Origin of the sequence: Hymenobacter sp., assembly GCF_036387835.1 — a bacterium.
In the GTDB taxonomy this organism is placed as follows: Bacteria; Bacteroidota; Bacteroidia; order Cytophagales; family Hymenobacteraceae; genus Hymenobacter.
Genome location: NZ_DASVSY010000115.1, coordinates 1 through 57,671 on the forward strand (window position 1 = coordinate 1; position 57,671 = coordinate 57,671).

Sequence of the window (57,671 nt, forward strand, 5' to 3'; positions counted from 1 at the left end):
GGCGTCTCTACACCGTTCTAATCGCTCTTTGGCTAACTCAAACAGCTTCTTAACGAAGCTGTTCAAGAAGTCCGCTCGCCCAACCATCCTCTGAGCGCAGTGCAACGAAGCCGAAGCATCTCACTCGTGGGGTAAACTACAACCTCCGCACGCGAGATGCTTCGACTACGCCCTCGGGTCCCTGGCTTGGGGCGCCACATCCTGAAGCCGGATCAAGCAGACCGGTCGGGCAACTTCCTAAGCAGCTTTACCCTATGAAAGTAGCTTGCGCAACAACCTCTAGCTTCTTAGAACGAGTGAGTAGGACGCGAAACAGGCTTTTTTATAGCCTTCCAGGCAGCGGCTTAGGAGCGTACCAACTTTCAGGCTCAACCGTTATTCTTGCGGCCTCGTAAGTGCACTGACCTTTGCTTTATGGTTTTTATTCGATGCATTTAAAGCTCAACACCAAAATTATCCTGGGCTTTAGCCTCGCCCTTTCCGTATTGTCACTTACTTCCTTGGTTGCTTTTAAAAGCATCGAGCAACTATCGTTTTACACGAAGGAGGTGCAGCACACCAACCAAGTACTGCAATACACCTCCGACCTGCGCATGCGCATACGCGATGCGCAAGTTTCGGTGCGCGGCTACTTGCTGCTCGGCGACCAAGCGTATCTTCTAGCTTTTCGCGATGGGTTTCAGACTGCCCGGGTGGACTTGGACTCATTGCAGGAACTCACCCGCGACAACCCGGAACAGCAAAGTCGTTTGGACACGCTTCGGCGCTATGTAGGCGAGGAAAATTCGTTTCTGCGCCAATGGACGCGGGTAGCGCCCTCACCCTTTGCTGCCCGTGACCTGGTAATAGCCGACCAAAACAACCTCAATCAGCTAAAAGACCTGCTTATTCGCTTACGAGCGGTTGAGGAAGCGCTGTTGCGCGAACGAATGCGGAATCAGGATTTCTACCAGAATACCACCCCCGTGGCGATTGTAGTAGCATCGGTGCTGGCCGTGCTGATTGTGCTGTGGCTGTTTCTGAAGATTTCGCGCGAGCTTAAGGCCAACCAACGTTTACAGGACGAGCTAACCCGTGTGAACGAAGACACCGCGCGCCGCATCGACATCATCGAAGAACTGGCCGAACGAGTGGTGCAGGGCGACTACACCGTGAAAATCCGCAGCGAAAAACAGCAAGACAGCCTCGGCAACCTGGCTACCTCGCTCAACCGAATGACGCAGACGCTGGAAGAAAACTTTACCACGCTGGAAAATCGCAACAAAGAGCTTGATCAGTTTGCTTACGTGGCCGCCCACGACCTGAAGGCGCCTTTGCGGGGGGTTACGACGGTGCTGAAATGGATAGAAGATGAGCTGGCCAGTGAGATAGGCGAGCAAATGCGCCAATACCTGACGATGATGAAGGGCCGCCTAAGCCGGCTGGAAGACCTTATTAATGGGCTACTGGCGTATGCCCGGGCGGGCCGGGACAGCCAAGTCCAGGAGCAAGTAAACGTTGAGCAGTTGGTAACGGAGGTAACGGAAATGGTGGTGCCCAAGAACTTCCGGGTGCTGCGGCCCGATCCGCTGCCCAGCTTCCTCACCGACCGCCTCGGCTTACAACAGGTGTTCGCCAATCTGATGAGCAACGCCGTCAAATACCATCATCAGCCATCCGGCACCATTACCATCAACTGCCGTGACGTGGGCCGCCACTACGAGTTCCGGGTGCAAGACGATGGGCCCGGCATAGCGCCGGAGTACCATGAAAAAATCTTTCTGATTTTCCAGACCCTGCGCGACCGACACACTGCCGAAAGTACCGGCATTGGCTTAAGTATCGTAAAAAAGATTATTGACGAGCAAAAAGGCACTATCCACGTCGAATCGGCTGTTGGGCAGGGCGCTGCGTTCGTTTTCACTTGGCCAAAATAGGTGAAGTTGTGAAGTGGTGAGGTGGTGAGTTTGATGTTCGGCTGGCGCCATGTGCGCTATTGGAACATCAAACTCACCACCTCACCACTTCACCACCCCACCACCTCACAATTTCACAACTTCACCTTATGCGTTCTGTATTGCTTGTTGAGGATGATTTCTTTGACACGATGACTGTGAAGAAGTCTTTTGAAAAATTTAATATCCAACATCATCTCTACACGGCTTTCAATGGATTGGAAGCGCTGGATTTGCTGCTTGGGTCCAACGGCGTGGAGCCCATCCGGCCCCTGCCCGAGGTAATTTTGCTGGACCTGAATATGCCCAAGATGAATGGCCACGAGTTCCTGACCGAAATTCGCAAGAACCCCGAGCTGGCAAGCATTCCGGTGTTCATCACTACCACCTCGGTGCTGGATGTTGACCGGCTAAACGCGCAGAACCTGGGGGTGAGTGGCTACATTTTGAAGCCCTTGGATTTTGAAACGGCCGCCGACATGGTCGATAGCATAAGCTTACTGGAAGAACTCCTGAAATAGAGCCGCCAGCAGCGAATGGTTTACTGCATGCAAGTTTTTGCAGGTCAAGCGTTACTTTCATCCCGTTATCTCTCACCTCGCTTTTCTTGTCATGATGCACCGTTCGGTTTTGGTTTTGCTGGGCAGCTTCTTCCTTTTGCAGCCAGTTGCGGCGCGGGCGCAGGAAAGTCCGCGCCAGCTGAACACGCTGCCCGCCCCCACTGCCCCACGGGCTCCTGCCGACACCACCCGCCGCGCAACTTCGCCCGCCGCTCCCCGCCAACTGGCTTCGCCGCCCGTCATGCCCGATTCGGTGCGGCAGCAACAGCAGCAACAGCGGGCAGTACTGCCGCCCGGTAACACCACGCGCTACTCGGTGGGCCTGAAAAGCGGGCAGGTATACAAAGCCTACGACGTTATTATCAAGCAGCCGCTGCTTGGTCGTTCTTTCTTGCTGCTCGATGGGCAGCAGCGCTTCGAACTAGACCAGGTGCGCTATTACGAAGACGAAACCGGCTTTTATGTGCGCACCACGCTACCCGGCCGCTCGTCCCGCGAAACCACCCTTCGCCGCGACCGGGTGGGCCGGCTTAGCTTGTACTCCATCACCAGTACGCAGTATGCTGGCAACGGCAGCCCGTTTGGGTATGGCGGCTATGGTCGTTACGGCGGTTTTGGCGGCCCTTACGGTTACGGGGGACCCATGTACCGCACCACCAAAACCGAATATTTCAGCAAAGACAATGGGCCCATCGAAGACCTGAGCCTGCGCAACCTGCTGCTGGCTACCGCCGACAATCAAACTTCGACCAACCTGCTGTTGCAGGCCCGCCAGTACCAAACGTACACCACTCTGAGCTACGTGGCGGCTGGTAGTTTGCTGGTGGCCGGCCTCGTTTCAACTCTGAATTCCAACGATGGCAACGGCGCTTCCATTTCGCCTTTGGTGTACGGCAGCTTGCCCTTCCTCATCGTGCCCCTGGTGCTGGGCGGCAAAAGTCAGAACAACATGCGCCAGGCCATCAGCATCTACAACCGGGGGCTGTAGCAACCAGTAGCACAACCATGCATTTACTCGAAGGTGCCTGTGGAAAGCACGTAATTTTGCCTCCGTATTTTCCGTAGGAAGTGCGGGTCGAGACACCTTGGCGCACAAGCGCAAGATCTTCATTTACAATATTTTATATAAGGTTCATCCGTATTTATTGACGGACGAGGCAACTCTTAAAAAGGAAGCTGAACAGGAACGCCAGCATAGGCAGGGCGTAAGGAATAGCCAGCTGCCAGCGAGTGGCAGCTGGCTATTCCTTCACCTTACTTCTCTTGGTTATGTTTGACAAATTGGAAACCCTCGACGACTTGTTCGAGATGCAACTGAAAGACCTGTATAGCGCCGAAAACCAGTTAGTAAAAGCGCTGCCTCTGATGGCTGAAGCTTCGAAAGACGGTCGTTTGCGCCGAGGCTTTGAGCGGCACCTGCGCGAAACCGAAGCCCAAGTAACCCGCCTCGACAAAATTGCCAAAGACCTAGAACTGGACCTGAGCGGACACACCTGCAAGGCCATGGAAGGCCTCATTGCCGAAGGACAGGAAACGATGTCGGAGAATGCCACCGAAGAAGTAATGGATGCCGCCCTGATTGCGGCTTCGCAGCGCATCGAGCATTACGAAATTTCGGGATATGGCACTGCCGCCCACTTTGCCGACCGTTTGGGCTATGCTGATGCCGCTGGGCTGTTGCGCCAGAGTCTGGAGGAAGAGCAGCTCACCGACACCAAGCTCAATGACTTGGCCAAGAACTACATCAACCAAAAGGCCGAATAGCCTTTCAGGTACCATTTAAAGGTAAAGTAGTCAGGCAAAGCCCAAGCACCCAGTTGTTGGCAACCTAAAGCAGCACTACCTACCTAATTTCGCCGCTTGTTACTTGTTGCGAGGTGCTGTGCGGGAAAGCTGCCGACTGCTCCGCGGCATGAGCCACCCAGAGGAAGAGGCCACAGACGCCGGATATGCACGGGCGTTTGTGGCTCTTTTTCTTTCAGCTCTTTCAGCAGCTGGCAGGGGCCACTCCTGGCAAGTCACGTTCACCCCTCGCTGGCAAGGCCTGCCTCCAGCAGCCGTACGGAGCCGGAAATCAGCGTTAGCCGCAAAGCGAAATCAGCATTTCCCCCGACTACTATTTCCTGCGGGGCCAATAGCTTTGTTTCGAAGTCTTCGGCACGTGTCGTTGCAAAAGGAGAGGCATGATGATGGCACACTTCACTGCTTACATCAAACGGGCCCAGGGCCGAATGGGAGTGAGCTTGCGCGGCAAATGCACCGATACCGGTTCGGCCCAGCAGCTGGAAACCGCTATTGAAGAAGCCATTGCCAACGGGCTAGCCGTCGTCTGGATTGACTGCCAACGCCTGGAGCCCATGACGTGGCAAGGCCAGCGGGCCATCCTCAACGCCGACCGCCGCGCCCGCACAACGGGGGTGGCCCTGCAATGGTGCGGCATGCCGGGCGCTGTGATAGAGCAGCTTGTCGCTAGTGGCCTCAGCTTGCTGCTCCACCTGCAGCCCGCTGGCAGCTACCAGGGGCCCCGCGAATTGCTGCAAGACACTCTGCCTACTTCCATCCAATCGAAATTGCCGAAAGCATGAGTGTGCAGCCGCCAACTCCGGCCAGCGAAGTTTATATTCACCGCCAGCTCCGACGCCTCCGTCACCTCAACTACCGCCGCTATTCTATCGACCTATTGTTGGGACGGGTGCGCCGACTGCTGGCTAGCTCCGCCGTGCGCTGTCTGGAGCTGCCCGCTGGTACGCTCGTATACCGCGGCGTGACCTGCCAGGAACCGCCCCAGCAAGTGAAAGACGTTTCGTATCCGCCACCCGAGCGGGTATCGCACGACCAGCGGGCCAACCGGGCCGGGGTGCCCATGTTTTACGCCAGTGCCACCTGGCACCCGCCTTTCTTCGAGGCCGGCGTGCAGCCCAACGACGAGATTCTGATTACCCGCTGGATCAGCCGGCAGCCCTTGCGGCTCGTGAGCTTCCACGCCGCCGACCAATGCACCGACGACCCGCACTCCAACCGGGACGAAGCCCTGCGCCACGTACTAGATTTGCTTCCTTCCCCGGTGCGCCCTACGGCCGCCTTTCTAACCAAAGCCTTTACCCGGCCGGTAGCCGAAGACAAGCACCACCACTACCGCCTTTCTATTGCGGTAGCCGAAGCTTGCGAGTTGGGCCACGCCTACGACGGTCTGCTGTATCCATCGGCCGCCATGCCCTCCCTGGCACACAACCTGGCCCTGCATCCTAGCTGCCTCGATACCGGTAAGCTGGAACTGCAATACGTAGAGCACCTGCGCGTCAACCATGTGGGCACCGAAAGCCTGGATGTACGCTCCTTGGACTTTGCAAACAGCTATGACGCCAACGGCCGTTTACAATGGCTGGGGCAGCCCGGCAATTGGGTGCTTCGTGAAGGTGGCACCGTTATGAGCTGCAAGTTCTAAGCTGCAAGCCGCAAGCTGATGTTCAGTGAAGGAGCTTACCGCTTATTGCTTGAAGCTCACAGTTCTTTTGCGGGTTTATACGTTGAAATTACGTGTTTTTTCAGCGGCTATTGGGTCAAAATGGGACGTATAGCAGGGAACCCGGCGAATGTCGGAACCCTTCTCACCAACCATTTTCAGCCCATGTTTTATCACGATAAAGAGTTGCAGTACAAAGTTCGGGTCGACCGGCCTAGCCCAGTGTTTGCACGCATGCTTCAGCAAGCCATTGGGGGTATCGAAGGCGAGATTCGCGTGTGTCTGCAATACCTGTTTCAGGCCTGGGGCAACCGCGGCCCCGAGAAGTACCGCGACATGCTGCTTGAAACCGGCACCGAAGAAATAGCGCACATCGAAATGCTGGCTACCGCCGTGGCCCTCAACCTGGAAGGCGCACCAACCAGCCTGAAAGACGAAATGGCCAAAGACAAGATGGTGGGCGCCATCATGGGCGGCATGGACCCCCGTCATTTCCTGTCGGGGGGCTTGGCGGCCTTGGCTACCGACGCCAACGGAGTGCCTTTCAACGGATCGTGGGTGGTCGGCTCTGGCAACACGGCCGCGGATATGTATGCCAACGTGGCGGCCGAAAGCACGGGCCGGGTATTGGCCACGCGCCTGTGGGAAGTAACCGACGACCCCGGCATGAAGGACATGCTTTCCTTTCTGATTGCCCGCGACACCATGCACCAGAACCAGTGGCTGGCCGTAATCGAAGAACTCGGCGGTTTGCACAACGTGCATCCTATTCCGAACTCCTTTCCTCAAAACCAGGAAGTACAGCAGTTCAACTACGCTTTTGTGAGCACCAGCGTCAACGACATTGGTACGCCGAATGGCCGCTGGACGCAGGGTCCATCCATTGATGGCAAAGGCGAATTCCATGTGATAAAAGCCGAACCAATGGGTGGGAAGCCCAAGTTGGCCCCCCCCGTGCCCGAAGGCCACGCCCAGACCGAGCAAATGACGTTGACGGACACCATCATGGGCAACATCAAAGATACCATGGGCCTGTAGCCGCGACTAACCAAATGGTCCGTTGGCACCAGCAGCCCGTCAGGCCGTCAGGCCAAGCCAGTAGAACGTCATGCCGAGCAGAGGCGTAGCCGTAGTCGAAGCATCTCGCTAGTATGGTAAATTTTATTTGCTACTACACCCTTAGCGCGCGAGATGCTTCGACTACAGCTCCGCCTTCGCCGACGCCGAATCAGCGTGACGTTCTACTAGCTTGGCCTGACGGCCTGACGGGTTGGTTTTCTGCCTTACCACTCCCCTACCTCCCGACGCTTGCATCATGGAAAAATCTCCGGCCGAAGATCCTAGCAAAGCTGGCAAAGTCGATCAGCAGACGGCCAGCAACAACGTACCCAAAAGCGGTGAGCGGCCCGACCAGGGTGTAGCGCCTACTAGCGACCATTGGGCCACTTCCGATAAGCCTGATGCCGACAAGCGCATTATGGAAGCGCCCGACACGCTCGGGGCCAAATACAAGCACCCCATTCTGGCGCAGCCTCCCGAAGAGTTTACGGGCCTTAAGCTGGGCAAGCCTGCTACCGTAGCGGCTGGCCTGACGGCGGTGCTGAAGTCGGGGGCGTTTGCCTTCAGCTATGATGGTCCGGTGCGCGGCACCCACGCGCTGCTCAAGCTCAATCAGAAAGACGGTTTCGACTGCTCAAGCTGCGCCTGGCCCGACCCCGACGACCACCGCTCGGTAGCCGAGTTTTGCGAGAATGGCGCCAAAGCCACCGCCTCCGATTCTCAATCCGACCCGGTAGGCCCCGAGTTCTTCGCCCAGCACAGCCTCGTAGACCTCTCGCACATGACGGACCGCGACCTAAACAACGCCGGCCGCCTCACGCACCCCATGGTGCTCCGGCCGGGTGCTACCCACTACACGCCTATTTCCTGGCCCGAAGCGTTTCAATTGGTTGGAGACGAGTTGAATGCGCTGAAGTCGCCGGACGAAGCTATTTTCTATACTTCGGGTAAGGTGCCCAACGAGCCGGCGTATTTGTACCAGCTGTTTGTGCGGCAGTTTGGCACTAACAACATGCCTGACTGCTCGAATATGTGCCACGAGAGCAGCGGGGCGGCCCTTACCAATACCATCGGGCTGGGTAAGGCTTCGGTAACGCTCAACGATTTTTACGAGGCCGAGGTCATTCTCATCATTGGGCAGAATCCGGGTACCAACCACCCGCGCATGCTCACGGCCTTGCAGAAAGCCAAGCAGAACGGCGCCAAGATCATCAGCATTAATCCGCTGCACGAGGCCGGTTTGCAGCACTTCAAAAACCCGCAGGACTTCATGAACCCGCTGAAGGCAGTGGGCACCCTGCTCGGCACCGGCACACCCATCACCGACGTGTTTCTGCAAGTGCGCATCAACAGCGACCAGTTGGTGCTGCGCGGGCTGATGAAGTGTTTGCTGGAAGCCGAGGCGCTAAACCCGAATATGGTTATCGACCACGAGTTTATTCGGGAGTACACGACGGGCTACACCGAGCTGCTGGAAAACCTGAACAACACCAGCTGGACCGACATCGAGGAAACCAGCGGCGTCACGAAGGCGCAGATTCAGGAAGCTGCCAACCTGATTGCTCGCCACAAGAAAATCATCACCTGCTGGGCCATGGGCCTTACGCAGCAGAAAAACGGCGTGTACACCATCGAGGAAATCACCAACATGCACTTCTTGAAGGGGGCGGTGGGTATTCCAGGGGCGGGCTTGTGTCCGGTGCGCGGCCACTCCAACGTGCAAGGCGACCGGACGATGGGTATTTGGGAGCGGCCGAGCCCGGAGTTTCTCGACGCCCTGGAAAAGGAGTTCAATTTCAAGGCTCCGCGCGAGTTCGGCTACGATACCGTGGAAGCCGTGAAGGCACTGTACGACGGCAAAATCAAAGCGTTTGTGGCGCTCGGCGGCAATATGCTTTCGGCCTGTTCCGACACCGAGTTTGTGGCCGAAGGCATGCGCAAGTTGCGCCTCTCGGTGCACATCACGCCCAAGCTCAACCGCAGCCACCTCGTCAACGGTGAAATGGCCTTGCTGCTGCCTTGCTACACGCGCATTGATATCGACCGGCAGAAATCGGGGCAGCAGATTATGAGCTGCGAGAACACCATGGGCGTGGTGAGCATGAGCAAAGGCGTGCTGGAACCTCTGCCCGGCGGCCAGATGCTGAGCGAAGTAGCTATTGTGTGCGGCATAGCCATTGCCACCCTCGACGGCCGCAGCACCGTGGATTGGGTGGGCTGCACCGAGAACTACGACCTGATCCGGGACTATGTGGAAAGGACCATTCCCGGCTTCGAGAAATTCAACGAGAAACTGCGCCACCCCGGCGGCTTCTACCTTCCCAATGGCCCGCGCGAGCGGGTGTTTACAACCTCGAACGGCAAAGCCAACTTCAGCGCCACGCCCTGCGAAAAGCACGTGCTCGAATCCGGCCAGCTGGTCATGATGACCATGCGCAGCCACGACCAGTTCAACACCACCATCTACGACTACAATGACCGGTACCGCGGCGTGTACAACGAGCGGCGCGTTATTTTCCTTAACCCCGAGGACATGGCTGACCGGAGCATCAAGGAGAAAGACCTGGTGAACATCACCAGCCACTTCGAGGGACAGCAGCGCCACGCCGAGAAATTCATTGCCATTCCCTACGACATTCCGAAGGGCAACTGCGCCATGTACTTCCCCGAAGGCAACGTGCTAGTACCTATCGGCAGCGTGGCTTACAAGAGCAACACGCCGACTTCCAAGTTTGTGATTGTGACCGTGGAGCGGGTAGAAGTGCCTATCGGCCGCTCAACTGCCACCCCCGACCGAGTGGCCGTGCCAGCGTGAAGGGCACACTTAATAATCTTACTAACTACATTAAAATTATGCAAGAACGTGTATAACAAAAGTATTGAATACATGACAGTAGTGTAAGGTGTAGTAATAAGCTCATTATTCGCTTTACTCAAACTGTTAATTCAAGAGATACTTGAGCTAAATTTACTTATTTTTGAAAAAGCACAACTACCACACTTTGCACTACTGTCATATATCCATATTCATGTCTTACTACCTAGTAGTACTTACACCCAGATGACACTTTGACACAATAGAGTTTATAATTAAAAATATCTAACTGGCTCTACACTGCCAAAGTATAATCCTGCTGCTCCCCCTCCCGTAATTTCATGTGTCAAATACTTAAATCTTAGAACCTGACCTCCATCTGGCTCTGTAAACCATTGCATTTCTGTACCAATAATAACAGGCTGATCAAAAGAAAGTGTTGATGCGCCTAAATCATCTGAACCTTGCGTAATTTTATAGGATACCGTTTGAGTCAATTGCTGGGTATTACTTGTGCCAAATTTTGCTCCTATTTTTAATTTTTCATTTCCAGCCATTGCATTAAATTCAAAATTTTCTGAGTATGTACTTGTCACTTGAGTGGTGACGGTTGATTCAACCGAAGAATCTTCTTCATGAAACTGAAATCTCCAAGTATCACCGAAATTTTCCAGATCCCAAGTAATGATTTCGGTTTCTGGATGAAACTCCTTTGGAGTTACTGTATTTATCGAATAGTAATAATCGTCAAATCTATTAGCTCTGTACCGACTATATGTGATGGCATATAAATCTTCAAGCCTAGCTGTGAAAATACGTGGTATGTCCGCACCAGTACCATTTTTGGCACCATATAGTACTGTCATTCTAAATTCAAACTCTCCTTCTGTCCAGTAGGGAGTTCCATCTCTGTATGTCGGATCACCTAGTCCAGCACCTGACTGGTCTGCCATTCTATATAATGCTGCTTCACTGAATTTGATTGACCGTAAAGTTTCCCTAAAAACTCTTCTCAGTGTTCCATTTGGAACGCTAGGCTCAATGCCATAGTAAACATAATCTCTCTGCCATGGCGGATTATTTGCATTGCCTGACGAATTAGATATTCTCCAAGCATCAACATTAACTGGATCTAACATAGGGACGTTTGTGCCTGGAGGATAAGATTCTCTGGGATCATATGCGCCTCTACTTGCTACTTGATGAATACCATCGTATGCTTTATTAGCAAACCGAAATGTAAAAATGCCTTTATTATAAAACTGTAAGTTACTGCTTTCATTAGAGGCATTATTAATTTCACCAACTGCTACACGCTCGTTTTGTTTAATAACTATAATAGGAAAACCAGGTATTTCACCGGGTTTAATAACATTCCTTTTTCCGGTAGCATCATAGAATGGGACATCATTGCTACCATCCATCGACGTTGCAACAGAAGGAATTTCAGTTTCCACTTGCCAGGATTCTGGAGAAAAACCACTAGGAAGTGTAGGAATAAAAATTGTTAATAAAGGCAATTCCTGTTCAATCAATTCAAGTTGAGAATTAAGATCCATATACTTTTTTAATCTTTCGTGAAAAGTAGCGCCATTATGAATTGGCTCATCTTTGACCATTTGGTAAAGAACATCGTAATCTTTGTCAAACTTTTTTGTCGCCTTATTTTTAATAAAGCTTCGTAATTCTGAATCCTCTTGTATTGCCTTTGCTAATGCTTTAGCAAAGGCAGCTTGTAATGAAGCTTTGGGATTTTCTATCTCAATTTTTGTAGAACTAGGGGAGATGTACTCCCTCTGCTCGCAGGACAGTGTTAGGTATGATAAGCTCATCATTAACCCAACGATTCTTTTGTTTTTCATGGCAAGTGTTATAATGTTTGAGAATTAATCAAATTTTTTTTTGACAATGTCTAACATCAGCCATATGTTATCAAGGACTATACAGAGGTTTTTGTGACTGTATAAAGTATTTGATAATATATAATAATTTCAACTATAAATGCTAATCATGCTGTTTTAATAACCAGACTAACCTAGCAGATGTATAATAAAAACTTAATACTCATTAATAGAAATTTCTTGTAAAAAGTAAAAAATATAATACTAATAAGTTATATAAACTACATTTATCTATTAAAAAAATTACATTTTATATATCAAGTATAATAATTATAATGTGTAAGTAATCATCAACCTATAAGCTCTCATTTGTGACACTATGCATAAGTCAAAAACGATGACTATTGTGACTAATAGTTTCTACAGACCAGCTTATTATTTTGAAATAATTAGCCTTATAAAAGAGATTATTTCAAAATATTTGACCATAATTCATTTGCAAACTGCAGCGCACCAGTATGCGCTAAATACTTAATACAATACCAACTAATACTCATTTTCACCTAATTACAAAGCAATAATTGCCTTAGCTAACGTACATCCCTGCATGTTTCACACTAGATGTACTAACCCGTTATGAGCAAGCTTCTTCCTCCTCCTGAGCCGGCCACCCAGCCGACTTCCCACTCTACCTCCCGCCGCTCGTTTCTGCGCTACACCGGTGCCAGCATGGCCGTTGGTGGCCTTTTACTGGCCGGCTGCGACGACGACAACGAAAACGACAACCGCATTGATGTGGGCTCGGGCGATAATGGCGTTCTGAACTACGCTTACGCCTTAGAGCAATTGGAAACCGCCTTCTATGCCGCCGTAAAAGGTGGTGCTTACTACGCAGGCGCATCGGCCGCTGAGAAGCAGATCTTCGACGATCTATCGCTGCACGAGCAGGCGCATACCAATTTCCTGAAGGCTGCACTTAGCACCAATGCCATCAAGCAGCTCGAAGCCGACTTCTCTACCATTAATTTCGCGGATAAAACCAGTGTACTGACCGCTGCTCGAAGCTTCGAGGACCTGGGGGTAGCTGCTTACAATGGAGCCGGACGCTTCATTACTAGTGCGGTTTACTTGGTGGCAGCCGGCAAGATTGTGTCGGTGGAAGCTCGTCACGCCGCTCTTATCCGCGATTTGATATCATATAACAAGTTCGTAGATAATGATGTGGTAAATCTGTTCATTCCGACTGATCCTTCAGTGCCAGGAGGGCCGGGTAACGAAGGCACAGGCTTAGAAAGATCAAAAAGACCAGCTGAAGTGCTGAATACGGCCAATCAGTTCTTGAAAGAAGGCTCTAAGCTCAGCGCTAACAGCCTTGTGTAATCTGGCTTCGGCTGTTTCCTCACCTCAAATCGACTTTTTAAATCATGGATTTATTTAAATTAATTACCGAAATCGAGCAGGTTGATCCTGAGATTTATGATCGTCTCGATTCGCGTCGGCGCGTGTTCAAGCACTTTGGCTTGGCTGGTAAAGCTGTAACGGCGGCTGTATTGCCAGGCTTGGTGAGCGGTATTTTCCAGCGTGCCTACGGGCAAGGCACTACGCTTTCTGCTGATATTCAAGCCGTGCTAAATCTGGCTTTGAGTTTGGAGTATCTGGAATTCTATTTCTATGATACTGCTATCAAGGCCAACAACCTGATACCAGCCGCTGATCTTCCCGCCTTCACTACTATTCGCAACGACGAGTCCGGTCACATCAAAGTGCTACGTGGGGTACCAGGCTTTAGCCCAATTGCCGACCCTACCCGTAACGCCTTCGACTACAGCGGCGGCAAAAGTCCCGTGCCGCTGCCTACCAGCGTAGGCACTGGTCCGTTCCGCAATGTATTCACTGATTACGCCTTGTTCCTGGGCGTTTCACAATCATTTGTGGATACAGGGGTACGAGCCTACAAAGGTGGGGCACCTGTTTTAATGACTGCCACCAACAAGGACATCTTGGAGGCAGCCCTCAACATTCACTCGGTGGAAGCGCGGCACTCTTCACACGTACGCACTATACGTCGGGGCCTGGCTTCAGGTCAGAGTGGCCAAGGCGCCATCACTGTTCCGGGCGACTTAAGTAACCTGAACCTGAAGCCCAAAAGCTGGATTTCTGGTACCGACAACGGAGGTCCTTCGCCAAACACTATGCCTTCGACGGCCTTGGTGTACGGACCCGGCAACCCGGCTACGGGCGCTCCTACGGCCATCTTCTTCCCTGGCGAGAACAACACCAACCAAGCCGGGGTCGACATTCTTACGAACACGGCCGGCATCACGCCGGCTGCCGCCTCCGAGGCCTTCGATGAGCCACTGGATCCAGGTACAGTGAAAACTATTGCCCGTAACTTCGTGGCGCAGAGCACTGTTTTGTTTACGTAAGCGAAAATAAAGACCCGAACAAGCTAAGCAGTCGTTTAGACAGACGACTGTTTACCTGGTCCAATTAGGACAGCCTCAGTTCGTGCGTACTCCGGTACTGCTCGAACTGAGGCTGTTTCTATACGGGGGCTACCCACCTCAACACTTATAGCCGAAAAACGCGGCGCCTACTAACCTGACCCTCCCACCAAAAAAGCCAACCTCATGAACAAGTACGCCATTGTAATACACGGCGGTGCCGTAACCATGAAGCCCGGACAACTGACGCCAGAAGTAGAAGCACACCAGCGCGAAGGTCTGCACCAGGCCATGCAAGCCGGCTGGGCTATTCTGCACCAAGGCGGAACAGCTTTGGATGCAGTGGAAGCAGCCGTCAGCAGCATGGAAGATAACGAGCACTTCAATGCCGGACGCGGCAGCAGCTTGAATCTGCAGGGCGAAGTGCAAATGGATGCGAGCATCATGGACGGCAGCAACTTGAAAGCCGGAGCCGTGAACAGCGTTACGTATGTAAAAAACCCTATTCAACTAGCGCGTGCCGTGCTAGACAACAGCAAGCACGTGTATTTATCGGGCGAAGGAGCTGTGGAGTTTGCCTTGCGACAAGGCTTGGACCTAGCCTCTCCGGATTACTTTGAAGTCGAGAAGTCGCGGAAGGAATGGCTGGAACTGGTACAGCAAGAGCAAGCCGAGCCCCAACAACACGACACAGTAGGCGCAGTAGCTCTCGACCAGCACGGCAACCTAGCCGTAGCTACCAGCACCGGCGGAATTGAGGGTCAGGTGAAAGGCCGCGTCGGCGACAGTCCGGCCTTGGGCTGCGGCAGCTACGCCAGCAACGACGCCTGCGCCGCCTCCTGCACCGGCGACGGGGAGGTGATTTTGCGCGGGGCGCTAGCACACGAGGTGTATGCGCTAGTGAAATACAAGGGCTTACCCATCGTGGAGGCTTGCCGCGCAGCCATCAGCCTGCACGACGAAGACCTGCAAGGTGATAAAGGCATCATTGGTATTGATAAGGAAGGTAATGTGGCGCTCGAATTTAACAGCAACGTGATGCGCCGCGCCTATCGGATTGGGGAAGAAGAACCCGTCGTAGCCATCTGGCGCGACGAGTAGGGTGATGAGTTGCGAGTTATGAGTTGCCAGTTGCCAGGTCGTTGAAGCCAGCAACTGGCAACTCGCAACTGAGCTGGCAACTGACAACTCGCAACTGAACTGGCAACTGGTAACTCATATTTTCGTAGGCTACGGTTGTGCCTTCCCTTAAAACGCCCGATACCACCTTTGATAGCCGTCAGCAGAAAGCTTTGCTGGTGCATGAGCGGTTGTGCGCAGAGTATGGGGCGCCGTTTCCGTTTTTCAGCACCAAAGATCCGTTGAGTGAGTTGGTTAGTGCTTTGCTTTCGCATCGCACTCGCAACCAGGACTCGCACCGAGCCTACCAGCAGCTAGTAGCCCGCTTCCCGACCTGGGAACTGGTGCGCGACGCCCCTACTGAGGAAGTGCAAGAGGCTATTAGTTCGTGCACTTGGCCCGAGCAGAAGGCGCCACGCATTCAGGCGGTGCTACGCGAAATTAGTGCGCGGTGCGGCGGACCCTGCGACCTAGCATTTCTGGCCGACAAGCCAGTAGCGGAGGCGCGGGCGTGGCTGGAATCTATTTCTGGGGTTGGCCCCAAAACCAGCGCGGCGGTGCTGCTCTTCAGCAAGCTGCACATCCCGGCCATGCCCGTCGACAGTCACCACCACCGCGTAGCCCAACGTCTCGGGCTTATCGGCCCGAAAGTAGGAGAAGGAGCCGCCCACGCGCTGCTGGCTGCCCTACTCCCACCCGGTTGGGACGCGCAACAGGTCTACGACCACCACGAGGCCTATATGTACCACGGCCAAAAGTGCTGTTACTTCCACACGCCCGCCTGCGGCCGGTGCGTGGTACTCGACCAATGTCCCTTCGGGCAGGAACGGGTGAAATTATCAATGAAGAATGAAGAATGAGGAATTGGCCGTTCAACGGCTTTGGACGAGGACGTTGAACGGCCAATTCCTCATTCTTCATTGATAACTGACCTTACGCAGTCGGGTCGTTCTGACGGGGCCTCACCCCCTAGCCCCCTCTCCCGTGGAGAGGGGGAACTAGATTCTATATTTTTGGAGGTAGACTTTTATTAGAGCTAGTTCCTCCTCTCCACGGAAGAGGGGGTTACGCGGCCCTACCAGGTGGCGGCGCGCAGCTGCACGTTGCCGGCCAAAGAGCCAGAGGCGCGCAGGCCAAACTCATAGATGGCGCCGGTGTCGTTGCCGGAACCGCTGTTGGCCACGTTCACCCACTCGTCGTCGGCATCCGACAGCCAATGGTAAGCGACCAGCGTGGGCACGCTCGGCTGGTTGGCGCCCGTCACGCGCATCTCCAACGACTCGCTGTAAATAGTGCGCTCGGGGTAGCTGGTGTCAAACAAAAAGCCGTCTTTCACCCGGAACTCCACCACCCGGAAGGCCAGCAGAAAATGCAGGGCCTTGTCGTTGGGGCGGGCCAGCGCGGAATTCAGAAAGGCAGTATGCAGCTTCAATTCGGTGCCGGGATTAAGGGCTGTCCGATCGAGGCGGATGGCGTTTTCGCAGGGAATCTGGCTGCGCTGGTGCAGAAAGGCATTGGAGCCGCGCACCGAGAGCTTGAATTCGAAATGATAAAACACTTTCATATTGGCGGCGGGCGCCGGGGTGCCTATATCGAGCCCGGTGAGGGCAATGTCCACTTTCACGTCGCCGAACAGAAAGCGCTGAATGTTCTCGAAGCTCTCGTAGCTATTGACGATGCCGCGGGGGCCGGAATGGGCGCGGTGCACGTTGGCCACAAAGGCCCGCTGCGCGTGCGGGTAATCACCGTAGGCGGGGCGCGGACCGGCCACCAGGTAGGCGCGGTCTTGGCGCACGAGGCCGTCGGAATAGGCGCCCGTTACGTTGCGCACGGCCCCGTACGAGTTGTAGTCGGAGCCGATGAGGTTGAGGCACCTTTCCACGGGGAAATCACTCGCGCCCAGGCTGTGCACGTCATACAAGTAGTCTTTGTCTTGATTTTTCTGCTTGAGATTCAAGTATTCCCGCATCCGTTTTTCCTGGAAAATGTTGGAATCGTAGGGATTAAGGGCTTGCACAACGGCCTGCTCCAGAAAATCGGGCAGCCGGCCCAGGTCGATACCCCGGTGAGGCGTACCCATGGTCACGAAGCGGTGCACCACATCCTGAGCGGCCTTCTGGTGTTCGAGGGGCATGATGTTTTGCATCATGCAGCGGCTCACGAGGCCGCCCATGGAGTGAGCCAGCAGAATCACTTTGTAGCCCGTCAGGGGGTCGTGGGGGTTGCCGGTGGCGGCGCGGAGGCGGGCCGGTATTACGTTGAGCACCAAATCGGCCAGCTCGCGGGCGTGGTCTTCGATGGAGCGCACCTGCCCGCTGATATAGTCTTCGTCGTAGAAGCGCGACACCCAGATGCTGCGCTCGGGGTGGTCGGCTTCGCGCAGACCCTCGTTCACCGAGTCGAAGTAGCGGTAGTTGCCCAGCTTCATAAACCGGATTAGCTGCCCCTCGAAAATGTCGGCTACCTGCCGGTTGCCCCCGACGGCCTGCAACGGGTTGCCGGGCACGGCCGGCGCCGGGCGCTTCTCCACTGAAGTAGCCGAGAAGCCGTAGTACCCGTCGTTGAATACTTCCTCCCGCTCGCCGGGCGTCATGGCGTACCCCCGCACGTACACAATAGGGTAATAGCGCGGGTCGAATTCGATAAGGTTGGAATCAGACATCGGAAGGAATAGGTAAATGGAGAACTAGTTCAAACAGCTTCAATCTTTGTAGCATCAAGCCAAGCCGCCCCTACCGTGCCCGTTTTTCTACATCTCAAAGCCAAGCCTAACGCCCGTGCCAACCAGCTCCTGCGGGGCCCCGATGGCACCCTGACCGTGCGGCTGAAAGCGCCGGCTCAGGATGGCAAGGCCAACGCCTGCCTGCTAGCGTATCTGGCGCAAGTGTTCGGGGTAAGCAAAACGGCGGTGCTGCTGGTGAGTGGCCACACAACGCCGTTCAAGAAGGTGGAAATAATGGGCTTGGAAGAGGTTGCCGTGCAGGCAATCGTGTTGCAGCTAGCGGCGGGCTGATCAGCTTGGTTAGCTGGTTTGCGCGTGTTGCAGCCCCTGCTGCATTTTGGCGGCGTAGGTGGCAATGGCGGCGGCGCGGTCTACGCCGTTGATGATGCGGCGGGCGTTGTGGTAGTCGGTGATGCTGCCGTGCAGATAATGCCCCAGTGCCTTGCCCGTGAACAACCCCTGCCGCATTCCCAACGAGGCAATTCGGTAGCTCACGGCCGGGTCCAGGGCCAGCTCCGGGTTCTCTTCGAGGTCCAGGCTCAGGCGGTGACCGAATTGCCGGTAGTTGGCGCGGCCGGTTAGCTGCACGTAGCCCCGGCCCTTGTAGCGGGCGCCGTCGCCGGGCTTGGTGTTGCCTAGCACCTTGCCCACGCGGGTACCGGGGTCGTAGCGCTGAAAGTACTCGGGCTTACCGAACTCCTCGATGGGCTGCCATCGGTCGGCGCACTCGTGGCGCACGGTGGCCAGCAGGTAGGCCGCCCAACGCACGTCGGTCAGGCCAGGGTCGGCTTCCACGAACGTCAGCAGCTGCTCGATGCCGTCGACTTGTGGCTGCGTAAAGCGAAAATGACCCGCGTTGCGGTACAGGTCGAACAGCGTGGAGTGACTGAACTTCATGGCCTAATCCTTACAGGCGGCTAAGCCGCGGTGAAAAACAGGCTTTCCGGCCGGACGCTGGCGCACACACCAGCAAGCCTGCCAGGGAAAGCAGAAAATCGACAGCAAGCACGGTGGAAGGGCACGGCGCCAAAAGAAGGCGCTAAGGAGCAGAAGAAGCGCTTAAATATATAAAAACATAAATATATTTCTCCGGCACCCCTGTCGAAATTATTTCAGGCAGCCTGTCCGGAGGCATCCATCACCCTACTCGACAACTATAGGCGAGCTTTGCGTATAAGCGGACACGCCGGGGTGGCGCTTTATTTTCTTGCGTATGACGTTTCCTACCTGGGCACTGGCTGGTTTTTGGGGTCTTGTATCGGGGTCGGCGCTGCTGCTGGGCGCGGCGGTTGGCTACTTCACCAAGGTGCCGCAGCGGCTGATTGCCGCCATTATGGCCTTTGGTAGCGGCGTGCTGATTTCCACTCTTTCGCTGGAGCTGATGGAAGAAGCCTACAAGAAAGGCGGCTTCAATGCCACGGCCCTTGGTTTTGTGGGCGGCGCGGCCGTGTACACGTTGGCCAACTGGCTGCTGGCCCACCACGGCGCCAAGCACCGCAAACGCTCCGGCGACCAACAAAAGCAGGAACGCTCATCCGTAAAGCAACCCAAAGGCGACAACGCCGAAGCCGACAACGGCATGGCCCTGGCTATTGGGGCGCTGCTCGACGGCATTCCCGAAAGCATTGTGATTGGGCTGAGTATGCTGGCGGGCGGCGCCGTGAGCATGGTGGCCGTGGTGGCCATTTTCCTCTCCAACCTGCCCGAAGGCCTGTCGAGTGCGGCGGGCATGAAAAAAGCCGGCCGGTCGTCGAGCTACGTGCTGCTGCTGTGGGCCGGCATTGCCGTTATATCGGGCGTATCGTCGTTGCTGGGCTACACGCTGTTCAGTGGGTTTTCCGATGAAGTGGTAGCTGGCACCATGGCCGTGTCGGCCGGCGCCGTGCTGGCCATGATTGCCGACACCATGATTCCGGAAGCTTTCGCAGAAGCCCACAATTTCACGGGCCTGATTACCGTATTAGGGTTCCTGGTTTCCTTCTTCCTGAGTAAGATGGATTAAGCTGCTTGCCAAGTGGCAATCCGTTTGTACAACGCAAAATAGTGCGTCCCGGCTATCGTACGTTCGCCCTGAAATCCTCAACTTTGAACTTTTGTGTTCCAGGAATTTGATTTCCCTGTTTCACTGGCTGTTCGAGCTGTAGCGCGGAAGCCACAGGAAATCCGTTCCGCGACGAGCACAGCGAGTATCCGGTACGGCGCCAACGCGTAGGAACTCGCGTTGCTCGTCGCGGAACGGATTTCCTGTGGCTTCCGCGCTACCTCAAGCATCGTATCGATTACCAATTAGCAACTTATTCATGGCTCTATCACCCGATCCATCTGCTATTCAACCGTTGCTGGACGCCCTGGCTTTTTCGCCCGAGAATGTACCACTACGCAAGCATGTAGGCGGTTTACTAGTTGAAGCTGGCCGGCTGGCCGAGGCCGAAGACCTGTACCGCGCGGGCTTGCGCCAAGTGCCCACCGATGCTGATTTGCAGCTCGGGTTAGCTAAAACCTACGCGGGCCTAAGCAAAACCTCGGCGGCTTTTGTAGTGGTAGAAGAGCTGCTCGAAGCCCACCCCGACCACGCACGGGCTCACTTGCTGCACGCCCACCTCTTGGCCACCACGGGCCAGCTACCCGCCGCTCGCGAAGCCTACGAAACCGCTTTGCACCACAATCCTACGCTGGAAGATGCCGAGCTGGCTGCCAAGCTGCGCGAACGGGCTCCGGCCCAACCCGCGCACGGCGGTCCACCCACGGCGGCGCCCTTCCCTGGCTTGCCCGTAACCGATGAACAGGCCCTGTTTGGCAACCTCGAAAAGCCGGAAATCAACTTTTCGGATGTGGGCGGCATGGAAGCTCTCAAAGAGGAAATCCGGCTGAAAATCATTCACCCGCTGCAATTTCCGGATCTGTACAAGGCCTACGGCAAAGCCACCGGCGGCGGACTGCTGCTCTACGGCCCGCCCGGCTGCGGCAAAACCTACCTGGCCCGCGCCACAGCCGGCGAGGTGCAGGCCTCCTTCATCCACGTCGGCATCAACGACATTCTGGATATGTGGCTCGGCAACAGTGAGCGGAATCTGCACCAGCTCTTCGAGCAGGCCCGCTTGCAGGCCCCGTGCGTGCTGTTTTTCGATGAGGTAGACGCCCTGGCCGCCAACCGCCACGACCTGCGCCAAAGCGCCGGCCGGACGGTTATCAACCAGTTTCTGGCTGAGCTCGACGGCGCCACCGCCTCCAACGACGGCGTACTTATTCTGGCGGCCACCAACGCCCCCTGGCACCTCGATTCCGCCTTCCGCCGCCCCGGCCGCTTCGACCGGATACTGCTGGTAACCCCACCCGACGAAGCCGCCCGCGCCGCCGTGCTGGAAGTGCTGCTGCGGGGCAAACCCGTAGCGCCCTCCGTCAATTTACGCAAGCTAGCCGCCGCCACCAGCGGCTACTCTGGCGCCGACCTGCAAGCCGTGGTGGATGTGGCCGTAGAAAACCGCCTGCGCGAGTCGATGAAGGCTGGCAAGCCCCTGCCGCTGGAGCACGCCACGCTAGCCGATGCTGCCGGCAAAGTGCGCGCCAGCACCCGCGAGTGGTTTGCTACTGCTAAAAATTACGCCCTGTACTCCAACGAAGGCGGCGTCTACGACGACATTCTGGTGTACCTGGGCATCAAGAAGCCGTCGGCGTAGCCAGCCACTGCGATGGAAACTATGCGCGCCGACAGGTGGCAGGAAGCAGTACAGCACTTGCTGGCCGTGCGCCGACCCGAGCAGGCCGAGCAGGTAGTTCGGCGGCATCTGGCAGCCGATCCGCAGGAGGCAGTGGCGTATGAGTTGCTAACAGTCACGCTTCTAAACCAATCAGGACGTGCTACCGAGGCCTTAGAAACCATTGTGCAGGCCATTGCGCTTGATGCCGAAAGCAGTGATGCTCACTACTTCCACAGCGTAGCACTATTGCGTAGTTCGCAGACGTACGCGGCTTTGCAAGCTATTGGCGAAGCACTGCGCCTTGATAGCCAAAATGCGAACTACCACGGCTACAAGGCAGTTATTCTGAACACCCGGCGACAAGAAGCTGACGCATTGTGGGCCGCTAATGCGGGTTTGGCCATCAACCCGCGCAATCTGGAATGCTTGTATCAGCGCATTCTGGCTCTTAGAAAACTACAGCGGTTCCCGGAAGCCACAGCTACTATCATGCAGCTAGCGCAGCAGCATCCAAACCATGCCCTATCGCAACGGCTTTTAGGGGAAAGTGCGCAGCGCGACATGCACCCGTTGGTGGCGGAAACCCACTTTCGAGAAGCCCTGCGGCTGGATCCTAGCGACAGTGTGGCACAGGAAAAACTGTTACGCCTACTACTAGATCGTGGCGAACAGGCCCTTCTGTACCGCGCTTACCCCTCTGCCGTTGCTTGTTTTCAGGAAGCGGTACAACTGAATTCAACGCTTGCAGTAGCACAACAGCTTCTGCTACAGGCCTTGCGTGCCACCATGTGGTGGCACGCGCCACTGCGGTGGGCGTCTGGTTGGACGTCTGATGTGCAGAGCCAATGGCGCAATTCCGGCTTACCCGGCAAGCTACTAGGCATTGGCAGGGCCTTACTTTATTGTTTACTGTTACCTGTTCTGCTTGTAGTTTATCTGCTTAGCTTAGTGCTGGATTGGCGATATAAGCAGCAACTGGCCACGCCAACGCCTACCGACGCTTGGTTTTTCGGGGGTATCGGATGGGGCTTTGCGGCATTGGCTGCTGCCCTGCTACCGCCCTGGCCGCCGCTGATCTGGCTACTGGTAGTTGGTGGTTTAGTTTTTCCCTTGCGCAATTACTGGCTGCGCTTCCGAAAAGGGCAAAAGCATTTCCCGCTGGGAGTTTGCCTGCTGCTCTCACCGGGCGGCAATGCGCTATTGAAAGCCTACAGCCTGCTAGGCGCGACAAACGCAGCCGAAGACTGCCGTGGCTTTCTGGCTTTTTTCGGACTTTTTCTTTTGCTCTATCAGGTTTTCCGACCTGTGCGCCGATACCCCGTGTCGTAGATATTCTTTCAGAAGACAATTATCCATTAATTAAGTACCGCTTATCCCATGGAACAACCCAACTGGCCCGACCGGATTCTGTTGCTACTGCGCCAGGGGCGCGCCCCGCAGGCCGAGCAGGAACTGCGTCGGGCGCTGCAGCAGGATCCCAACAATCCGCTGGCGCACGCCTGGCTGGGCATGGCTCTGCTCGACCAGCAACAGCTAACGCAGGGGCAGCAGGAAGTTGAAACGGCCATTGGATTGGCGCCGGAATACGACTTTGCCTATTACTTGCTCAGCCTCGCGCATCAGCGCCAGCAGCGGCTACCGGCGGCGCAGCAGGCCATCGAGCAAGCCCTGGCCCTCGACCCCACCGACCCTAACTACCACCACTTGCTCGGGCAGATTCGGTTTCAGCGGGGCCAGTGGGAAGGCGCGTTGCGGGCCGCCGAAGCGGGTCTTTACTACGATGCCCAACACGTCGACTGCCTTGGCTTGCGGGCCCGCTGCCTGGCCCGCCTCGGCCGCCCCACCGATGCCGCCGACTCGCTCCAGCAAGCCCTCCGCCACGACCCCGACGATGCCGGCACCCATGCCGATGCCGGTTGGGTGGCCCTCGAAGCCGGTCAGCACCACGCCGCCCTCGACCATTTCCGCAACGCCCTCCGCCTGAACCCCACTTCCGACTATGCCCGTGAGGGACTCGTGGAGGCGCTAAAGGCGCGCTATTGGATCTACCGGTCGTTCCTGCGCTTCAGCGTCTGGACGCAGGGCTTAGGCGACGGCACGCGCCGCCTGATGTTTTTTGGCATTTACATATTGGTGCGTTTCGTGCCGCTGCTGTTGCCGCTGTACTTGCCGCTGGTGTTTATGAGCTGGTTTGCCGATCCTATTTTCAACGGCTTACTGCAACTCAACACCTACGGCCGCCACGCTCTTTCCGAAGCCCAACGCCGACAGGCCCTGGTATTTATGGGCACCGTTGGGGTGGGGGCCGCCCTGCTGGTTGCTGCTGCGCTAACTGACTTTGCGTGGGCCAGTGTGCTAGGAAGCAGCTTATTGATGGCCCTTTTCCCCCTGATGGTAGCGCTCCGGCCCAACGTGGCGGAACGCCCGCGCCAGTGGGCCATAGCGGCAACGGCGGCCTTGCTGGTGTTAGGGGTAGCCGGAGTGGGGCTACAGGTGCTAAACATCGAAGGCGACCTTTCTAAAGGTGCAATGGGCCTCATGTTCATTATCTGGCTGCTGTTTATCTGGGGCACCGCATTGAGCTAGGAAAGGCTGAAGGCCTATGTTGAAGCCTCTCGCGTGCATAGTTGAACGGGGGTAGAGACGCGATACTTCGCGTCTCTACCCCCGTTCAACTATGCACGCGAAATATTTTAGGCGGACGGCGGATAGAGCAGGTTATTGCGAAGGGTACAAGGCCGGACTTTACTATTTGCACACTAGCCTAGACGTAAAAAAGCCGTCAGATCCCCCCTCTGACGGCTTTTTCTCCCTCTCCCTACTCACTTAATGCCGGGTTATTCTGTGCTTGGTAGCACGTCGGTATCAAGAGTACTATACGCTTTCCTTCGCCAGTTCCTTGCGGTAGGTGCGCTCAAAGTCTTCGTCTACATGGTAGGTTGATTCCTCGTGCTGGCTTAGGTCGAGGCCGAGGGCTTCTTCCTGCAGCTTCACGCGCAGGCCGAAGAACCGGTCGGTTAGCTTGAGCAGCACCCAAGAGCCTACGAAAGAATAGGCAATCACAATTACAAGGCCGAGCACGTGGTAGCCGAATACGGTGGCAGTACCGTGGATCAAACCAACTTTGTCGGCGAAAACACCGGTGAGCAACATGCCCACTATGCCCCCGAGCCCGTGGCAGGGAAATACGTCGAGCGTATCATCGATAGTGGTCCGGCTGTTTTGCCAATGCACCGCCACGTTGCTGACCAGGGCGCCTACCACCCCAATAAGCAAGCTTTGGCCGTAGGTCACGTAGCCCGCGGCGGGTGTAATAGCCACCAGACCAACCACGGCTCCAATGCACGCGCCCATAGCCGACGGCTTGCTGCCCCGCACCACATCGGCTAGCATCCAAGCCACAAGGGCAGCGGCCGAAGCCAGGTTGGTGTTCACGAAAGCCGTTACGGCCAATTCGTTGGCGCCGAGGGCCGAGCCGGCATTGAAGCCAAACCAGCCAAACCACAGCAAGCCCGTACCGAGCAGTACGTAGGGCACGTTGGGGGTTGAAAACACCGTGTTAGTCAAGTGAGTGGCGCGGCGGCCGAGCACGGTGGCCCCCGCTAAGGCGGCGATACCAGCTGAAATATGCACAACTGTGCCGCCGGCAAAATCAAGCACCCCCCATTTGCGCAGGAAACCCTCGGGATGCCAAGTCCAGTGGGCTAGCGGGCAGTAGATGAACAAGCAAAACAGCACCATGAAGACCAAATAGCCTTTGAAGCGCACCCGCTCGGCAAACGACCCCGTGATAAGTGCCGGCGTGATAATGGCAAACTTAAGCTGGAAGGCGAAAAAGAGAACAAACGGAATAGTAGGCGATAACAACGGATGCGGCGCCGTGCCCACATTGCGCAACATGGCAAACGTGAGCGGATTGCCAATCAAACCATGCCAGGAGTCGCCGTAGCTAAGCGAGAAGCCTACAAAGTAAAACACAATGGAAATGACGCCTAGCGCCACGAAGCTTTGCAGCATGGTGCTAATAACGTTCTTAGGCCGTACCATGCCGCCGTAGAAGAACGACAACCCCGGCGTCATAATCAGCACAAAGGCCGTTGCAATTAGCATCCAGGCAACATCAGCGCCGTTGATGGCTCCGGGGGCCGCCGCAGGATGCGGTACCTCTACAAAAGCAGCTAGCAAGGCCAAGGCCACAAGCGTCACCAGGGCAAACAAACTCAGGCTGGTAGGCCGCTTCGATACAGGAATCATAGCTCGTAGTTAGATTACACTCACGTCTCGAAGGCTAAAGTATACAAACACGGTGTAAAAACTGACAACATGCCCTAATTTTTAGTGGCATTCTTTTATTTAGTTATGCTTTTCCAGCAGTAGCACCCTTCTTCAAGAACCCGCTCCTCAAAAGCAGCCTATTAGAAAAGCTAAGGGTTAACTTAATAAAGACGAAAAGGAGTGTAGCGCGGAAGCCACAGGAAATCCGTTCCGCGACGAGCACAGCGAGTATCCGGTACGGCGCCAACGCGTAGGAACTCGCGTTGCTCGTTGCGGAACGGATTTCCTGTGGCTTCCGCGCTAAAAAGCTCAAACGGGCCCCAACCGTCGAAATATCGACGGTTAGGGCCCGTTTGGGACGGTTGGGATTGGGGTTCCGGCTGCTTTTGGTTAGCGCGGCGGAGAGGTTATTTCTCGTGTCGGCCTTCGACGTTGTCTAGGTACTTTTGGGCGGAACCGGTGTTGAGGAGGAGTATTTGCTCCTCGGGTTTCAGCCAGCCGCTTTCGAGCAGGTGACGAGCTGCCATCCAAACGGCGCCACCTTCGGGCGCTACAAACAAGCCTTCCAGCTGCGCTAGCTCGCGCATGCCTTCCAGCATCTGCTCGTCGGTGATGCTAATGGCGGTGCCCTGCGACTCGTCGAGGACTTGCAGCATCAGTTGCTCGCCGAGGGGGCGCGGTACGGCCAGGCCGTTGGCAATGGTGGGCCGGCCAACGTAGGCGTGGCAGTTGGGCTGCTGGCCGCCGCGGGTTGCTACCAGGGGGCAGCAGTTGGCGGCCTGCACGGCTACCATGCGCGGCAGCTTGGCATCTTGGGGCAGCCAACCGAGGGCTTTCATCTCCCGAAACGCCTTCCAGATACCAATCAGGCCGGTGCCGCCCCCGGCGGGATAGAGCAGTACGCCGGGCAACTGCCATTTGAGTTGTTCGGCCAGCTCGTAGCCCATGGTTTTCTTGCCTTCGAGGCGGTAGGGCTCTTTCAGGGTCGAAACATCGAGCAGTTCACCGTTGGCGTTCAGTTCCCGGACGCGGGCGGCGCAGTCGTTGATGAGGCCCTCGACGAGGTGAACTTCGGCGCCGTACCAGTAGCACTCTTCTTTAAAGGCTTTGGGGGTGTGGCGCGGCATCACGACTACAGCCCGCAGGCCAGCGCGGGCGCAGTAGGCGGCCATGGCTACACCGGCATTGCCGGCGGTGGGGATAATGCAGCCGGTGGCGCCTAGCTCCAGAGCTTTGGAAACGGCCATGCTCAGGCCGCGGGCCTTAAAGGAGCCGGTAGGATTTTGGCCTTCGTCTTTGAGGCGTAAATCGTGCAGGTGGTAGCGCGCACCGAGGCGTTGCAACTCCAAGAGCGGCGTCCAGCCTTCACCTAAGCTTACCCGGTGGGCCTCGTCGAACAGCGGCAGCAAGGCCCGGTAGCGCCACATCGAGTTTTCGGTGGCCTCAATGCATACTGTGCGGGGCAGCGGTTCTGCCAGGTTGTAAGTGGCGAGCAGCGGCTGCCCGCAGCACTCCGACACGCGCTGTAGAGTGAAGGCGGAGTAGGCAGTGTGGCAGGCGGCGCAGTGCAGCTCGTGCAGGCGGGTGGAGGGGGCAAGAAGAGTTTTCATAGCGAACAATCAACGCAAACCTCCTCCGTTGGTATTCCTGAAACGAACGGCTATTTGGAATAGCCTATTCCGCCTTGGAATAGTAGCGCCGCGTGAATTGCACGAAGCTCTTGTACGGCACGTTGTTTTCAGTGCCTTTGCGCTGCACAAAATCGAAATGACGGACCAGATTCAGGTCCCAGATGCGCACCTCCTGTAACTCCCCCGACTCCAGTTCTTTGAGCACCGCCTGCCGAGGCAGAAAGGCCAGGCAGGTATCAACCCGCACGAAATTCTTGAGAGCTTCCGTACCCCCGAGCCGCACTTTCACCGACAAATCGGTGAGCTTGATGTGATGTGCCGCCAAGGCTTCCTCTAGCACGGCCAGCGTGCCGGAGCCAGTTTCGCGCAGGGCGACGGGTACTTTGGGCAAGTCGTGGGCTGTTAGCTCCTGTTTGTGAATGGGGCTGCGGGTGGAGCACACTGCCACTACTTCGTCGGTGAGTAGGGGCGTGTAGGTTACGTTGCTGACTTTGTGGATGCCTTCGATGATGCCGAGGTCGATTTCGTGCTCTAGCAGCGCCTTCAGGATGTTTTCGCTGTTGCGGTTTTTGAGGGTGAGCTGGGTGTTGGGGTACTTGTTGAGGTAGGCCGAGAGTACCGGCGGGATGACGTAGAGCGAAATGGTGGTGCTGGCCCCAATTACCATGCGCACCTGCGGCGAGAAGTCGTTGCTGAGAACCGTGAATTCCTGATGCAACTCGTGCTGCAGCTGTTTGGCCAGCAGCAGCTTGCTATACAGCAGCTCACCGGCCGGGGTCAGCATGATGCTGTTGCCGAGCCGCTCAAACAGGCCAATTTTATAGTGCTCTTCCAGCGCTTTCACCTGCTTGCTCACCGCCGACTGGCTTAAAAAGAGCGTTTGTCCGGCCTTAGTGAAGCTGAGCTGCCGGGCTACTTCCAGGAAAATTTCGTGCGGGTGGGAAAGCATGGGAAGAACGGGGTCGGGAGGATGCAGCAAGGTAAGCAGCCGTGCTTGCGAAATACGGCTCTAGGTTGTCTGGAGCCTAGCGCAGAAACTCGTTCCGCGACGAGCCGCAGGTGGGTTCCAACGCGTTGGCGCAATGCTGAATACTCGCTGTGCTCGTCGCGGAACGGATTTCCTGTGACTTCCGCGCTACTCTTTCCACTGACTCTAAAACAAGTCAGAGGGGCTATTCGGAAAATATGTGTAAAATTTTGTCATTTATTTGATTGTTATTCTAAGATGAATTTGTAAGTTCCGGTCCCTATGCTATTGCGGGCTATCGGCAGCGGCTTCTATCGTTACCGGCCGCGCCTAGCCCGCGCTATTATCGGTTGCTTGACGGCGGCCAGTTCGTGTTTTATTCTTAACCATTACCTGTATGGGGACATCCTTGCTGATGCTGGTGGCCGTAGTAGGCGCCTTGCTGTATCAGAATTTCAGTAAACGCGTGCGGGAGTTGAGTCAACGACTGCAAAAGCGCGAAGAAGAACACTTGGCTCTCTCAGGAACTGTGGAGCGGCTGCGCCAAGAACTGCAACGACTTCAACCGCGCCAAGCACCTCCGCCGGTGGCACCGGTACCACCGCCCATAGTGGCAGCGCCACCCGCCATAGCAGCACCAAAAGTCGCCGAACCACCTACTGCTTTAGACTGGTATAAATCGGCGGCGCTAACACCCGCTACGGCGGCCGAACCTACCCCACCGGCAGCGGCCACACCTCCCGCTACGGTGCCACCCGCGCCGGTTGCACCACCCCTTCAACAAGCAGCCGAGCCAACACCAGCGCCCATTGAGGCTCCTGCTGCAACTGCTCCTGCGGCTCCTGCCCCGCCCGTAGCACCTCCCGCCGCTGACGCAGCCACTCCAGTGCCGAGGCCTCCTCTCCCTACTCCGGCACCAACACCAGCTCCGGCGCCAACAGCGCGGCCCGTGTCAGCACCTGCCCCTCGTCCGGCTCCGCGGTTGATTCCGGCACCAGTGGCCGCCGCACCAGCAGGTCCGAGTTGGTGGGACCGGGTAGAACAACTGCTACTCGACAATTGGACCGGCATTTTGGGGGCCATAATCCTCGTGACTGGTATCGGGTTTTTGGGCGTTTATACCGCCTTGCGCGTTAGTGCGCCGGCCCGCTTCGGCATGATTAACGCCTTTGCGGTGGCGCTGCTCGGGTTGCATTATTATTTGCGGCCCAAGCCGTTTGCGGCGCAGCTGCACGTATGGCTGCAAAGCAGTGCGGCGGCCGTGTTTCTGTTTGCCTGCGTGGGCGCCGTGAGCGTGCCGGGTTTGCAGTGGGTGGAGGCCCCGTTTAGCTACCTGCTGCTTTTGGCGGGCGTAGCCGCCAACCTGTGGCTGGCGTGGGACGCGAGTCGGGAATCGGTGGCGACGCTGCACGGGGTGCTGAGTTTGGTGGCGCTGGCAGTGCTGCCGCACGACTTACTGGCACTGGCCGCGGCGGCGGGGGTCACGGCGTTTAGCATTGCTATTACGTACCGGCAGCGCTGGCGCTATCAGCTGCTGCTTAGCATCATCAGCTTTTTCTTGTTTCACCAATACTGGCACTATTCGCTCGTGGCGGTGGCCCCGCCTTCCAATCTGCTCCGGCTAAGCGCTATGGGGCTGGTGTTGCTGGTGGGCGTAGCGGCAGCGGTAGTGCAGTATCGGAAGGTGTACGCCAGCGTGCGGTTTGACGCGCTGCTGTTTTCGGCCCACGTGCTGAACTGGACTTGCTTGGGCATCAACCTCTACCAATACAGCACCGGCTCGCCCTGGAAAACCGTACCGCTCGGCTTGGGCGCCCTGCTCACGTTTTGGGTGGCCCGGCAGGCTCGGCAGCTCGGCATCCGGTGGCTGTTCCGCACCGACAGCATCATTTCCTTGATTCTGGCTTTGTTTACGGCCTTTTCGTTGCAGGGCTGGCATGCTACCGGCACGCTCGTGCTGCTGTTTATGCTGCTCGAAACCTTGCTGATTGCCTTCATTATGGCCCGGGAACGGGAAGTGGTGGTGTTTCAGGTGGCATCGGCCGGCGCTTTGCTGGTGGGCGTGGGCCTGCTGGTGCTCAATATCGCGCAGATTACCTCGTACACCCCCACAGAGCTGCACCGCAATGCGGGCTTGCTGCTGCTGGCCGGGCTATTCGGAGCGGGCTATTTCCATTTGGTGCAACGCCAAGCTTTACTGGATAACGCCGACGAGCCGAGCGGCCAGGAGCTATACCGCGGCTTTGGGGGCATGGTGGGCGCGTTATATCTAGGTGGGGCGGCCTTGCTGGTGCAAGCCCTGTTTGGCGTTCCGAATCCGCCGGTAATGGGGCTGCTGAGCGGCGCTACTGCGGCTGCCGGGGCACTTTTCGGGGTGGCCTGGTGGCTGCGTTCAACTCGCGGCTGGTTCCGGACTATGCATTTGCTGTGCGGGCAGGCCCTGGTGATAATCGCTATTTTAGGGCTGCACAAGGCGGGTTTGGTGTGGCCGGCCGTAGCCGTGGTGCTGTACCTGGAAAGTATGTTGGTAGCGGGGATCTTGGGCCGCCGCAACGAACCGGCCGCTTATCGGGCGCTGCTGGTGGGCACCGTGCTCAGTGGTGGCTGGCTGCTCTTGGCCGCTACTACTTTGCTGCTGCATCTTTCGGGACCTGAGTTGCACCGCAATGCGCTACTCTTGTTACTGGCCGCTTTCAGCAGCTCGATTGCTCTGCACCTGACGGGGCGCTTGCCACAACTGGCCGCACTGTTGTTTGAGCCCAACGACCGGAGCTTGCACAGTGGCCTGCGGGTGCTGGCGGGCCTGTTTTACTTAAGTGGCAGTTTGCTGCTGACGCAGGCGTTGTTTGGCTTTGCTACGCCACCAGTAGCCGCACTGACGAGTGGTTTGGCCGCGGCGGCAGGCGGCGTGTTTGGGTTGGCGTGGTGGATGCGCGGCAGCTCGGGCTGGTTTCGGCCGCTGCACTTGCTGCTGGGTCAATTGCTGCTGGCCGTAGCCATCTTGGGCTTGCACGAAGCGGGCCTCTCCTGGCCGGCTACGCTCACGCTGCTCTACCTCGAAACCCTGACGCTCACGTTGCTACTGGCCTGGCGGGCCGAGTGGCCGGTGTACCGGGTTCTACTTTATACGTCGGTGCTGCTGGCGGCGGCCCTGGCTCCGCTGGTGTATGGCACCAGTCATGGGCTCGTCTCAGACACCCTGCGGGCCTTGCTGCTGACGGGCGCGGCGCTGGCTACGGTCGGCGCGCAAGCCTGGCTACATCGGATGGCAGCGCCGGTGCTCGATGCAATGGCTCTTTCCTATAATCCGCTTTACCGGCTGCGCCTGCTTGGCACCCTGGCCGGACTGTTGCTGCTAGCCGCGGGCGGTTTGGTGTACGAATACACTTGGGCGGGTTGGGTTGTTGCTGGCCTGGCAGGCACGCTTCTGGTATTGCGGCGCTACGCAACGGTACCAGGTTTATGGTTGGGTTTGCTATTGCTGACTGTTGGCTACCACGGGTTGCAGTGGAGCGAGGTACTGCCGGTACAATCGACTTTTCAACCTTTCCCGCTGCTAGGCTATCTGCTGCCGCTGCTGGCACTGTCGGGCATCGGACTGGCCTGCTCGTGGTGGGAAGGCCGGCAACAGTACGTGCGCTGGCCCTGGCTGTATCTGCTCGGCTTGCACGCCACGCTGAGCATTTGGGTAGCCTTCGCGCCGCGCACCGAAGCCTTGCCGGTATTGCTGTGGGTGCTGCTGGCCGCCACCGCGGCCGAAACGGCCCACGTAGTGCGCCAGCGCCTGGTTACCGCGGAAGTCCTGGCCCGGCACGGCCACCCCGACCGGTTCCTACTGCACCTCACCTACGGTTTGCTCACGCTCTCCTTGTTTGGGCACCTCGACTTGCTGGCAGCCTCTTCCCCCGACCTGCTCCTAGGCTTCCCTGCGCGCCGCTTCACCGCTGCGGCCCTGCTGCTGGCACTAGGTGGCTTTGCGTGGCAGCGCCTGCCTACTACCAAGCCGGTGTATCGTTCCACGCAGTACGTGCAGCCGCTGCTTCCCGAGCTGACGGTGCTCTTCGCTGCCTTCACGCTGTGGTGGGAAATCAAGGTGGAATGGCAAGCGCTGCTATGGATACTGCTAGCCTTTGCGCTGACTTTGGGTGCCCGCCAGTTGCCCTACCGGCTCCGGCGGGTACGGGTGTACGGCGTGTTTTTCTTTGGCGCCGCCGTGCTCTGGAGCAGCTACGTGGCCTTGGCACACCTCGCCCCCGGCCAACTCCTAACGGCCCGCTGGCTGGCCGCTGCCACCACTGTAGTACTGCTTTTCGTTTACGCCGCCGTATCGTTCAACCAGCCGCCGCTGCCCACCGATGACGCCTATTGGCCCTCGGGGCTGGCGCCGCTGGCTGCTCTTGGCCGGTTGCCACTGCCGGTGCTGGTGCCGGTGCTGCTGTATCCGTCCTTCGTAGCGCTCATGCTGTTCCTGGTTCAGTCCTTCGACAACTCGGTGCTAACGGTGCTGCTGATGGTGGAAGTCATGGCCGCCTTCATCAGCAGCCTGCTGCTCCGCCGCCAGGACCTGCGCAATGCCTCCCTGGTAGGCATTGCCATCTGCCTGGTACGCCTGGTTTTCCACGACCTAAGCCAGAGCGGCACCATCACCCGCGCCATCGTCTTCATTCTCATGGGCTTGCTGCTGCTGGCTATGAATGCGCTGTACGCCCGCTTCAAAGACCGTTTCGCACCCGCCCCGGAGACAGAAGAATAGGGCCTCACCCCCCGCCCCCTCTCCCGTGGAGAGGTGGAGCCCGACGACACAACGCCGCCCGTTCGGCTGGCGCCTCACGAACGGCTACCGCAGTGTACGTTGGGTTTCAGGAGTGAGAGTTGGTTTTTAGGAATAGAAAAACTCATGAAAAAGTCTCGAGGCAGTCTGCCTCGAGACTTTTCAATTTATTACTAAGAGGTAGCCGTTCGTGAGGCGCCAGCTGAACGGGCGGCGCTGTGTCGTCGGGCTCCACCTCTCCACGGGAGAGGGGCCGGGGGTGAGGCCCTACAGCCCCATTATGGCCGCGTACACGCCGTTCACCACTTCGGCCATGCGCTGGAAATCCAGCGTGTCGATGGTATCGGAAGGCAGGTGGTAGTTGGGGTTGCGCAGGAAGGAGGTGTCGTTGATCATGAGTGCCTCGTAGCCGTATTTCCAGTAGTTGCGGTGGTCGGAGAGGCCGGCCAGGCCCATTTCGGCGGGCAGGTTGATGCGCTGCACGTCGATGCCGGCCTTGGTTTTCATCAGCTCCTGCACTTGCTGAGTGAAGCTTTCCTGCCCCACGCGGCCCACTACCGTGATAAAATTGCCGGTGTTGGGGTAGAGCGCGGCCAGCTGCTCATTGGGGAAGCGCTGCGAGCCGGGCTCGTCGCGGAAGTAGCCGATCATCTCGTAGCAAAGCATGGCCCGCACGGGCACCTTGGCGTCGTGCAGGGCCTTGGCGTGTACGGCGCTGCCCATGTATTCAGTGGCGAAATAGGGCGGCTCCTCATTGGGATACGCTACTAACTCGACGCGGTATTTGGGGTTGGCGCCGAGGGCTTGCAGCAGCCGGGCTGTTTCCAGTAGGCCCGCTACGGCGCTGGCATTGTCGTCGGCGCCGGGCTGGTTGCCGCACACGTCGTAGTGAGCCCCTATTACCAGGCGTGGCGCATCTTTTGGGCCGAACCATAAGATGATGTTGCGGTACTGCCGACCGTCGGCCTTAAAGGTTTGCTCTTCCACGTGGCCGTTTTCCAGTTTCATAAAATCCGCTTTTATATAGTCGGCGGCCTGGTTGAGCGATTGGAGGTTGCGGTAATTACGAGCGGGTTGCAGCGAGGTCAGAAACTTCACATCGGCATGCAGTCGGTTTTGGTCGGCACGCGTAGCTTGGGGGGCTTGAGAAGACATAGCAGAAGGAGAGGAAGACGAGCCACGTTGCGAGCCAGCATGCTCACAGCCCGCCGCGCCGAGCAGGGCAAACAACAGTCCGTACGCGTAGCTCTGGAGATGATGCATGAGCAGTAAACGAGGAAAAGGGGAATGTGGTCATGTCATTCTCTGCCTACCTTAACGGCACAGAAACCCCCTGTACCATGGCGCTTCCTTACCAGAGAATTATTGTAAAAATTGGCTCCAACGTCCTCACGCAAGAAGATGGCCTACCCGATACGGCTCGTATTCAGCACCTGGTCGACCAGATTGCCGCCCTCAAAAAAACCGGCAAGGAGGTAATTGTGGTGTCGTCGGGGGCGGTGGCGGCAGGGCGCAGCCTGGTGACGGTTTCGCCCAAGGCCGACGCCGTAAGCAGCCGCCAGCTGCTGGCGGCGGTGGGGCAGGTGAAGCTGCTGGCCACGTATGCCGAGCTGTTTCGGGAACACGAGCTGGTGTGCGCGCAGGTGCTTGTGACCAAAGAGGACTTCCGGGACCGGCAGCACTACCTGCACATGCAAAACTGCTTCCGGGCGCTGCTGCAAAACAGCATCATCCCGGTGGTTAACGAAAACGACGTTATTTCCGTCACCGAACTGATGTTCACCGACAACGACGAGCTGGCCGGCCTCGTGGCCTCGATGCTGGATGCCGATGCCCTGCTGATTCTAAGTAACGTAGACGGCATCTTCGACGGTGACCCCAAAGCCCCCGGCGCCCAACTCATTCCCGTCATCGAACCCACGACCACCAGTTTTTCCAGCTTCGTCACGACGCAACGCTCACAGTTCGGGCGCGGCGGTATGATTACCAAATGCCACATGGCCCGCAAAGTGGCGCAGTTGGGCATAGCCGTGCATATTGCCAACGGAAAAACAGAAAACGTACTGCCCCGCCTCCTCGCCGAGGAAGTAGCAAACACCCGATTCGTTGCTAACCGAACCGCTTCGCGCAAAAAGAAGTGGCTGGCCCACGCCGAAACCGCCGCCAAAGGGGCCGTGCAGCTCAACGCCGGCGCCAAAGCCGCCCTCACCACCCCCGGCAAAGCCACCAGCCTGCTGCCCGTGGGCCTACTCGGCATCATCGGCACGTTCGCCAAAGGCGACATCATCCGCTTGCTCGACGAAGCCGGCAAACCCATCGGCCTCGGCATAGCCGAATACGGCGCCGACAAAGCCCTGGAACGCCTCGGCCTGCAACACCAAAAACCCCTGGTCCACTACGACTACCTGTTTCTGAACACCGAAATCAGCTAAGCCGTACCGCGGAAATCCGTTCCGCGACGAGCAACGCGAGTTCCTACGCGCGTGAGCCGCTCGGTGCAGTATCGGATACTCGCTGTGCTCGTCGCGGAACGGATTTCCGCGGTACACCACGCTACACTCTTTCCCATGGATTTACAAGCCAGCTTCCAAGCCACCCAAACCGCCAGCCGGACCCTTGCCCTGCTGGCTCCCGAGAAGGTTGATGCCCTGCTGCTCGACCTGGCGGCCACAGCCGTTGCGAAAACGCCGTTTCTACTCAGTGAAAACGCGAAAGACCTGGCGCGCATGTCGCCCGACGATCCGCGCTACGACCGGCTGCTACTCACCATCGCCCGCCTCAAAAGCATAGCCCGCGACATTGAAAGCGTAGCAGCCTTGCCTTCGCCCTTGGGAAGTGTTTTGCTGGAGAAAGACATGCCCAACGGCCTCCAAATTTCGAAAGTCCGGGTACCGCTCGGCGTAGTGGGCATCATCTACGAGGCCCGTCCCAACGTCACGTTCGACGTGGTAGCCCTGTGCCTCAAAACCGGCAATGCCTGCCTGCTCAAAGGCGGCTCCGACGCCAGTTTCTCCAACCAAGCCATCATTTCCGTTGTTCACGAGGTCCTTTGCCGGCACAACCTGCTCCCCTACTGCGCCACCCTCCTCCCCCCCGACCGCCAAGCCACCGAGGCTTTACTACAGGCCGTCGGCTACGTGGACGTGCTGATTCCGCGCGGTAGCCAGAGCCTTATCGAGTACGTGCGTCAAAACGCCAGAGTCCCCGTTATTGAAACCGGCGCGGGCATCGTGCACACCTACTTCGACGAAACCGCCGACCTGGCCAAAGGCCGCGCCATCATCGCCAACGCCAAAACCCGCCGCGTGAGCGTCTGCAACTCCCTCGATTGTCTGCTGCTCCACGAGGCCCGCCTGATTGATTTGCCCGCGCTGGCCGCTCCACTGGCTGAAGCCGGCGTGACCCTCTACGCCGACGAGCCCGCCTACGCCGCCCTGCGCGGGCTCTACCCCAGCCAACTCTTGCAACCCGCCGCGCCCGAGCACTTTGGCACCGAGTTTCTGTCGTTGCGAATGGCCATCAAAACAGTGGCGGACCTTGATGAAGCTTTAACCCATATTGCCGCCCACAGTTCCAAGCACAGCGAAGCCATAGTTTCCGAAGATGCGGGGCACATCGAGTTGTTCCTCAACAGCGTAGATGCCGCCGCCGTGTACGCCAACGCCTCCACCGCCTTCACCGACGGCGGCCAGTTCGGCCTCGGCGCCGAAATCGGCATCAGCACCCAAAAGCTGCACGCCCGCGGCCCCATGGGCCTGGAGGAACTCACCAGCTACAAGTGGCTGGTGCGCGGCAACGGGCAGGTGCGGGCGTCGTAACGCCGGCCAGACTCGTAGCAAAGTCGTTTATCTTTACTTACACCCTGCTTCTGAAATCTATGGCACCTATCACCAGCCTTTCTCAACTCGACCTCAACAAGACTTACACGTACGCCGACTACTTGACGTGGCAGCTCAATGAGTTCGTAGAACTTGTGCGCGGTAAAATCTGCCGCATGAGTCCGGCGCCCCGCCGCGTACACCAGGAAATTTCAGGCTACTTTTTTGGGTCTGTTTACGCGCACCTGCTTGCTCAGCCTTGTAAAGTGTACCATGCCCCCTTCGACGTGCGCCTTGCCACCACCGGCCCCGACGGCAACGAGCAGCTGACCACCGTGGTGCAGCCCGACATTTGCGTGGTATGCGACCCCGCCAAGCTCGACGACGCCGGCTGCCTCGGCGCCCCCGACTGGATTATTGAAATTATTTCGCCGCGCACGGCCGCCTACGATACGCGCGAGAAGTTCGAGCTATACCAGGAAAGCGGCGTAACCGAGTACTGGATAGTGTTTCCGGGCGAGAAAACCGTGGCGACGTACGTGCTGGAAAACGGCCGCTACCAGTCGCACGGGTCGTATTTCGAGCCCGGTTTGCTGCCGGCCCACACGCTGCCGGCGCTACAGCTGCAGTGGGAACGGGTGTTTGAAGGAGTTTAAGACCTCGCGCCTACATTTCACCGACCAACGTTTGCGTACTATGCCACCCGTCACTGCTATTTCTCAGCTGGACCTTACTGAAACGTACACTTACGCCGTGATGTACGCTTGCCCCACACGGCTAGCACCGACGACGCGCAAATTATAAACGTGGTGCAACCAGATATCAGCGTCTTCCGCGACGCCCGGAAGCTCGATGAACGGGGCGGCACTGAGGCGCCCGACTGGATTATCGAAATTATTTCGCCCGAAACAATGGACCACGCCATCCGCACAAAATTCAACCTCTATGAGGAAAGCGGGGTGCAGGAATACTGGCTAATAACACCCGGCCTGAAAAATGTGGTGAAGTACGTGCTGGTTGGAAAACGCTACCAGCTACAAGGAGAGTTCTACGAGCCCGGCCCCATACCGGTCCACACATTGCCGGAGGTTGGTATTGAGTGGTCAGAGGTATTTGAGGGGGTGTATTAGAGGATATTTCTATTTGCAGTCTAACGTCTTGCACTCTGTTTTACCTTGCCACTTACTTGGTACATAGAATATTAAAATTGACTTGCCTTTGTACATTCGTTTCACAACTAGCAATTCTTCATCCAAATGAATTATTTTGTATTTAAAGCCAGACATCTTAATACTGTCTTCTTCTATAAAGAAGTCATCCGGATTGTAAAATACGTCATCGGCAAATACATGAGGATCAATTATTTTAATTGAATCTATATTATGATAGTGTAACAACTTATTGTTCCTACCAAAAAAGTCACAGTCTTTAGGAAGACCGGCTCCAGCATCTCTATAGCTAAATGACTTCTTTATTGCCGGATTATATCTATCTAATCCATTCTTTGAACCGATAATATCCCAATATTTTCCTTTTCCATTTCCTGTTAGTATAGCATTTTTTTCTTCGCTCTTAGACTTGATGCAACTAATATTAAGGGATATACCCACAAGAAAGAGAACCTTATAGTAACGCGCCAGAATCATAGAAGAGCAGTGAATATTATGTAGCAAATCTATACAGAACATAGCAGAACCGAGGTTTTTCTATACCTTCCGGAGACCTTTCAAGCTCCTCCCTACCATGTTATTTCGTACCCTTTCTCGCCTGCCGCTGCTGGTGCTGCTGGCATTGCTATGCGCCTGCTCGAAACCGGGCACCGACCAAGCCGTCAGCCCCGACGGTGAGGAAATTGACCCGCAGCAGAACCTGGTTTTCCTCTTCGATGAGGCTGTGGCGGACCAGGCGCAGTTGAACCGGTGGGACACGGTGCAGTACGTGAAATTCCAGCCGGCCATGCGCGGCAAGTTCAAGTGGACTTCCGACCGGGAACTGGTGTTTTCGCCCCTCACGCCGTTTCGGCCGAGCACTACGTTTGAGGCGGAGCTGCAACCGGCTACTTTGCCAAGCGGCAAGCAAAAGCTGGCGCTGCCCGAGAACCGCCGCAAGTTTCATACGCCGTTTCTGGCGCTGAATGCCCCGCAGGCCTTTTGGCGCCGCTCGAATCGGGCGGCGGGCACCGCCGAAATGCGCTTGGAACTGCCGTTCAACTACAGCGTGCGACCCTCCGACGTGAAGCCGCTGCTGCGCGTGACGCAGGACGGGCAGCCGGTGGCTTTCGAGGTACGCAGCGCCGAGCCGGGCCAGACAGTGAGCGTGGGCCTGACGCAGGACGTGCGGCCCGGCAGTCCGCTTACGGTGGCGCTAGCGCAGGGCTTGCGGGCCGTGGGCAGCGACCGGGCTTCCACCAGCGAGTATACCACCCAGGTAGCCGTGCCCGACCAGCAGGAGCTGGAGGTGCGCTCCATCACGGGTAGTCTGCAAAACGCCGACCCCATCGTGACCATTCTCACCAACCAGCCCGTGAACGAAGCCGACCTGCAAAACGGCCTCACGGTGGTACCAGCGGTGGCGTATTCGGTGGAGCAGCTGGAAAGCGGCTTCGTGCTGAAAGGTGGTTTCGAGGCCGGCAAAACCTATCAGATAAACTTGGTGCAAGGTGTACGGGGCGCGCTAGGCGGGCAGCTGACCAGCAGCGTGACCGAAACGGTAAGCTTCGTGACCGAGCAGCCTACCATCAGCTTCGCTAGCCAGGACAAGGCCATGTACCTCGACGCGCTGGGCTCCCGCAACCTCGGCGTCCGCATCAACGAGGTGGACAAGGTGCAGGTCACCATTGCCAAAGTCTACGCCAACAACATTCAGCAACTGTTGCGCGGCGAGCAGCAGTACGGCTACCCCGAATACAATGAGGACGGGGAAAGTGAGGGGGAAAGCGAAAATGAAGAGGGCGAGTACGTGGACCGCTCCTACCGCTACTACGACGTCGAAAACCTCGGCAACGTCCTCAATGAGCGCACTTACACCGTGGCCGGGCTGCCCAGGGCGCAGGGGCTGCGGCTGCTGAACCTGAACCTAAAAGACCTGGAGTTTTCGGGCGGACTAAAGGGCCTGTATGTGGTGAAAGTGCAGGACACCGAGCGGCAGTGGCTGCAAGTCAGCAAGCTGGTATCGGTGTCGGATATTGGGATGATTGTGAAGCAGGGCAAAAACGGCAGCACGCTGGTATTTGCCAACTCCATCCGCACGGCCAAGCCGCTTTCCGGGGTGGAGGTGCGCTTTGTGAGCTCCAACAACCAGGTGATTAGCACCAGCGTCACCAACCGGGAAGGCGTGGCCAAATTCGATACGACTACCACCAATTCGCGCTTCAAGCTCAGTATGCTAGTGGCGCAGCGCGAGTCGGATTTCACGTTTCTGGACTTAAGCCGCAGCGGCGTGGAAACGTCGCGGTTCGAGGTGGGCGGACTGTTATCCAATGCCGCCCGCTACCAGGCCTTCCTCTACGGCGACCGGGACCTGTACCGCCCCGGCGACACCATCCGCAGCAACACCATCATCCGGACCGACGACTGGAAAAACCCGGTGGCCAAGCTGCCCGTCAAGATCCGGCTGCTGCTGCCCACCGGCAAGGAATACGCCAGCTTACGCAAGGAACTGACCGCGGCCGGCAGCTTCGAGGCCGACTTTATTCTACCCCCAAGCATCATGACCGGCACCTACACCATGGAAGTGCTGACCGGCAACGACGTGCTACTGACCTCGCGGCAGGTGAGCGTGGAAGAGTTTATTCCGGACCGCATGAAGGTGACGGTGAAGGCCACGCCCGCCGTGGTAAAGCCCGGCCAGACGGTTTCCACGCAGATTATGGCCCAAAACCTGTTCGGTCCGCCCGCCGCCGACCGCAAGTTCGAGGTGAGTTTCTCGCTCAGTGAAAAGGCCTTCAACCCCAAGAAATTCGAGGACTACACCTTCAGTTTGAGCACCGGCCAGCAGCGCCGCACGCGCTACGGCAACCAGTCGGCCACGTCGTCGTTGGCGAGCCGCTTCGAGAACACCACCCGCGAAGGCACCACCGATGCCGCCGGCCGCGGCATCGCCACCTACGACCTACCTAACTATACCGACCTCGGCACACTGCAAGGCTCGGCCTTCACCACGGTATTCGACGAAACCGGCCGGCCCGTCAACCGCCTCGCCACCTTCGAGGTGCAGACACAAGCCGTGATGTTCGGGCTGAAAACGCTGCCCGAGATGTTTGAAACCCGCGAAGTCATTCCGATTAAGTTGGTGGCACTTACGCCGGCCGGGCAACCCACCAGCGCCGAGGCCCGCGTGCAGGTGGTGCGGATGCTGTGGGAAACGGTGATTGAGCGCCAAGGCGGCCGCTATGTGTACAACTCGCAGCGGCGCGAGGAAACCGTGATGGACCAGCGCGTATCGGTGGGCAAGGAAGGCAACGCCGGCAACTTGGGCTTCCCGGCCAGCTACTCCGGCGAGTACGAGGTGCGCGTTTCGCGGCCCGGCGCCGATACCTACGTGGCGCAGCAGGTATACGCCTACGGCTACGGCGACACGCAAAGCAACGCCTTCGAGGTGAACAACGAGGGCGAAGTGACCATTGCCGCCGACAAAGAGAAATATCAGCCCGGCGAAACCGCGAATCTGCTGCTGAAAACGCCCTTCCCCGGCCGCATTCTCGTGACCGTGGAGCGGGACCGAGTGCTCGACCATTTCTACGTGAACACCGACGAGAAGTCAGCCCAAATCAGCATTCCGATTCAAGGCGGCCACGTGCCGAACATCTACGTTACGGCCACTGCCATCCGCGCCATTACCGACAACCGGCTGCCCCTGACGGTGGCCCGCGGCTTCGTGCCGCTGGTGGTGGAAAAGCCGGAAACCAAGCTGGCCGTGGCCATTAAAGCGCCCGAGCTGAGCCGCTCGCAAGTGTGGCAGACGGTGGAAGTACGCACTGCGCCCAACGCCAACGTAACGCTGGCTATGGTGGATGAAGGCATCCTGCAAATGAAGGATTATCGCACGCCCGACCCCTACGGCTATTTCTACCAGAAGCGCGCCCTCGAAGTGAGTGCCTACGACGTGTACCCCTTCCTGCTGCCCGAACTCGGCACCAGTTCCTCCGGCGGCGACGCCTCCGACCTCTCGCGCCGCACCACGCCCGTACCCTCGCGCCGGGTGCAGCTGGTGGCCAAATGGAGCGGCGTGCTCACCGCCGACGCCAGCGGCCTCGTGCGCTACAAGCTGCGCGTGCCGCAGTTCAGCGGGGCTCTGCGCATCATGGCCGTGGCCTACAAGAACGACGCTTTCGGCTCGGCTGAACAAACCATGCGCGTCGCCGACCCGGTAGTCATTTCAACGGCCCTCCCCCGCTTCCTCAGCCCCGGCGACACAATAGACGTGCCGGTTACGCTTACGAATACTACTAGTCGGACAATTTCTAACGCGGCGGTTTCCATGTATGTCTATAGTCCACTTCATGTCACATGGCCTATTCATGTCGTTGATAACATTGGTGCTGTTTCTGGCGAAAGTTGGGATGCAAGAAGTGTTGTTCAACTGAAGCCTGGCACTGAAACGCGGCAAACTTTTCACATTAAAGCTTTGCCTATCATTGGGGTTGGAACAGTTAAAATCAAAGTGTATTTGACTGATACTAAAGAAACCTTCACCGAAACCATCGAACTACCCATCCGTCCTGCTTCGCCGCTTCAGAAGCGCACGGGGGCGGGCGTGGTGGCAGGCGGCGCGACGCAGCAGCTGAACCTGAGGAGTGACTTCCTGCCGTCGTCGATGCGGAGCCAGCTGGTGGTGAGCCGCTCGCCGATGACCGAGTTTGCCAAGGATTTGCGCTACTTGTTGCAATACCCCTACGGCTGCCTGGAGCAAACTGTGTCGGCCGCTTTCCCGCAGCTGTATTATGGGGATTTGGCGGCGTCTTTGGGCCAGAAAACCGGCAAGCCCGGCAAGGCGGGGCTGTTCAACCCCAACTACCACGTGCAGGAAGCCATCCGTAAGGTGGAGTCGCAGCAGATGTACAACGGTAGCCTCAGCTACTGGCCCGGCGGCGACTACGACAATTGGTGGGCCACTGCCTACGCCGCGCATTTCCTGCTCGAAGCCCAGCAAGCCGGCTTCACCGTCAACAAGAGCGTGCTCGACCGAGTGCTCGGCTACCTGCAAGCCCGCACCAAAAAGCGCGAAACCAACACCTACAACATCATCCAGACCGGCGGCGTGATTCAGCAGCTTACACTAGCGAAAAAGGAAATTCCGTACTCGCTCTACGTGCTAGCCCTCGCCGGCCGCCCCGACCCAGTGGCCCTCAATTACTACAAAGCCAACCGCAAGCTGCTAGCCGAAGATTCGCGCTGGGTGCTGGCCTGCGCCTTTGCCGTGGGCGGCAACCAACGCAGCTACCGCGAAGCCCTGCCTACCAAGTTCGGTACCCAAACCACGGCCGGCCGCGAGCTGGACGGCTCGTTCTCGTCCCCTATCCGCGACGAAGCGCTGGTCCTCAACGCCCTGCTAGCCGCCGACCCCACAAACCCGCAGATAAACGTGCTGGCCCGGCAGCTTAGCCGCCAGGTGAAAGCGGCTAGCTGGCTGAACACGCAGGAACGCGCCTTCTCGCTGCTGGCCCTCGGCAAGCTGGCCAACAAAAACGCCGCCAGCACCGTCACGGCCAGCGTGCTGGCCGATGGCAAGGCCATGGGCAACTTCACGGGCAAAGACCTTACGGTAAATAATGTTGCCAACCGCAAGCTGGCTCTGCGCACCCAGGGTCGCGGCAGCCTCTATTATTTCTGGGAAACCGAAGGCATTAGCCCCACCGGCCAGGTTATCGAGGAGGACGCCTACCTGCAAGTCCGCCGCCAGTTCCTGGACCGCACTGGCACGCCAGTAGGCACCACGTCTTTCAGGCAGAACGATTTGGTGGTGGTGCGCATCACTATCCAATCCGCGCAAAGTGCCGGGGAAGTGAAGAATGTGGCTATTACCGACCTATTGCCGGCCGGCCTGGAAATCGAGAATCCGCGCATCGGGGCCGTCCGGGACCTGGCTTGGGCCACCAACGCCGCCCAACCCGACTACCTCGACGTCCGCGACGACCGAATCAATCTCTTCACCACCGTGGATACCACACCCAAGTCGTTCTACTACCTGGCCCGCGCCGTCAGCAAAGGCACGTTCAAGCTCGGCCCGGTGAGTGCCGACGCCATGTACAACGCCGAGTACCACAGCTACAACGGCGCCGGCGTAGTGCGGGTGCGGTAGTGGGAGCCGTCCCTAGCCCCCGGTTCGCTTCGTGCGCGAAGCCTTGGGGAGAGGAAAGTTAGGGGTGAGGTCAATGCCGTGAGATACTCGGGGTGCTTCCAACAAGCTCAACAACAGCTCTTTTTACTGTTTAATCGTACACTTTCGTACTGTTCTAGTGCAGCCGGCGCTTCGTAAGTGGCCGGCTGTATTGTTGTTGGTTGGACCTAATACCTGTGAGCATGTTGAACCTGCTGCGAATCACCTCAGCTCATTTACTGCATTCTTTTAAAGGATTCACAAAGGTCTTTTTTCTGCTATGCACGGCTTTCTTACTGGCTTCTCCGGTGTATGCCGACATCGTTACGCTCACGGCCAACGATAATGGCAAGCAGATTCAGCTCAACGTCGGCGACCAGCTGATTGTGCGGCTGCCTACGGTATCGCCCCGCTTTGGCTGGCGCCTGGCTCAGACTTATCCGGGCCAGCTGACCGTGACGACTGCCAATAGCCTGCCGGGCCTGAGCAGCGGTGTGCCGGGCGCACCGGCTACTTTCGAAATTCACTTTCAAGCCGTGGGGACTGGTGGCATCGATTTAGCTTTGGTTTCGGCGGTACCGGGTAGCGGCTACTCAACCTTAGGTGGCTATTTCCACGCCTACATCACCATCGACAAGCCGGGTGTGGCCAAAAATGTGAACATCACCGAATACGGCAACCACAGCAGTGTAAAAGTAAACCAAGGCGACCAGTTGCTTATCCAGCTCGATACGACGGTAGGTTCGCAGTACCAGTGGGAGTTGATGCCCCTGTCCGACGACATTGTGCAGGCTGTAGCTCCGCCCGTCGAACAACCACGGAAGAAACCTAAAAAAGCAAAAGCAGGTACCCCCGAAGACGTTGCCTTCCAGTTTCAGGCCCTGAAACCAGGCAAAACAACGTTGCGATTTTTGTATCGTAATGCCATCAATAACGAAGCTCCTCCTAAACGGGACTTCGAGGTGCAGGTGGAAGTCCCGGAGCCGCCTAAATAACGCCGCTCGAAGTATCTTGAAACGCCTTCTTCCTTGTGATGAAGGAGGTTGTTGCAGTGCTGGTCACTATGTTATTGAGGATAAATACCATGAATTCATAGTTTTTACAGAATCAACTTGCCATGTTGTATATCAACTCGACTGTAAAAGCAGTTTAAAGGCTTCCAACAAGCAGCCGAACCGCCTCTTGCTTCGAGTAGCAAAGTCAACAAAAGCCTTTTTCTTTCCTTTTGCCTCCATGTTCGATACCACCAATTACCCCGAGCAAAACCTGTTCGCCCTCACCATATCGGGCGCCCTCACCAAGGAGCATTATGATGCTATCATTCCGTTGCTGGAAGAAAAGATTGACCGTTGGGGCAAAATCAACATGTTCCTTGATGTGCGCAGCTTCAACTACATAACGGCTACCGCATTGTGGGAAGACATCAAGCTTGACATCAAGCATTGGGGAAACTTCAACCGCATCGCCATCACCAGCGACGACAGCAACTTGCTGAAAGCCGCCGCTGCCTTGGCCACCCTGGTAAGCCCGGCAGAGGTCCGGCATTTCCCACTCGATCAGAAACGAGAGGCTATCCATTGGGCACTGAGCGAAGAAATTGAGGTTGCTGCTTCTCCCGTCGCCTAAAAGCAGGCTTTCTAGTGGCAGGTAGTAACCGTGCATGAATATCGTTTGTGCGAGCAGCCTCACCCCCTAACCCCCTCTCCTGTCGAGAGGGGGAACTAGCTTTTAATTTTTCTAAATCACCCCCACACATTCTAAGATTAGCTTTAAAGCTAGTTCTTCTTCTGTTTGGGAAAGGGGGTAGGGCACCGCATTACAAACTGGTAGCGCGTTTCTTGAATGTAGCCAGCGCGAAGCTCAGGCTTTGCACTACAGCTTATAGCCCTAATTTTCAAACACAAAAAAGGGTCTGCTCCGTGGAGCAGACCCTTTTTTGTAGTCAATTCAAGTAGTTGCTTACTGAACAACCAAGCGCTTGGTAGAAATGGCCTGGCCAGTTTTCACCTTGTAGAGGTAGGTGCCGCGGGCCAGGTTGCCAGCGTCGAACTTCACTTGGTGGATACCAGCGGCTTCTGCTCCCGACACCAGAGTCTGCACCTTGCGGCCCATGGTGTTGTAAACTTCCACGCTTACCGGACCATCCTGCGTGAGGTAGTAGCTGATGGTAGTTGAGCCGGTGAAGGGGTTTGGATACGCAACGGCCTCTTTGGTCAGCATGGCGGCTGCGGAGGGACTAGCGGCGGCTGCGGTAGTGGTAGCACCGGAGCGGGCGGCAGGCTGCGTGAGGGCGTTGTACTGTGTAAACGTGCGGGTCACGATAACTGCGTACTCGCCGCGGGTTACGCTCTGTGCGGGTTTAAAAGTGGCGTGCACCGTGGGCTGCAAGTCGTACGGGCCTTGCGTAACAGTGTAGAAAGCGTTGATCAGGTTCAGTTCCAGTGCCACACTTACGTAGCCTTCCAAGCCGGCCGGAATGCTGGCGGCGTCATCGATGGCAATGCTGCTGCCATTGGCTGTTACCGTTACAGGCTGACCATTGCGAGCCAACGCCTGCTGCTGGAAGCCTAGGCTCTGCACCAGTGAATACGCTAGTGAGGCGCGGCTCACGGTACTGCTTGGCGCGAAAGTGCCAGTGCCGGCGGGCGTCATTACGCCGTTGTACAGGTTGAACCGGTCGCGCAGGGCGGCACCGCGGGCCGTTACCGACTCAGTCAGCAGAATGTCGGCAGCGCTGCTTACGTCCGAGAAAGAGCGGGCACCGGTGGTCGGCAGGAATTGCTTGATGCCTTGGCCCATGAGCAGATATTCGGCCAGCTGAATGCGAGTCAGGAGGGCGTTGGGCTGGAAGCCGGTGGTTGTGCCATCAACGAGACGGTTAGTAACGGCCAGCTTGATAGCCGCTTCGGCGGGGTGACCAGCAATATCGTTGAGGTTGGTGGTACCGCTTGGCGTGAGTTGCGTAATGTTGCCGTTGATGGTTTCGGGAGCCGCTACCCCCTGCAAACCTTCTACTTTCAGGGTCCAGGTGCCGGGAGCGGGAGCCGCTACGGCCAGGCTGCGGTCAGTGGAGAGAGTGAAGGTAACCGGAATGCCCGAGCGGTACTCGACGCCGTTGGGGTCGAACATGATCAGGTTAGTAGGGTTGCCAGTCTGGCCTAGCAAACCCAACGAGGAAATCTTCACTTCGATGCTGTTCACGCCGGTACCTACCGGGAACGTAATCTGGTTGGTGGCCGTGGTGGCGGGGTTGAAGTTGATGGTAAACGGCGTCGAGCTGGAAGTAGCATTCACGCTGCTTTTGAACACGCGGGCGGCATTCACCGACGAGCCGAACAACGACGAGCGGAATGCCTGGTCGACGGCGGCGTAAGCATTTACGTAGCCCGCACCCACTTCCCACGACTGGCGGCCAGGCATATTGGTGGCCGTTTTCATCAAAAGGTCCTTCACCTGCGCTGGCGTCAACGACGGCTTGGCTTCCAGCAGCAGGGCTACAATGCCCGCCACGTGCGGCGTAGCCATAGAAGTACCGCTGCTGTGGGTGTAAAACGGAACCTCGCCGGGCGAGAGAACTTCAGCATCCTGCTGTGCCCCCAACGACGATACCGGTCCAATGGCGCGGGTAGACACTACATCCACGCCAGGCGCAACAATTACGGGCTCGTTCTTGAAGGTCCAGGTTTCGCCATCGGCCACGAACGTACCCTGCTCGCCACGTACACCGCGGGAAGAGAAGTCGGCCAGCAGGCCGTTCCGGTCGCCGGCACCTACCGAAATGGTCCAGGGCGCAATGGCGTAGGGGTTGTGGGTGTCAGCACCAGGGCCTTCGTTGCCCGCGGCAAAAACTACCACCATGCCTCGGTCGTAGCACCGCTTGGTGGCCACGTTCAGCGGATCGTTGGGGTCGAAGTCGCCGCTGCTGCCAAATGAGTTGCTGATAACGCGGATGTTGTATTGAAACTGGTGCGTGAGGGCATAGTCGAAGCCGCCGATGGCATCGAGTACCAGCAGCGCCGCCCCCGAGCCGTAGCCGAGCAACGAAGCACCCGGCGCCACGCCTTCGTACTTACCGCCCGACTTAGCGCCGGTGCCGCCTACTGTGCCAGCGCAGTGCGTACCGTGGCCCGAGTTATTGTCGGTATTCGGCACTCCTTCAATGTAGGTGACGGGCAGCATGGCACTCAACGAGTTGAGGTTGGTAGAGCCCAAAGTGTTCTGCACCAGATGCGTCCCGAACTTAAGGTCGTCATGGGTACCATCAACACCACTGTCGTTGATGAGCACGCCCACCCCTTTGCCGGAAACTGGCAGGCCGCCGTTGCGGGTAGTGATCTGCTGGTCGGTGCGCAGGCGCTTTACGCCCGTCAGGTTGGTATCGTCGTAGTTGTAATAGTCGAGGCGCTTGTTGATGTAGAGCGAGCGGACCTCGGGGTTTTGCGCCAGAGCATTCACTTGCGCGGTCGTGGCCACGATGCCCGCTACCGGCAGGGCCTTCATGGTGATACCCTTTGTGATACCAAGGCGCTGCAGCAGGCTAAGCTGCGTCAGCTGCGGGGCCCCTGTACCCTTGAAGGTTACAATTACTTGGGCGGTAGGATTGGTTTGTAAGGCAGCGCGTAAGGCGGGATCAACGGTTGCCTGTGCCAAGGAGAAGCTAGCCTTGAAGCCGACCAGCAGGAGGGTTGCGAAAAGTTTGCCTTTCATGTAGTGGTTTGGAAATAAGAAGTTGGTTGATGGTGAAGTGTTGAAGTTGGATACTCCTAGTAGCATCCAAAAAAAGTGCGAGCTATAGCAAGAACAGTAAGTGAGCTCCAGCTCTGCCAGTCACGAAATATTTACGAGCAAGACCTGAAAATCGGTTTTAGCTCCTGCCATAAATTTTAAAAAAATCTCTGAAATATTAAAAATCACGAGCATTTTCAGCAAAGAAATTAAAATTATTTTATCAGACAGGCGCATTTATTGCAATTAGTGTTTTACGATTGTATTGTTCGCAATTCAATAGCCCCGCACAAAAGGCAGGCAACGACAAATAATTTGCCGACGGGGAATGTCAAGGCAACCTGACTTTTTCCATGCTATCAAACTGCATCGTGGCAGCAGAAAAAACCGGGCGTTTTGTCGCCAGGAGGTGGCTGGAATCGTTGTGCCGCCTTTGGCTACCAACCTGTCGCCGCGAGGCCGCTAGTCTGTTGCTAGCCCTACATATTCTTCGACTTGCCTGCATACTTGCAGAAAAGAACAGGAGCTTTAGATTGACTCGGTCAGGCAGTAAGTGGCATAGCGAATCAGAGTTGAGCCACCGGTATATTTGATTATGAATCGGCGGACTGGACTGCGGCTATTAGGAGGCGTACTGGCAAGTCTGCTGGTGCTTTTCGCGCTTGACCTAGCCTTTCCGCTGCCGCGGGCCCCACTATATTCGCCTATTGTGCTGGCCGCCGACGGTACAGTGTTGCACGCCTACCTCAACCCCACGCAGAAGTGGCGCATGAAAACCGAGTTGCGCGAAATCACGCCCGCGCTGCGCAAAACCATCATCGAGAAAGAAGACCGGTGGTTTTACTGGCATTTTGGGGTGAATCCGGTGGCGCTGGTGCAAGCCACCGGGCGCAATCTGTTCGGCACGGGGCGCACCACCGGGGCCAGCACCATCAGCATGCAGGTGGCGCGGCTGCTGGAACCCAAGGAGCGCACCTTCGGCAATAAGCTGCTGGAAATGCTGCGCGCCACGCAACTAGAGGCACATTATAGCAAGGCAGAAATCCTGCAGCTCTACCTAAACCTAGTGCCCTACGGCGGCAACATAGAAGGCGTGAAATCGGCGGCGCTACTCTACTTCCAGCAGCCCCCCGATTACCTGTCGCTAGCCCAAACTGTAACCTTGGCCATCATTCCGAACCGGCCACGCGGGCTTGTGCTCGGTAAAAACAACGCCGCGGTGCTGCAGGAGCGCAACCGCTGGCTCCGCCGTTTCGGGGCCGCGGGCCTGTTTGCCAAGCAAGACGTGGAAGATGCCCTGCTCGAACCCTTGGACGTGCATCGTCACGCCGCCCCCACGCTGGCGCCACACTTGGCGCGCCGGTTGGTACGGCAGTTTCCGGGGCAGGCCATCATTCGCAGCAGCCTCAGCCGCAACAAGCAAAGCAAGGCCGAAGACCTTACCCGCAACTACGTGCGCCGTCTCTATGAGCTAGGCATTACGCAGGCAGCTGTGCTGGTCGTCAACAACCACACTCGTCAAGTGGAAGCCTACGTGGGCTCCGCTGACTTCCAGGACTTCAGCAACCAAGGCCAGAACGATGGTATAGTGGCCGTCCGCTCGCCGGGCAGCACACTCAAGCCGTTTCTCTACGCCTTAGCTATAGACCGGGGCCTCGTCACGCCCAAGCTGGTACTGCCCGACGTGCCCACCAACTTCCAAGGCTACCGCCCCGAGAACTTCGACAAGCACTGCAACGGCGAAGTGACGCTGGAACGCGCTTTAGCGTACTCGCTCAATATCCCGGCCGTGCGCGTCCTCAACGAGCTAGGCGTGGCCAATTTCACCGCCAAGCTCCGCCAAGCCGGCTTCCAAAGCGTAACGCGCAACCAGGCAAACCTCGGCCTGAGCAGCATCTTAGGCGGTTGCGGCGCCAGTTTGGAAGAGTTAACCAACCTGTATGTGACGCTAGCCAACGAAGGCCGGTATGCGAAGTTACAGTTGACAGCACCCCACTCCCCGGTCCGCTCCCTTCCGGGAGAGAGGGTGTCGAATGATTCACGTAAGAACTCTCCCCCGCCCCCGGAGAAAGTAGCACATCAAGCTGGTGTGGGGCCGGGGGGTGGGGTCCCGCTGGTCTCCCCCGCTGCTGCCTTCCTCACCACCGACATCTTGGCACAGCTCACGCGCCCCGATTTACCACTAGGGGCCGCCAGTAGCTTGCGCCTGCCGAAAATTGCCTGGAAAACCGGCACCAGCTACGGCCGCCGCGATGCTTGGAGCATCGGCTACAACAAACAGTATACCGTGGGCGTGTGGGCAGGTAACTTCAGCGGCCACGGCAGCCCCTCCCTGACGGGCGCCGACGTTGCTACGCCCCTGCTATTCGATGTCTTCAACGATCTGGCTTACAACTCGCCCAACGACTGGTTTGTACCGCCAGCCGCGCTGGACTTCCGGCTGGTATGTGTTGAAACCGGCTTGGTTCCGAATGAAACCTGCCCCAACCAGGTAATCGACTACTTTCTGCCCGGCGTATCGGAGGCGCGGCGCTGCCAGCATCAGCGCGAGGTGCTGCTGTCGGCCGATGGTGGCTTTGTGTATTGCCGGGCCTGCGCACCGGCGTCGGGTTTTCGGCGGGCTTTATACCCCAATCTGCTGCCCGAAGTGGCGGCTTACAAAGAAGCGCAGGGCATTCCTTACCAACGCTTGCCCCCGCACAACCCCGCCTGCCAGCTAGTGCGCGGCGGCACCGAATTGGCCCCAACTATCACCTCTCCTGCCGCCAACACCGAATACGTGCTTAACCGCCACGAGCAGCAACAGCTGCTGCTGAGCTGCACCACCGACAACGAGGTGCGCCAGGTGTACTGGTACGTTAACGACAAGTTTCTGCGGGCTGCTGCCGCCACCGAGCGAGTTTTCTTTAAGCCCCCGACCGGTCCTCTCAAAATCTCCTGCGCCGACGACCACGGTCGCAATACTGATGTAGTGGTAACGGTAAGTGAAATGTAATGCGCCGCCGTTTAAGCTATTGAAGCTTGATGCTTCATAATAGCAGCCGTCAGTTCCCGGCCATACACTTCCCAAGGACGAGCCCTGGCCGATTCGAGGGCGGCACGGCCGGCTTCGGCAACCGTGGCCGGGCGGCGAAGCATCTCTTCGATGGTAGAAACCAGGGCTCCCGTCGAGCCGGCTTCTACCAGCCAGCCGTTGCGGCCGTGCTCGATAAGATCGGGCCCCGCGGTACGGTCGGTGGTGATAACGGGCACGCCCTGCGACATAGCTTCGGTGATAACCAAGCCGAAACCTTCGAACAGCGAAGGGAAGACAAACACATCATGCTCCCGCATAATGGCCAGTACTTCGTCGTGGGGCAAGGTTGGAATCCAGCGGTGCTTGGCCAGCGCCTCATCTAAGGGCGGGCAGTTTTCGCTGGCTTTTCTTCCCACCACCGTCAACTCGACCCGCGGGCCTAGCTTATCGACGGCCGCAAAAAGGTTGGCGATGCCTTTGCGCTGCGAAAGGCCACCCACGAAAAGCAGCTTTAAGGGCCGGCCGCTGCCGAGGCCCGTATAGTCGCGGGGGGCGCCCACGGGCGGATAGCCGTACGGAATCACCTCAATGGGCGCCAACGTGCCGGGGTAATCCTGCAAGGTTTTGGCGGTGAACTGACTAGCCACAAAAATACGATCAGCCAGGCGCAACTCTTCGTCTTTGCGAGCCAGCTTGGCCGCCGAATCCTCGAAGCCGGTTAGGGTTGGTGCCCACGCTGGCCATTTTTCCCGCTCGGGCTCCAACAGCCGCAATGAAGCGCGCCAGTAGCCAATGGGCAGATCATATAAGCACTGCAACCCTAGCTTTTTGGCCGCGCGAAACGATTCTACCGCCCCATCTTCGTAGGCGTACACGCCGCGTACGCCGCGCTTCATACCTGCTGCCAACCGGTTCGCAATGCGTCGGTCGAGGCTTTGGTAGATGGCATCGACGCTGAAATACCCGGTTTCGTGGCGGTTCAGGTTAGCTAGTCCGGCTTTGCCAGCCAAAATCCGACCCGCTTGCCGCCAGGGCCACATGTGCGCGAAGGGCCTGAGCAGCGGATCGTAGCGGCGGCGCCTGATTTCGGCCAGTGGCCCAATGCCTCCCAACCCGTCCAGCACTGTACCCGGAAAAGACGCTATAGTGGTGTGAAACTCCGCCAGCAGATCTGCCTCCGCTAGTCCACTTGCCGCAGCACGCACGTTAGCATTCCCGGTGGGGTGAGAGTAGATCAGTTTCATGAAAAACAGTAGTTGATGCCGCTATGATTGGCTTTTGCCGCCAAGTACGCTTAAAGAATAAGAACCTGAATAGAATGGTCTACGTACGCTCCCCACGAGGTTACATACGGCCAAGCCGACGTTTCAGCGAAGCTATTAGCTATTTCCGAAACCTAGGACACTGGGTCAGGAAAAGGGGCCGAACTCTCGGGGAGCGGTAGCCGTGCCTTCGCTGCTACTTCGCAGCAGTTGAGAGAGCCAGCGCCATTACATGCGCTATTTCAGGAACAGTGCTGGTGAATGGCGGCGACTCAACCGTTGCAAGATAGCGTGCTAAGATACCTTGCTGATACTCCACTACCCCCGGAGGTAGCTCCACAGCCGGAATTCCGCGCGGCTGCCAGGCCCTCGCAATACAAAGTACGGGCAAGCCGTGCTCTATCATAGCGGCTACCGTGCCACTCTTTTCCGTTACCACCAAAGACGTGGTAGACAGCCCAATAGTACCATTGCGCAACACTTCTGAAACTTGCTCGGCGGACTGCTCCCCTACTATGTTGACGGGCAGCCCCTCGTCCTGCCAAACTTTGACAAAGGGCTCTAGGTTGGCCCCGCAACGGCCAACAGCAGTTAGTGAAAACTGGGTCGCGGTGCTTTTGGTTAGGTCGGAAGCTTCTTTAGCAAACTTTGCAATGGCCGTATCCGGATGAATAGTGCCGAACACAATGACGGATATGGTTTTCTTCGAGCTATCCGTTTCAGCTGCTGGTACTGGCTTTTTGTGCTTGCTTGTAACTGGTATGTTGGCGAACAAAGGAAGATAGTCGGCTTTAAAGCCGAGCCGATCAAGCAGCAGTTGATAAAGTCTGGTTTGGGTATGGATGATGGCGGGCTGAAGCGTTTTAACCATGGAGCGAATAAGCTGCCTCTGGACCCATCCCCATACGAGGTGTTTCATTGGAGCATCGATAAACACTCCAACCCACAACTCGTGAAACATAATATGCCACTGCCTGCCCCGGCCCAAACGCGCCAACGATCCACTTAAACTCCAAGGCAAGCCTTTGGGCTGGAAAGCGAAAGCGACATACTGCAAGCTTAACCATTCCGGATCTATCGAGTCAACCCACTTTTGGGCTAACTCATAACGGGTAGCATCTTTGTAGAAAGCAGGGATGCGTAAAACAGGCAGCTGTTCATTCTCCGCTGCCTGAACACCTGAAAACTCAGTTTTTATAGAATCGTTCAGAGCCAAGGCGGCTACCTGGTGGCCCTGGCGAATAAGCTCGGCTGCCAGTCGCCGGGTGTAATCACCTACGCCGTCGCGGCCTGGCTCCAGCGAACCGCAAATAAAAACTATTTTCATAAGTGCGTTATGAGTGCCTGCATTGTACCGTTTAATCAGAAACGAGTATTTTATGCAATAGCACTCTTATACTAAATCGAAATTAGGCAGGAGACTCCTGCCAAAAACGTTGCTGGATTTTTCTGAGACTAAATTCTTTCTGAGCCAATACCTTGGCATTAGCTGATACATTGCCTTTATCGTTCAGCACTTGCTTTATACTTTCCGCTAACTCATTAACGTCTAGCGATGTACAGCAAATACCTGAATTTGTTTTCTTTAAAAGATTACAGGCAGCACTCTCGCTCGGACCGTGGTAGAGAATAGAACCGGCGCCGCCTAAATAACTTATCATTTTGGTTGAGAGACTATACAGATAAAAGTCTGACACCATAAATTGTATTGGCAGGTATAAAATTGTGGCTGAATCAAGCTCCTCCTTTATCTCTTTATCGCTAATAAAGTCACGACGGTATTCCGTCTTAAATGCTTTGTTCTCTAAAAAGCTTACGTGTTGCGTGCCTCGTAACACCAGCGTGAAAGAAAACCCTTGTTGTGACAACAGATGTAAAGCATCGGCTAACACTTCGAACAACGGCAAATACTGGAGGTGTAAAAGCCCGGCAAAGTATATAGTGACGGTTGGTGGCACAACGGTATTAGGCGCCGAAAGCTCTTCTTCACTTACTCCATCCGTGATGGTTTCGAAATCCTTATCTCCGAATAAGCGCAAGTATTCTTCCCCAAGCTCTTTCGAAATCATTAACCTTCTATCGGCTTTATTCCAAAGGTCTCTTGTTTCTTCTAGTGTGGTGGTAGTAGTTGTGTAATGATCGTGGAAGGAAACCCACAGTGCTTTCCCTTTCCGGTATTTTTCATCGCAAAGTGCTGCCGTAAAAGGACCATGACTTATAACGTGCACCGCATCGTACGTAAGTTCGGCTGCTACTTTACGAATTTTATTGATAGTCGAATTACGAAATGTATTTCTCCGAAGCCATGAACTCCAAGTACGCATACGCCACCTCATCCAATCCCGCTGAATAGGAAAAGCATCAACAAATACTTCCTTGATGTTGCCAGTTTTAATCTCAGAATTAGCTGACTCTTGCACAACCAGCGAAACAGTTTGGGATTCATGGCCTTCGTACAAACGCCGAAGAACACGGCTTCCACCGCCATTTACAAACAAGGGAAAAGGCTGTACGGAAAGAAACTTCATTTTTCAGAAAAAATCAGGTTTAGGAGAATTGAATTCGACCAAGCAGTAAATACGATGGTTAAGCAAGGTTAATTATTACGCTGCTCCTATATATTTTATAAGCTCAACCATAAAGCTCTATCATTTTGATCGTACTATTTTCAATGTTCCATATATTATATACAGCAAAGCTTGAACGGTAGCAATAAATATATTGAATATAAGCACTCCTTTCAGCGTAGAAACATCAAGCATTAAAATTCCAATAATCACTGCTGCAACCTCAATGGTAATTGTTATGATAGGGTTGGTAGCCCAACCTCTGCTTGACACCAAAGAAAAGGATATACCTGTAATTAGGCTTAGGCAACTAGCCGCTACACTTAGTAGCAGCTCTGTATTCAGATCCGAATACTTTTTCCCTAATACCCACAGAACTTGGGTTGGAAACAACCAAACTGTGCCAATAATGCACAAGCTTATTAGCACCAGTCCTATTTGAATTTGAGCATAACGTGTGAGCAGCATCTTCCAGCCGGCCTCTAAACGGGCAAAGCGGGGCAATACCAACGTCGACAGCAGCATGGTAAACAAGCCGAGCATCACCGACAACCTGGATAGCGCTCCGGCCTGGGCAATGGAAGCCGTAGTACCGAAGATAGAAATCAGCCACACCGTAATTTGTCCGGAAGCACTGTAATAGACGGCACCGGGCAGCACCCGCTTCACCACCTTCAATATTTCCGTCCTAATTGTTGGATCGGGCTGCTGCTTGAGATCTGCGTAACCAGCCGAAATTTTGTGAAGCCGAAGATTACCCCAAATCTGAGGCAAGCCACCCGCCAGCACCGCTACAAAGGCCCAAGGAAAAACGAACATGGTCAGGAGCAGCAAAGCCAGACGGGCTATATTAACTCCTACCTGGTTTTTTTGCAGGGGCGTAATGTCTTGCTGCAGTTTGGGAGCAATTTCTAAGAGGGTGTTGGAAAGCGACGTTAAGAAAGTAGGAATGGTTGCCAGCACAAGTAGAATTGACATCACCCAGCTGGCGCCGTGATGCCGTAGCAGCACAAACAGCACCGGCGTAGCTACTAATAGGCTACCAATGGCAAATTTTCTACGCAAATCGAGGCCGGTGACAATCACTCTTCCGAGCCCCTCTCTGCTTTGCCAAACCTTCCCTCCCTGCGCCATTACGCCGGTTGAAATTCCGCCGTCAGCCAACAACACCATGGTACCCAGCATGGTGTTGGCCAGCGTATACAAGGCATACTCTTGGGTGGGCAGAATGCGGATAACTAAGATGCCGCAAGCAAATCCGATGGCTTGCACGACAATCTGCGCTGATCCTGTGATGGTAATTAGCCTTCCCCACTCTAATGCTCGTGCGTAAACTGGATGCTGTAATACTCGTTGAACGGTTGGTCTCATGAAATTTGCTTCACTAGAAAAGCTATACCTAGGTAAGGCTCACATTTAATAGAAATAATATATAGTTCTTATACTCGGCAGTTGAAATCTCAGCTAAGGTCAGGTTTGCGAGCTTATTTAAGCACTTGAAAATCTTGCACTTTTAGCTTGTGTTGCCGGCTTTTCACTCAGGGAAGTAGGTTTTAGCAGTTTACGCTATACTGCTTGTATCATTACAATATTTTATAAGCAAAATACATATTAGCAGGACATTTTGAAAGGTGCTTCTCTTTTGAGCCTGCAAGTTAAGAACATTA

General features: G+C 56.5%; 39 protein-coding genes. 26 read left to right on the top strand and 13 right to left on the bottom strand.

What is annotated here, in order from left to right; translation table 11 throughout:
• Nucleotides 1–428: 428 nt before the first annotated feature.
• The 8 genes from VF639_RS22410 (at nucleotide 429) to VF639_RS22445 (ending at nucleotide 9,831) form a co-directional block, all read left to right on the top strand.
• The gene (locus tag VF639_RS22410) at nucleotides 429–1,916 is read left to right on the top strand and encodes a sensor histidine kinase (RefSeq protein ID WP_331148184.1); all 1,488 of its coding nucleotides are present in this window, start codon (nucleotides 429–431) and stop codon (nucleotides 1,914–1,916) included.
• Between the two features lie 128 nt (nucleotides 1,917–2,044).
• Nucleotides 2,045–2,455: a response regulator gene (locus VF639_RS22415; protein ID WP_331148185.1), complete on the top strand. Its 411-nt coding sequence runs from the start codon at nucleotides 2,045–2,047 to the stop codon at nucleotides 2,453–2,455.
• A 91-nt stretch (nucleotides 2,456–2,546) separates the two neighbouring features.
• Complete coding sequence (locus VF639_RS22420) at nucleotides 2,547–3,482, top strand: hypothetical protein (protein WP_331148186.1); 936 nt, start codon at nucleotides 2,547–2,549, stop codon at nucleotides 3,480–3,482.
• 281 nt (nucleotides 3,483–3,763) lie between these two features.
• A complete protein-coding gene (locus tag VF639_RS22425; protein ID WP_331148187.1) occupies nucleotides 3,764–4,258 on the top strand; it encodes a YciE/YciF ferroxidase family protein in 495 nt (164 codons plus the stop codon).
• A gap of 419 nt (nucleotides 4,259–4,677) precedes the next feature.
• On the top strand, nucleotides 4,678–5,079 hold the full coding sequence (locus tag VF639_RS22430; RefSeq protein WP_331148188.1) for an STAS domain-containing protein: 402 nt from the start codon (nucleotides 4,678–4,680) through the stop codon (nucleotides 5,077–5,079).
• Nucleotides 5,076–5,939 (top strand): RES domain-containing protein, encoded by an 864-nt coding sequence (locus VF639_RS22435; RefSeq protein WP_331148189.1) that lies wholly within the window; start codon nucleotides 5,076–5,078, stop codon nucleotides 5,937–5,939. The genes VF639_RS22430 and VF639_RS22435 overlap by 4 nt, the downstream gene beginning before the upstream one ends.
• Nucleotides 5,940–6,122: 183 nt before the next feature.
• A complete protein-coding gene (locus VF639_RS22440) occupies nucleotides 6,123–6,995 on the top strand; it encodes a manganese catalase family protein (protein ID WP_331148190.1) in 873 nt (290 codons plus the stop codon).
• 277 nt (nucleotides 6,996–7,272) lie between these two features.
• Complete coding sequence (locus VF639_RS22445) at nucleotides 7,273–9,831, top strand: FdhF/YdeP family oxidoreductase (RefSeq protein WP_331148191.1); 2,559 nt, start codon at nucleotides 7,273–7,275, stop codon at nucleotides 9,829–9,831.
• Nucleotides 9,832–10,106: 275 nt separating this feature from the next.
• On the opposite strand, the gene VF639_RS22450 is transcribed toward VF639_RS22445, so the two are convergent.
• Nucleotides 10,107–11,693: a hypothetical protein gene (locus tag VF639_RS22450; protein WP_331148192.1), complete on the bottom strand. Its 1,587-nt coding sequence runs from the start codon at nucleotides 11,691–11,693 to the stop codon at nucleotides 10,107–10,109.
• Nucleotides 11,694–12,308: 615 nt separating this feature from the next.
• Here VF639_RS22450 and VF639_RS22455 point away from each other — a divergent pair.
• The 4 genes from VF639_RS22455 to VF639_RS22470 all read left to right on the top strand — a co-directional run bounded on the left by VF639_RS22455 (nucleotide 12,309) and on the right by VF639_RS22470 (nucleotide 16,095).
• Nucleotides 12,309–13,052, top strand: coding sequence for a ferritin-like domain-containing protein (locus tag VF639_RS22455; protein WP_331148193.1), 744 nt, complete (start codon nucleotides 12,309–12,311; stop codon nucleotides 13,050–13,052).
• A gap of 44 nt (nucleotides 13,053–13,096) precedes the next feature.
• A complete protein-coding gene (locus VF639_RS22460; RefSeq protein ID WP_331148194.1) occupies nucleotides 13,097–14,098 on the top strand; it encodes a ferritin-like domain-containing protein in 1,002 nt (333 codons plus the stop codon).
• 204 nt (nucleotides 14,099–14,302) lie between these two features.
• Nucleotides 14,303–15,217 carry an isoaspartyl peptidase/L-asparaginase family protein gene (locus tag VF639_RS22465; RefSeq protein ID WP_331148195.1) on the top strand — a complete coding sequence of 305 codons (915 nt, stop codon included), beginning with the start codon at nucleotides 14,303–14,305 and terminating at the stop codon, nucleotides 15,215–15,217.
• Nucleotides 15,218–15,354: 137 nt separating this feature from the next.
• A complete protein-coding gene (locus tag VF639_RS22470; RefSeq protein ID WP_331148196.1) occupies nucleotides 15,355–16,095 on the top strand; it encodes an endonuclease III domain-containing protein in 741 nt (246 codons plus the stop codon).
• A 215-nt stretch (nucleotides 16,096–16,310) separates the two neighbouring features.
• On the opposite strand, the gene VF639_RS22475 is transcribed toward VF639_RS22470, so the two are convergent.
• Nucleotides 16,311–17,897: an esterase/lipase family protein gene (locus tag VF639_RS22475; RefSeq protein WP_331148197.1), complete on the bottom strand. Its 1,587-nt coding sequence runs from the start codon at nucleotides 17,895–17,897 to the stop codon at nucleotides 16,311–16,313.
• A gap of 75 nt (nucleotides 17,898–17,972) precedes the next feature.
• Between VF639_RS22475 and VF639_RS22480 the strand changes: the two genes are divergently transcribed.
• Nucleotides 17,973–18,248 (top strand): DUF167 domain-containing protein, encoded by a 276-nt coding sequence (locus VF639_RS22480; protein WP_331148198.1) that lies wholly within the window; start codon nucleotides 17,973–17,975, stop codon nucleotides 18,246–18,248.
• Between the two features lie 9 nt (nucleotides 18,249–18,257).
• Here VF639_RS22480 and VF639_RS22485 read toward each other — a convergent pair whose 3' ends face one another.
• Nucleotides 18,258–18,854, bottom strand: a complete 597-nt coding sequence (locus VF639_RS22485; RefSeq protein ID WP_331148199.1) for a hypothetical protein — start codon at nucleotides 18,852–18,854, stop codon at nucleotides 18,258–18,260.
• Nucleotides 18,855–19,170: 316 nt separating this feature from the next.
• Between VF639_RS22485 and VF639_RS22490 the strand changes: the two genes are divergently transcribed.
• The 4 genes from VF639_RS22490 (at nucleotide 19,171) to VF639_RS22505 (ending at nucleotide 24,241) form a co-directional block, all read left to right on the top strand.
• Nucleotides 19,171–19,959 carry a ZIP family metal transporter gene (locus VF639_RS22490; protein WP_331148200.1) on the top strand — a complete coding sequence of 263 codons (789 nt, stop codon included), beginning with the start codon at nucleotides 19,171–19,173 and terminating at the stop codon, nucleotides 19,957–19,959.
• 298 nt (nucleotides 19,960–20,257) lie between these two features.
• Nucleotides 20,258–21,634, top strand: a complete 1,377-nt coding sequence (locus VF639_RS22495; RefSeq protein ID WP_331148201.1) for an ATP-binding protein — start codon at nucleotides 20,258–20,260, stop codon at nucleotides 21,632–21,634.
• A gap of 12 nt (nucleotides 21,635–21,646) precedes the next feature.
• Nucleotides 21,647–22,984, top strand: a complete 1,338-nt coding sequence (locus VF639_RS22500) for a tetratricopeptide repeat protein (protein WP_331148202.1) — start codon at nucleotides 21,647–21,649, stop codon at nucleotides 22,982–22,984.
• A gap of 48 nt (nucleotides 22,985–23,032) precedes the next feature.
• Nucleotides 23,033–24,241, top strand: coding sequence for a tetratricopeptide repeat protein (locus VF639_RS22505; RefSeq protein WP_331148203.1), 1,209 nt, complete (start codon nucleotides 23,033–23,035; stop codon nucleotides 24,239–24,241).
• 288 nt (nucleotides 24,242–24,529) lie between these two features.
• Here the strand turns inward: VF639_RS22505 and VF639_RS22510 are convergent, their stop codons facing one another.
• From VF639_RS22510 to VF639_RS22520, 3 genes are all read right to left on the bottom strand, one after another.
• Nucleotides 24,530–25,909 (bottom strand): ammonium transporter, encoded by a 1,380-nt coding sequence (locus tag VF639_RS22510; protein WP_331148204.1) that lies wholly within the window; start codon nucleotides 25,907–25,909, stop codon nucleotides 24,530–24,532.
• Nucleotides 25,910–26,337: 428 nt separating this feature from the next.
• A complete protein-coding gene (locus tag VF639_RS22515; protein WP_331148205.1) occupies nucleotides 26,338–27,540 on the bottom strand; it encodes a threonine synthase in 1,203 nt (400 codons plus the stop codon).
• Between the two features lie 64 nt (nucleotides 27,541–27,604).
• A complete protein-coding gene (locus tag VF639_RS22520; protein WP_331148206.1) occupies nucleotides 27,605–28,510 on the bottom strand; it encodes a LysR family transcriptional regulator in 906 nt (301 codons plus the stop codon).
• 415 nt (nucleotides 28,511–28,925) lie between these two features.
• Between VF639_RS22520 and VF639_RS22525 the strand changes: the two genes are divergently transcribed.
• Complete coding sequence (locus VF639_RS22525) at nucleotides 28,926–33,281, top strand: hypothetical protein (RefSeq protein ID WP_331148207.1); 4,356 nt, start codon at nucleotides 28,926–28,928, stop codon at nucleotides 33,279–33,281.
• A gap of 285 nt (nucleotides 33,282–33,566) precedes the next feature.
• Here the strand turns inward: VF639_RS22525 and VF639_RS22530 are convergent, their stop codons facing one another.
• Nucleotides 33,567–34,562 (bottom strand): M28 family peptidase, encoded by a 996-nt coding sequence (locus VF639_RS22530; protein ID WP_331148208.1) that lies wholly within the window; start codon nucleotides 34,560–34,562, stop codon nucleotides 33,567–33,569.
• Between the two features lie 77 nt (nucleotides 34,563–34,639).
• On the opposite strand from VF639_RS22530, the gene proB reads away from it, so the two are divergent.
• The 4 genes from proB (at nucleotide 34,640) to VF639_RS22550 (ending at nucleotide 38,247) form a co-directional block, all read left to right on the top strand.
• On the top strand, nucleotides 34,640–35,731 hold the full coding sequence (proB, locus tag VF639_RS22535) for a glutamate 5-kinase (protein WP_331148209.1): 1,092 nt from the start codon (nucleotides 34,640–34,642) through the stop codon (nucleotides 35,729–35,731).
• 135 nt (nucleotides 35,732–35,866) lie between these two features.
• A complete protein-coding gene (locus tag VF639_RS22540; RefSeq protein WP_331148210.1) occupies nucleotides 35,867–37,117 on the top strand; it encodes a glutamate-5-semialdehyde dehydrogenase in 1,251 nt (416 codons plus the stop codon).
• A gap of 59 nt (nucleotides 37,118–37,176) precedes the next feature.
• The gene (locus VF639_RS22545) at nucleotides 37,177–37,773 is read left to right on the top strand and encodes a Uma2 family endonuclease (protein ID WP_331148211.1); all 597 of its coding nucleotides are present in this window, start codon (nucleotides 37,177–37,179) and stop codon (nucleotides 37,771–37,773) included.
• Between the two features lie 108 nt (nucleotides 37,774–37,881).
• Complete coding sequence (locus VF639_RS22550) at nucleotides 37,882–38,247, top strand: Uma2 family endonuclease (RefSeq protein WP_331148212.1); 366 nt, start codon at nucleotides 37,882–37,884, stop codon at nucleotides 38,245–38,247.
• Nucleotides 38,248–38,256: 9 nt separating this feature from the next.
• On the opposite strand, the gene VF639_RS22555 is transcribed toward VF639_RS22550, so the two are convergent.
• Nucleotides 38,257–38,763, bottom strand: coding sequence for a hypothetical protein (locus VF639_RS22555; RefSeq protein ID WP_331148213.1), 507 nt, complete (start codon nucleotides 38,761–38,763; stop codon nucleotides 38,257–38,259).
• Nucleotides 38,764–38,860: 97 nt separating this feature from the next.
• On the opposite strand from VF639_RS22555, the gene VF639_RS22560 reads away from it, so the two are divergent.
• The 3 genes from VF639_RS22560 (at nucleotide 38,861) to VF639_RS22570 (ending at nucleotide 46,060) form a co-directional block, all read left to right on the top strand.
• A complete protein-coding gene (locus tag VF639_RS22560) occupies nucleotides 38,861–44,416 on the top strand; it encodes an alpha-2-macroglobulin family protein (protein WP_331148214.1) in 5,556 nt (1,851 codons plus the stop codon).
• 326 nt (nucleotides 44,417–44,742) lie between these two features.
• Nucleotides 44,743–45,429 carry a protease inhibitor I42 family protein gene (locus VF639_RS22565; RefSeq protein ID WP_331148215.1) on the top strand — a complete coding sequence of 229 codons (687 nt, stop codon included), beginning with the start codon at nucleotides 44,743–44,745 and terminating at the stop codon, nucleotides 45,427–45,429.
• A 238-nt stretch (nucleotides 45,430–45,667) separates the two neighbouring features.
• On the top strand, nucleotides 45,668–46,060 hold the full coding sequence (locus VF639_RS22570; protein ID WP_331148216.1) for a SpoIIAA family protein: 393 nt from the start codon (nucleotides 45,668–45,670) through the stop codon (nucleotides 46,058–46,060).
• A gap of 333 nt (nucleotides 46,061–46,393) precedes the next feature.
• Here VF639_RS22570 and VF639_RS22575 read toward each other — a convergent pair whose 3' ends face one another.
• Nucleotides 46,394–49,141, bottom strand: coding sequence for a S8/S53 family peptidase (locus VF639_RS22575; RefSeq protein WP_331148217.1), 2,748 nt, complete (start codon nucleotides 49,139–49,141; stop codon nucleotides 46,394–46,396).
• 613 nt (nucleotides 49,142–49,754) lie between these two features.
• Between VF639_RS22575 and pbpC the strand changes: the two genes are divergently transcribed.
• Nucleotides 49,755–52,154 carry a penicillin-binding protein 1C gene (pbpC, locus tag VF639_RS22580; protein ID WP_331148218.1) on the top strand — a complete coding sequence of 800 codons (2,400 nt, stop codon included), beginning with the start codon at nucleotides 49,755–49,757 and terminating at the stop codon, nucleotides 52,152–52,154.
• 11 nt (nucleotides 52,155–52,165) lie between these two features.
• Here pbpC and VF639_RS22585 read toward each other — a convergent pair whose 3' ends face one another.
• The 4 genes from VF639_RS22585 to VF639_RS22600 form a co-directional block, all read right to left on the bottom strand.
• Nucleotides 52,166–53,419, bottom strand: a complete 1,254-nt coding sequence (locus VF639_RS22585) for a glycosyltransferase family 4 protein (RefSeq protein WP_331148219.1) — start codon at nucleotides 53,417–53,419, stop codon at nucleotides 52,166–52,168.
• Between the two features lie 214 nt (nucleotides 53,420–53,633).
• A complete protein-coding gene (locus VF639_RS22590) occupies nucleotides 53,634–54,764 on the bottom strand; it encodes a glycosyltransferase family protein (protein WP_331148220.1) in 1,131 nt (376 codons plus the stop codon).
• 82 nt (nucleotides 54,765–54,846) lie between these two features.
• Nucleotides 54,847–55,965 carry a glycosyltransferase gene (locus VF639_RS22595; protein WP_331148221.1) on the bottom strand — a complete coding sequence of 373 codons (1,119 nt, stop codon included), beginning with the start codon at nucleotides 55,963–55,965 and terminating at the stop codon, nucleotides 54,847–54,849.
• 120 nt (nucleotides 55,966–56,085) lie between these two features.
• Nucleotides 56,086–57,375 carry an MATE family efflux transporter gene (locus tag VF639_RS22600; protein ID WP_331148222.1) on the bottom strand — a complete coding sequence of 430 codons (1,290 nt, stop codon included), beginning with the start codon at nucleotides 57,373–57,375 and terminating at the stop codon, nucleotides 56,086–56,088.
• Nucleotides 57,376–57,671 lie beyond the last annotated feature (296 nt).

What these genes read in the sequence shown, in the direction of transcription:
- VF639_RS22420 (WP_331148186.1), top strand. Translation starts at nt 2,547, where the DNA reads ATGATGCACCGTTCGGTTTTGGTTTTGCTGGGCAGCTTCTTCCTTTTG.
- VF639_RS22450 (WP_331148192.1), bottom strand. Translation starts at nt 11,693, where the DNA reads ATGAAAAACAAAAGAATCGTTGGGTTAATGATGAGCTTATCATACCTA.
- VF639_RS22600 (WP_331148222.1), bottom strand. Translation starts at nt 57,375, where the DNA reads ATGAGACCAACCGTTCAACGAGTATTACAGCATCCAGTTTACGCACGA.
- VF639_RS22590 (WP_331148220.1), bottom strand. Translation starts at nt 54,764, where the DNA reads ATGAAAATAGTTTTTATTTGCGGTTCGCTGGAGCCAGGCCGCGACGGC.
- VF639_RS22500 (WP_331148202.1), top strand. Translation starts at nt 21,647, where the DNA reads ATGGAAACTATGCGCGCCGACAGGTGGCAGGAAGCAGTACAGCACTTG.
- VF639_RS22520 (WP_331148206.1), bottom strand. Translation starts at nt 28,510, where the DNA reads ATGCTTTCCCACCCGCACGAAATTTTCCTGGAAGTAGCCCGGCAGCTC.
- VF639_RS22465 (WP_331148195.1), top strand. Translation starts at nt 14,303, where the DNA reads ATGAACAAGTACGCCATTGTAATACACGGCGGTGCCGTAACCATGAAG.
- VF639_RS22485 (WP_331148199.1), bottom strand. Translation starts at nt 18,854, where the DNA reads ATGAAGTTCAGTCACTCCACGCTGTTCGACCTGTACCGCAACGCGGGT.
- VF639_RS22570 (WP_331148216.1), top strand. Translation starts at nt 45,668, where the DNA reads ATGTTCGATACCACCAATTACCCCGAGCAAAACCTGTTCGCCCTCACC.
- VF639_RS22585 (WP_331148219.1), bottom strand. Translation starts at nt 53,419, where the DNA reads ATGAAACTGATCTACTCTCACCCCACCGGGAATGCTAACGTGCGTGCT.
- VF639_RS22460 (WP_331148194.1), top strand. Translation starts at nt 13,097, where the DNA reads ATGGATTTATTTAAATTAATTACCGAAATCGAGCAGGTTGATCCTGAG.
- VF639_RS22410 (WP_331148184.1), top strand. Translation starts at nt 429, where the DNA reads ATGCATTTAAAGCTCAACACCAAAATTATCCTGGGCTTTAGCCTCGCC.
- VF639_RS22425 (WP_331148187.1), top strand. Translation starts at nt 3,764, where the DNA reads ATGTTTGACAAATTGGAAACCCTCGACGACTTGTTCGAGATGCAACTG.
- VF639_RS22495 (WP_331148201.1), top strand. Translation starts at nt 20,258, where the DNA reads ATGGCTCTATCACCCGATCCATCTGCTATTCAACCGTTGCTGGACGCC.
- VF639_RS22555 (WP_331148213.1), bottom strand. Translation starts at nt 38,763, where the DNA reads ATGATTCTGGCGCGTTACTATAAGGTTCTCTTTCTTGTGGGTATATCC.
- VF639_RS22510 (WP_331148204.1), bottom strand. Translation starts at nt 25,909, where the DNA reads ATGATTCCTGTATCGAAGCGGCCTACCAGCCTGAGTTTGTTTGCCCTG.
- VF639_RS22540 (WP_331148210.1), top strand. Translation starts at nt 35,867, where the DNA reads ATGGATTTACAAGCCAGCTTCCAAGCCACCCAAACCGCCAGCCGGACC.
- VF639_RS22525 (WP_331148207.1), top strand. Translation starts at nt 28,926, where the DNA reads ATGGGGACATCCTTGCTGATGCTGGTGGCCGTAGTAGGCGCCTTGCTG.
- VF639_RS22440 (WP_331148190.1), top strand. Translation starts at nt 6,123, where the DNA reads ATGTTTTATCACGATAAAGAGTTGCAGTACAAAGTTCGGGTCGACCGG.
- VF639_RS22595 (WP_331148221.1), bottom strand. Translation starts at nt 55,965, where the DNA reads ATGAAGTTTCTTTCCGTACAGCCTTTTCCCTTGTTTGTAAATGGCGGT.
- VF639_RS22445 (WP_331148191.1), top strand. Translation starts at nt 7,273, where the DNA reads ATGGAAAAATCTCCGGCCGAAGATCCTAGCAAAGCTGGCAAAGTCGAT.
- VF639_RS22435 (WP_331148189.1), top strand. Translation starts at nt 5,076, where the DNA reads ATGAGTGTGCAGCCGCCAACTCCGGCCAGCGAAGTTTATATTCACCGC.
- VF639_RS22430 (WP_331148188.1), top strand. Translation starts at nt 4,678, where the DNA reads ATGATGATGGCACACTTCACTGCTTACATCAAACGGGCCCAGGGCCGA.
- proB (WP_331148209.1), top strand. Translation starts at nt 34,640, where the DNA reads ATGGCGCTTCCTTACCAGAGAATTATTGTAAAAATTGGCTCCAACGTC.
- VF639_RS22530 (WP_331148208.1), bottom strand. Translation starts at nt 34,562, where the DNA reads ATGCATCATCTCCAGAGCTACGCGTACGGACTGTTGTTTGCCCTGCTC.
- VF639_RS22415 (WP_331148185.1), top strand. Translation starts at nt 2,045, where the DNA reads ATGCGTTCTGTATTGCTTGTTGAGGATGATTTCTTTGACACGATGACT.
- VF639_RS22455 (WP_331148193.1), top strand. Translation starts at nt 12,309, where the DNA reads ATGAGCAAGCTTCTTCCTCCTCCTGAGCCGGCCACCCAGCCGACTTCC.
- VF639_RS22575 (WP_331148217.1), bottom strand. Translation starts at nt 49,141, where the DNA reads ATGAAAGGCAAACTTTTCGCAACCCTCCTGCTGGTCGGCTTCAAGGCT.
- pbpC (WP_331148218.1), top strand. Translation starts at nt 49,755, where the DNA reads ATGAATCGGCGGACTGGACTGCGGCTATTAGGAGGCGTACTGGCAAGT.
- VF639_RS22545 (WP_331148211.1), top strand. Translation starts at nt 37,177, where the DNA reads ATGGCACCTATCACCAGCCTTTCTCAACTCGACCTCAACAAGACTTAC.
- VF639_RS22475 (WP_331148197.1), bottom strand. Translation starts at nt 17,897, where the DNA reads ATGTCTGATTCCAACCTTATCGAATTCGACCCGCGCTATTACCCTATT.
- VF639_RS22560 (WP_331148214.1), top strand. Translation starts at nt 38,861, where the DNA reads ATGTTATTTCGTACCCTTTCTCGCCTGCCGCTGCTGGTGCTGCTGGCA.
- VF639_RS22515 (WP_331148205.1), bottom strand. Translation starts at nt 27,540, where the DNA reads ATGAAAACTCTTCTTGCCCCCTCCACCCGCCTGCACGAGCTGCACTGC.
- VF639_RS22490 (WP_331148200.1), top strand. Translation starts at nt 19,171, where the DNA reads ATGACGTTTCCTACCTGGGCACTGGCTGGTTTTTGGGGTCTTGTATCG.
- VF639_RS22505 (WP_331148203.1), top strand. Translation starts at nt 23,033, where the DNA reads ATGGAACAACCCAACTGGCCCGACCGGATTCTGTTGCTACTGCGCCAG.